Source organism: Lentzea terrae (assembly GCF_003265345.1).
In the GTDB taxonomy this organism is placed as follows: Bacteria; Actinomycetota; Actinomycetes; order Mycobacteriales; family Pseudonocardiaceae; genus Lentzea; species Lentzea terrae.
On sequence record NZ_QFWW01000029.1, the window covers coordinates 1 to 57,671 of the forward strand.

Here is a 57,671-nt window from a genome sequence, read left to right on the forward strand (position 1 = left end):
CGCAGCCGACACCACCGCTGATGTGGCGGTGGTCGGCTGCGGCCCGGTCGGCCTCGTTCTGTCCATCCTCCTCGCGCACAAGGGATGGCGGGTCGTCATCCTGGAGAAGTACCGGGGCCAGTACCCGTTCCCGCGCGTCGTGGCGTTCGACGGCGAGACCGCGCGCTCGTTCGCCTCGGCCGGCATCGGCGCGGACCTGATGGAGCTCGGGGAACCCCTGGGGCAGTACATGTTCCAGAACGCCGAGGGCCGCGAGCTGTTCTCGTTCGAGGCACCGTACGAGCCGGGCCGCGACGGCTGGCCGATCGCGACCGTGATGCACCAGCCGACGTTCGAGCGGGCGTTGCGCGAGCACGTGCTGACGTTGCCGAACATCACGACCCTGTTCGGGCACAAGGTGGAGGCGATCGCCGACCACGGTTCGCACGTGTCGATCACCGCGCCGGGGCCTGACCACGACGGTGAGGTCACGGCGTCCTGGGTCATCGGCTGCGACGGCGCGAACAGCTTCGTGCGCGACGTCATGGGCACGAAGATGATCGACCTGAACTTCAAGCACGACTGGCTGCTGGTCGACGTGGTCTTCCACGAGAAACGCGCGTTCCGGCCCAACGACGTGCAGGTGTGCGACCCGGCCAGGCCGACCACGATCGTCGCGTCCGGCCGCGGGCACCGGCGCTGGGAGTTCATGCGCCTGCCGGGCGAGTCGATCGAAGAGCTGTCCACTGTGGAACGCATGTGGGAGCTGCTGAAGCCCTACGACGTGACGCCGGACAACGCCGACCTGACCCGCAACATCGTCTACACCTTCCAGGCCGCGATGGCGGACAAGTGGCGCGACGGCCGTCTGCTGCTGGCCGGCGATTCCGCGCACCTGATGCCGCCCTTCGCCGGGCAGGGCATGTGTTCCGGCATCCGGGACGCGGCGAACCTGGCCTGGAAGCTCGACCTCGTGCTGCGGGACATCGTGTCCGACGAGCTGCTGGACGCGTACCCGGCCGAACGCGCGTTGCAGGTGCGGCACACGATCGAGATGTCCATCGAGGTGGGCAAGATCGTGTCCGAGCTCGACCCCGTCGCGGCGGCACGCCGGGACGCGTTCCTGATCGCCATGCAGGCCAAGCCGGAGGGGGTCGACCTCGCCCCGTCCGCCTACGCGCTGGAGGCCGGCATCGTGCGCCGGACGCCGGAGATCTCCTTGCCGGACGGGGAACTGTCGCCACAGGGTGTGGTGGCACGCGGAACGCAACGCGACCGGTTCGACGAGGTCGTCGGACGTGGCTGGCAACTGATCACCACACTGGACCCGTACGAGGCGCTGGGCGAGGACGAGCTCGAGTTCCTGAAGACGCTCGGCGCCCAGCTCGTGCGCGTGATGCCGGCGGGGATTCCACCGAAAATCGCTCGCGCGCACGAGGTCGTGGACGTCGAACGGCTCTACCTGCCCTGGCTCGCGGGACACCGGAAGGTCGCGGCCCTGGTGCGCCCGGACTACTACGTGTTCGGGTTCGCGAAGGACCGCGCCGACCTTCCGGAACTGGTCAAGGAGCTGAAGAACCAGCTCCCGCTGCGGTGATGAGCAGCGACTTCCCCAGTGTGGTGCGGGCTTCGAGTGATCTGTGCGCCTCGGACGCCCGCTCCAACGGGTAGGTCGCGCCGATGACCGGACGGATCCGACCCTGCGCGGTGAGCGTGAGCGCCTCGGCGAGCAGCTCGTTCGCGGTCGCGGTGTCGGGTGGCCCGTCCCCCAACGCGTTCGTCACCTGCACCTGCCGCCGTGCCGCCAGTTCCGGATCGATGTCGGCAAAACCGTCCGACGTGCCGTAGGTGACGAAGCGGCCGCCTTCGGCGACGGTCTCGAACGCGGCCCTGCCGAGCGCGCCGCCCGCGCCGTCGAACGCCAGGCCGACGCGGGGAACGCTCTGTTGCCAGCCGTCGACCGAGTAGTCGACGACCACCTCCGCACCCAGTTCGCGGGCCAGCGCGAGCTTGCGTTCACCACGAGCCGCGGCGACAACCCGGGCGCCGGCGTCGCGCGCCAGTTGCACCAGCAGCGAACCCGCTCCACCCGTGGCGGCCGCGATCAGCACCCACTCGTCTTTCCGGATGTCCGCGCGGCGAACGAGGCTCAACGCGGTGACGCCGTCGTTCACCAGTGCCGCCGCCTCGGCCGAGCTGAGACCGTCCGGCACCGCGACGATCTCCTCGGCGGAGTAGACGATCCGTTCCGCGTAGCCCTCGTCCCCGCGAGCGACGACGCGGCGACCGAGCCAGGCCGGATCGACGTCCGCGCCGACCGAGAGCACCTGTCCCGCTCCGCCCACACCAGGTACGTACGGCGGGTGACGCGGAAAGAACTCCTGGCCCCAGCCGCCGCGCAGCAACGTGTCCAGGAAGATCACGTCGGCGGCGTCCATCCCGACGACGACCTGGCCTGCTGCGGCGACCGGTTCGGGAACCTCCTCCGCGACCAGCACCTCAGGCCCACCGAACTCATGCACACGAACCGCTCGCACAACGACCTCCACCTCGATCAACTCTGTCGTGACCCAAGGTAGAAGCTCAAGCTAAGTGGAGATCAAGCCGTGCTGGGCAGGTACGAGTGCAGATCGGCCGGCAGGTCCTTGCGGTACTTGACGTTCAGCTTCCGGTAGACGCGAGTGAGGTGCTGCTCGATCGTCGACGGCGTGATGTACAGCTTCGACGCGATCTCCCGGTTCGTGTACCCGACGGCGGCCAACGCGGCCACCCGCCGTTCGGCATCGGTCAACGTGGCGATCGGATCCACCGGCTTCTCCTCCGCCGGCGGGTCCTCGGCGTCCGCCTTCCCGCGCGAAGGCAACAACTCCTCGCACAGCTCGGCCGCGTCGCACACGTTCGCCACGTGCCAAGCCCGCCGGGCCACGGTCCACGCCCGCCGGTGTTCACGCAAAGCCTGATGTGCCTTGGACAGGTCGGCCAGCGCACGGGCCAGCTCGTACTGGTCCCCGTACTCCTCCAGCACCACCACGGCGTCCTGCAGCAGTTGTGGCCGGTTGTGCGGCTGGTTCGTCGCGGCCAGCAACCGCAACGCCACTCCGCGGGTGCGCGACCCCTCCGGACCCAGCCGTGCCAGCTGTTCGTTGATCAACCGCTTCGCCTCGTCCCGGTTCGCGCCGTGCAGCAACCAGGCCTCGGCAGCTGAAGTCCGCCACGGCACCACGCCCGGCTGATCCACACCCCAGGACGTCATCAGCTCGCCGCAAGAAAGAAAGTCCGCGAGCGCCGCGTAGTGCCGTGACGTGGCCAAATAGTGATGGCCGCGTGCGTACAGGTAGTGCAACCCGTACCGCGACTGGAACATCGCCTCCGGCACCGGTTGTTCCAGGAACGACGCCGCTTCCTCGTGCCGTCCCATCTTGGTGGCGGCGTTGATCAGGATGCCGAGCGGCATTCCCAGCGCCACACCCCACCCGCCCGCGGGCATGAAGTCGAGCGCGTTCTGCGCGTGCTCAAAAGAACTGGTCAGATCGCCGCGCCGCAACGACACCTCGGCCCGCACGCACGAGAAGAACGCCCGCGCCACCACGAGGTTCTTGACCCGCGTCTCCTCCAGCAGCCGGTCGCACCACTGCGCCGCCACGTCCAGCCGGTCCGCGTACACCAGCGCCTGCAACGCGAGCATCGCCGACTCCGGCCCCCACGAGCCGCTGTCCGACGGCCGCGCCGCCTGCAGCACGTGCTCGGCGTCCGTGGCGGAGGCGTCGTTGGCCCCGTACGTCAGCACGTTCGCCAAGGCGGTGACGGCCTTGATCATCGGGCCGGACGTGAGGCTCACCGTGCGGGTCTTCACGGGTTCCGCCTGGGGACGCCGGGCCAGCGTCGGGTGCGAGCACGCCAGCCAGAGTTCCATCGCCCGCAGGCCGTTGCTCGACGTCGCCGCGCGCCGGACCCGGTCCAGCGCCTCGGTGGCCTCGTCGACCTGGCAGTTCCACAGCATCGGCTGCACCAGGGAGTTGACGTCGCGGTCCGAGAGCTGCCCGGCCCGCATGGCCGGCACCACCGTGCCCAGCCTGCGCCCGGCCGCGGACGGGTTGACCCGCCACTCCACCCGCACGAGCTTCGCCGCGATCGCCGCCCGTCCGTGCACCTCGACACAAGCCCGATGGGCCAGCTCGAGATACCGCAACGCCGTGTCGATCTGCTCGTCGCGCAACGCGTGTTCGGCGGCCTCCTCGAAAACCGGCACCATCCACGGGTTCTCCGAGTGGTCGGCCATCACCAGGTACGGCGCGACCTCGGTGGCCGGCGCACCTTCGTCGTGCAGCAGCAAAGCCGCCCCGAGATACATTTCTTTGCGGTCCTGAGCGGACAGATCGTCCAACACGGCGCCGCGAGCGGCTGGGTCGCGAAACCAGCCGTCAGACAGCAAACCGGCCTCGTTCATCACGTCCAAAGCGGACGCGACGGTCTCGGTGTCGACACGAGCCAGCCGCCCCAACCATTCCCGCGTCGCGTTCTCGCCCGTCACCGCCAACGCCCGCGCCACCGGCAGCACGTGGTGATCAGACCGGTGCAGGCAGCTGACCAGCGCCCGCCGGTAGCTCGGGCCGATCACCAGGCCGCCGTCGTCGCGTGGCTTGCACAGTCGTTGGTCGTCGAGCAACGACCGGACCAGCAACGGGTTGCCGCCGGAGAGCAGCATCGCGTCCTCGGCGTGCAGGGGCAGGTCGAACAGGTCGTCGACAGAACCCAGTGGTGTCAGGGAGATGTCGCGGCAGTGCGGGTGCCGCAACAGTTCGGTGTGCAGTGGCGTGTGCGCGGCCCGTGGCGAGGCGGTCTCGCTCAACATCAGCAGCACCTTGACCTGGCCAAGCCGCCGGATCAGGTAGAGCAGCCAGTGCATCGACGACGAGTCAGCGTGCTGCACGTCGTCGATGCCGATCACCAGCGGCGTCTCGGCCGTCAGGTCCAGCAACGCGATGCACAGGGCGTGCAGTTGCCGTGCGGACGGCCCGTCGGCGGACCTGGCTGCGGCGTCGAGCAGTTCGCCGACCTCGGCCGGAGCGTCCAGCGGGTGGAAGATCTGGCCCACCACCCCGAACGGCAGGTCGCGTTCGAACGCCGAGCAGGTGGCCTTCACGAAGTTGACGCCCGAGGTCTCGCCGAACGCGTGCATCAGCTCGGTCTTCCCGCTCGCCACCGGGCCGGTGAGCAGCGCGACCCGTCCGGATCCTGACAGGGAGTCCGTCAGCAGTGTCTCCAAGCTGGCCCACTGGTCGTCGCGTTCGATCAGACCTGCGAGTCGTGCCTTGGTGACGCTGTTGTCGGACGTCCTGGTCATGATGGTGTACCTCTCGCCACGACGAGTCGGCACCGAGCGTCGCAGCCGGACACATCCTCATGAAATCGATACGAACCAGTTCTAGGTGTTCTCCTGGACCTGGCGTGCGTTCCAACACTAGGGCTTCTTCTGGAGAACACTGTCACCCCGGGACACGCCCCGCGGCCGTCGGGCAGGCTCGCCGGCATTAGGTGTCAGCCCGGAGGGTGAAGTCCATGAGCCAGCGGCCGATCCTGTTCGTCAGCCTGCCGGAGAGCGGCCTGCTGAACCCGATGCTCGTGCTAGCGGAGGAACTGTCGCGCCGCGGTGTCGAAAACCTGTGGTTCGCCACCGACGACAAGGGCCGCGAGGAGGTCGAGGCAGCGGCGGTCGGCTCGCCGATCGAGTTCCGCTCGCTGGGCGGCGTGATCCCGGAGATGTCGTCGGTGACCTGGCCGGACGACGTCTACGCGAAGGTGACGCAGCGGTCGAGGTTCAAGGCGCGCAAGGCCGTCATCGAGCAGACCCATCGGCCGGAGCTGCGGATCCCCAAGTACCGCGAGCTGGCTGAGCTCGTCGACGAGATCCAGCCGGCGCTGATGGTCGTCGAGTCGATGTGCATGTTCGGCTACGAGGTCGCGATCACCAAGGGCGTTCCGTACGTGCTCAGCAACCCGTTCGTGCCGTCGAACCTCGTGACGTCCGCGGTGCCGATCGGCCCTTCGTACACGCCGAAGGACTTCCCGCGCCCGCACACCGGCCTGCCCGCGGACATGACCTGGCAGCAACGCTGGGCCAACAAGCTCTTCGGCCTGCGCACGCTCGCGACGGCGTTCTCCAAGGAGAACAAGGAACGCAACGCCGAGAACGCGCGCGTGGTCGCCGAGCTCGGCATCGCTCCCGAAGCGCTCGGCCAGTTCGCGCGGGTGGAGAAGTCCGAGCTGGTGCTGTGCTACTCGATCCCGGAGATGGACTACCCGTTCGACATTCCGGAGAAGATCCGCACGGTCGGCGCGCTGGTGCCGCCACTCCCCCAGGCCGAACGCGGTGAGCTCGGCGACTGGCTGGATGCGCAGAAGTCCGTGGTGTACATGGGTTTCGGCACGATCACGCGACTGACGCGAGATCAGGTCGAGGCGTTCGTCCAGGTCGCCCACAGCCTCGACGGCAAGCATTCGATCCTGTGGAAGCTGCCGCGCGACCAGCAGAAGTTCCTGCCCGCCAAGCTGCCCGGCAACCTGCGCATCGAGACGTGGGTGCCGTCGCAGCTGGACGTGCTGGCGCACCCCAACGTCAAGCTGTTCTTCACACACGCGGGCGGAAACGCTTACACCGAAAGCATCTACTTCGGCAAGCCGATGGTGTCGCGGCCGCTCTGGGTCGACTGCTACGACCAGGCGGTGCGCGCCGAAAGCTTCGGGGTGGGGCTGACGCTGGACAAGCCGCACAACGTCGACCCGCGTGACGTCGTGGACAAGCTCACCCGCGTCCTGGACGACCCCTCGTTCCGCGAGAACGCCGAACGCCTCGCCGCGCTGCAGCACGCCGCCGGTGGCCGCAAGACGGCCGCCGACCTGGTTCTTTCCCTTCCCGCGCTCGCCTCGAAGTGAGATGACGATGAGCTACCGCTACCCCGTTTCGATGCCTTCCTTGCGCGGCAACGAGCTCGAGTACACGACAAAGGCCGTGACGGACGGCTGGATCTCCTCGCAGGGCCCGTACGTGCCGCAGTTCGAGGAGGCTTTCGCCGCCTACAACGGTGTCCAGCACGGCGTCGCCTGCTCGTCCGGCACGACCGCGTTGACGCTGGCGTTGCGCGCACTGGGCGTCGGCCCCGGTGACGAGGTGATCGTCCCCGAGTTCACCATGATCGCGTCGGCGTGGGCCGTGACCTACACCGGTGCGACGCCGGTGTTCGTGGACTGCGCGGACGACCTCGACATCGACGTCACGAAGATCGAGGAGAAGATCACCCCGCGCACGAAGGTGATCATGCCGGTGCACGTCTACGGCCGGCAGTGCGACATGGAGCCGATCCTCGAACTGGCCTACGAGTACAACCTGCGGGTCGTCGAGGACTCCGCGGAGGCGCACGGCGTCAAGCCGACCGGTGACATCGCGGCGTTCTCGCTGTTCGCCAACAAGATCATCACCTCAGGTGAGGGCGGCATCTGCCTCACCAACGACCCGCACTTGGCGCGGCAGATGGCACACCTGCGCGGCATGGCGTTCACCCGCGACCACAGCTTCCTGCACAAGAAGCTCGCCTACAACTTCCGGATGACCAATCTGCAGGCGGCGGTCGCGCTCGCGCAGACCGAACGCCTCGACGAGATCATCGCAACGCGCGCGCAGATCGAGAAGCGGTACGACGAGGGCCTTCGCGGCATCGAAGGCGTCACGCTCATGCCGCCACGCGACGTGTTGTGGATGTACGACCTGCGCGCCGAGCGTCGCGAGGAGCTCACGAGGTTCCTCGCGGAGAAGGGGATCGAGACCCGCCTCTTCTTCAAGCCGATGAGCAGGCAGCCCGGCTATCTCGACCCGGTGTGGCCGTCGCTGAACGCGAACCGGTTCGCCGAGGACGGGTTGTACCTCCCCACCCACGCCGAGCTGACCGAAGACAACCAGGACTACATCGTGGGGCAAGTCCGCCAGTTCTACGAGGTATGACATGACCAGTACTGACGCCGCCGCCGACCTAGTCCCCTTCATGATGCGCCGCCCCGGCGCACCGTTTCCCCCGCCCGAGTACGAGGACTTCCGCACGAAGCCCGGCCTGGTGAAGGCCGCGCTGCCGTCAGGAGAAACGGTCTGGCTGGTCACCAGGCACGAGGAGGTGCGCGAGGTGCTCACCGACCCGCGCATCAGCTCCAACCCGAACCACGAAGGCTTTCCGAGGCCGTCGCGCACCGTGGGCGCGCCGTCCGCGGACGACGTGCCCGGCTGGTTCGTGTCGCTGGACCCGCCCGACCACAACAGGTTCCGCAAGGCGCTGATCCCCGAGTTCACGGTGCGCCGCATCCGGTCACTGCGCCCGGCGGTCGAGGAAATCGTCGACCGTGCGATCGACCAGATGCAGGCGAACGGCAACACCGCCGAACTCGTCGAGGACTTCTCGCTGACCGTGCCGTCGCTCGTGATCTCCTCCCTGCTGGGAGTGCCCAAAGTGGACCGCGACTTCTTCGAGGAGAAGACGAAGGTCCTGGTAACTCTGACGTCGACCGACGAGGAACGGGACAAGGCGTCGGAACATCTGCTCCGCTACATCAACCGGCTGATCACGATCAAGTCCAAGCGCCCCGGCGACGATCTGATCAGCAGACTTCTCCAGGGCGGTCTGCTGACGCCCCAGGAGCTTTCCGGCGTCTCGATGCTGCTGCTCATCGCGGGCCACGAGACGACGGCGAACAACATCTCGCTCGGTGTCGTCACGTTGCTGCAGCAGAAGCAGTGGATCTCCGACGACCGCGCGATCGAGGAGCTGCTGCGCTACCACTCGGTGGCCGACCTGGTGGCGTTGCGGGTGGCGATCGAGGACGTGGAGATCGGCGGGCAGCTGGTCAGGGCCGGTGAGGGGATCGTGCCGCTCGTGGCCGGCGCGAACCACGATCCGGAGATGTTCGAACGGCCGCACGAGTTCGACCCGTCCCGCTCGGCAACGGGACACGTGGCGTTCGGCTACGGCGTGCACCAGTGCCTCGGCCAGAACCTGGTGCGGCTGGAGATGGACGTCGCCTACCGCTGCCTGTTCAACCGGATTCCCTCGTTGGAGGTCGCGGTGCCGCTGGAGGAACTGCGGTTCAAGTACGACGGAGTCCTCTTCGGACTCCACGCGCTACCTGTGCGCTGGTAATTGCATCGGAAAGGGTTGCGTCATGGCTCGGATCAGTGTGGACACCGGCAAGTGCATCGGCTCGGCTCAGTGCGTGCTGGCCGCGCCGGACGTGTTCGACCAGGACGACGACGGGTTCGTCACCGTGCTCGACTCCGCGCCGTCAGGTGAGGCGGAGGCGACCGCGCGCACCGCCCGTGGCATCTGCCCGGCGCAGGCGATCACCGTCCAGGACTAGCGGCCGCGGCGGGGCTTCGCGCGCTTGGCAGGCTGCTTCTGCTTGGGCGCGGGGCCTCGTCGCTGCTGCTGTTTGGGTGCGGGCTTCTTGACCGGCTCCGGCGCGGGGCCGCGGGTGCTGTTGACCGTGCGGCCGCGGACGATGCCGATCATGTGCTCGACCAGCTCGGGGTTCTCGTCGCGGATCGGGAACGCCAGCGCCACGCGTGACTGCGGCGCGTCGGTGAGCGGCACGTACTTGAGGTCCTTGCGGTGGTGCAGCCGCGCGAGCGACTGCGGCACGACCAGCAGCCCGACCCCGGCGGCCACGATCTCGACGGCGTCCGCGGTGGTCTCCGGCCTCTGGACAGGCTGCTGACCGGGCTGGGAGTCCCAGTCGAGGGTGTCGTCGAGCGGCTGCCACAGGACGTGCTCGGTCAGGTCCTCAAGGGACAGTTCGTCGGCCGCGGCGAACTCGTGGTCCTTCGGGAACACGACGACGGTGGTCTCGGTGTAGAGCGGGATCGCGTGCAGGTCCTCGCGGTCGCCGGGCAGCCTGAGCAGCGCGGCGTCGGCCTCGCCCACGCGCACCTTGGCCGCGGCTTCGGCGACGGTCACCTGTACGAGGGTCAGCTCGGTCTCCGGCAGGCGGTCCTGCCAGACCCGTGCCCACTTGCCCGGCGTCACACCTGGGACGTACGCGAGCGTGAACGATCCGGTCACGTGCTGAGGCTACCGGACGTTCCGGTTACTCTTTTCGCATGAAGTCGCAGCAGACCATGAAGCCCGCCACCGCCGCCAAGAAGCTCGGCGTGTACCTCGAGGCCACGCCCGAGGAGTTCCAGGCGGGTGTCGTGTCGCGCGACGAGCTGAACGAGCTGCAGGCCAACCCGCCGGAGTGGCTGCGTGAGCTGCGCCGCAACGGCCCGCACCCCAAGCAGCTCATCGCGCAGAAGCTGGGCATCTCGACGTCCGGTCTGGTGCGCGGCGGCATCACCGAGGCGCTGACCACCGAGCAGATCAACGCGATCAAGGACGAGAACCCGGACTGGCTGGTCCGCGAGCGCGCCACGTACAAGGAGTTCAAGGCCGAAGAGGCGCGCCTCGCGGAGAAGGCGCGCCTCGACGAGGACGAGTCCTGATCACCAGGTGACGGGGAACCTCTCCAGTCCGCCGGCGAGCCGGCCGCCGGGGTGGGACTCGAGCTCCGACTCCGGCACCGCGAGCCGCAGCGTGGGCAGGCGCTCGAACAGCGTGGTGAACGCGACGGCGAGGATGATCCGCACCAACGGGGCGCCGGTGCAGTGCCGCATGCCGTGACCGAACGTGAAGTGGTGGTTGGGCGCGCGGGTGACGTCGAACCGGTGCGGGTCGTCGAAGGCGCGCGGGTCGAAGTTGGCGAGGCTGAAGTCCAGCATCACCAGGTCGCCTTCCTTGATCGTGACGCCGCCGACCTCGATGTCCTCGCTGGCGTAGCGGGGCAGGACGGGCGAGCTGATCGTGGCGCGCATCACCTCGTCCACGGCCTGCGCCATGATCGTCGGGTCGGCCATGGCCTTCTCGCGCTGGTCGGGGTTGCGCAGGAACAGCAGCACACCGAAGTCGAGGTGGCTGGCGAGGCCCGCGAGGCCGGTGAACAGCAGCGTGACGACGTGCAGGCCGATTTCCTCGTTGGTCAGGCCCGCCTCGACGAAGCGGGAGATGACGTCGTCGCCGAGCTCTGACCGGCGACGTTCGCCGATCTCGGCGGCGAACCCGAAGAGCGGGTCCATGCCGGCCTCCGCGCTCTGCTGGTCGGACGCGCCGACCGTGTCCATCATCTCCAGCAGCTTCGCCCGGTCTTCTTCCGGAATGCCGACCATGTCGCACAGCGCCTGCTGCGAGTAGTCCATCGAGTACGTGTCGTGCAGGTCGACGGGCTTGCCCGCGGCGATGATGGCGTCCAGCTTGGCGTTCGCGATGTTCTCGACGCGTTCCTTGCGTTCGATGACGCGCCGGGCGGCGAAGCTCTTGGTGTACAGGACGCGCTTCTTCTCGTGGCGCTCCTTCTCCACCTCGATGTCGTCGCTGGTGACGAGCATGTCGAGCATGGGGTTGCGCATGAACCGCGGCGCGCTCGCCGGATCTTTGTGGCTGCGGCCGAGCTTGTTGTTCTGCAGCAGCGACTTCACCTCGGCGTGGCGGGTGACGAGCCAGCCCTCGTCGCCCGCGGGCGTCCGGATGCGGCACACCGGCGCCTGCTCCTGCAACCGCAGCCGGAGCTCGCTGAACGTCAGGATCGACGGCAGTTCGACCCCGATCAGGGGCAGTTCCTGCGATGTGGTCATCGGACGCCTTCCAGTTTCTCGATGCGGGTCACGAGCCAGTCCTCCACGACGTCGGCGACGACGCCGGCGTCCTCCTTGACCATCGCCATGTGGTCGGTGGCGACGACGCGGATCTCGTCGGTGGGCACGTCGACGTCCTGGTTCGTGGTGACGAGGTCGGTGCCCTTGACCTCGTTGGCACAGCGGATGAGCAGCTTCGGCACCGTGGTGTGCAGGCCGGTGTCGATGATCAGCGGGAACCAGTGCGCCATGGCGGACAGGCGGGTGCTGTTCATGTTCACCGCGGGCGAGTCCATGGTGTTGAAGTAGTTCGTCGTGACGGCGTCGAAGTCCATGCCCTCGCTGGAGTTGTAGTTCATGCTCAGCGTGTCGAGCATGATCACCGCTTCCGGCGTGATGCCCCAGGTCTCCTCCAGCACCGCGGCCGCGAAGTAGGCGAGGGTGCCGCCGGAGGAGTGTCCAACCAGGACGAACGGGTCGCCGTCGGTGCCGTTGAGGATGCTCTCCGCGACGAACCTGGCGGCGGCCTCGGTGGTCCTGGGCAGTGCTTCGCCGTCGCCGAAACCGATGAGCGGCAACGCAGAGACGTGGCGCTTGCCGCGGAGGTGGGCGGCGAGCCGCGCGTACATGTGCACGCCTGCTGTGGCCCCGGGGGCGCTGATGCAGACGAGCTTCGGGAGCTTGGGCCCGTCCGCGAGCGTCACGGGGGCGGGCAGGTCTTCGAGCTCGGCCGGGCTGTCGAACATGGGACGCAGGTTGGCGACGGCCTTGAGCATCCGCAGGCCTTCGACGACCTTGCCGGTGGTGACGCTCTCCATGAACAGGCCGAAGACCGTGTCGCCGGAGTTGCCGCCACCGCTGGTGTTCGGCCCGGCGATCGTGCCGAGCTCGGCGTCGACCTTTTCGGCCAGGGCGGTGGGGGTGCCGCTGTCGAACACGGCGCTGCCGGGGAGCTTGAGGTTCAGCATGTCGTTGAGCTGGTTGCGCAGCTCGACGGCGATGAGCGAGTCGAAGCCGAGTTCCAGGAAGTTCTTCTCCGCGTCTACTTTGGACACGTCGTGGTGGCCGAGCAGTGCGGCGCAGGTGCCGAGGACGAGTTCGCGGACCTGGGTGGCGCGCTCGTCCTCGTCGAGGTTGCGCAGCTTGTCGAGCACGGTGACGGCGGCGAGCTGGCTCTGCTGCGGGAGTGCCTGCTCGTCGACGATGTCGCGCAGCAGCGGGGCGACGCGCTGCTGGTTGCGGCTGACGTGCATCGGGACGACGACGGGTTTCTTCTCGGCCAGGGCGGCGTCGAACAGCGCGAGGCCCTGCTCGGCGGCCAGCGGGGGCATGCCGGAACGTTGGATGCGGTCCATGGCGGCGTCGCTGAGGCCGGCGGTCATGCCGCCGTCCTGCGCCCACGGCCCCCACGCGAGGCTGATGGTGTTGGGGCGGGTTTTCGCGAGGGCGTCGAGGTAGGCGTTGGCGGCCGCGTAGTTGCCCTGACCGGCCGCGCCCATCACGTTGGCGACCGAGCTGTAGAGGACGAGCAGCTTGAGGTCGTGCTGGGCGAGCAGGTGCGCGGCGTCGACCTTGGGTGTGAGGACGGTGGTGAGGCGTTCGGGGCTCAGCGCGTCGACGAGGACGTCGTCCAGCACGCCCGCCGTGTGGATCACCGTGGTGATGGGGCGTTCGGTGGCGGCGAACAGCGTCTGCACGTCGTTGGGGTTCGAGATGTCGGCGGCCGCGATTGTGATCTTGGCGCCCTTGTTCTCCAGTTCCTGCTTGAGGTTCTGCGCGCCGGGTGCCTCCTCGCCGCGGCGGCTGGCGAGCAGCAGGTGCTGCACGTTGTGCCGCGTGACGAGGTGCCTGGCGAGCTCGGCGCCGAGGCCGCCGGTGCCGCCGGTGATCAGGACCGTCTCGTCCTCGTCCCACTCGTGCCTGGCTTGCGCGTTCTCGGGCAGTTCCTTGAGACGGGCGGCTTTCACCTTGCCCTCGCGGACGATCACCTGCGGTTCGTCACCGTTGACGAGTTGGGTGAGCAGGGCGCCGGAGACGTCGAGGCCGTCGCTGTCGACGAGCAGGAACCTGCCGGGGTTCTCGGCCTGGGCGGTGCGGACGAGGCCCCAGACGGCTGCTGCGGCGAGGTCTTCTCCGGTTGCGGCGCCGCGGCTGACGAAGACGACGCGGGAGTTCTCGAACTGCTGGGCTTCCTGGAGGATTTCGAGGGCTCGGCGGGTGTTCGCGTGCACGCTTTCGGGGGTGTTCTCGCCTGTCACGGCCACGACGAACACGTCGGGCGTGGTGCTTTGGGCGGCTTCGGTGAGGGTTTCGCCGTAGCCGCTGACGGACTGTCCGGCCGCGTACAGGACGTGGGCGAGGTCGAACTCGTCGCCGCCGATGATGGCCCACCGCGCGCCGGTGATCGCCGGGGCGTCCACAGTGGACCTGACCCAGTCGACCTCGTAGAGCGCGGGGCGGCTGGCGTTCGGCTGGGTACCCGGCGCCATGGTGCTCTGCGGCCAGAACCGCTCGGTGTCGAACGGGTAGGTGGGCAGGTCGGTCTTCTGGCCGTGCTTCGGCCAGCTGACCTTGGTGCCGGTGGTGTAGAGCTTGGCGAGCGCGGTGATGAACGCCGTGACCTCGTCCTTGTCCTTGCGCATCGTCGGGATGGCGCGGTCGACGAGCGCGGCCAAGACGGCGCTGGGGCCGATCTCGACGAACGTGGCGTCGCCGATCTCCTGCACGTTGTCGGTGAACCTGACCGTGTCGCGGACGTGGCTGACCCAGTAGTCGTGTTGTTGAACGTTCCCGCGGGTGATCAACGGGATCGTCGGACTGTTGAACTCGATCTTGGCGATCGCCTGGCGGAAGTCGTCGAGCACGGGCTCCATCAGGGGCGAGTGGAACGCGTGGCTGACCTGGAGCTGCTTGGTCTTGCGGTCGCTGAACTGTTCGAGGATTTTCTGTGCCTCTTGTTCAACGCCGGCGATGACGACGGAGTCCTCGGCGTTGATGGCCGCCAGGGAGACGCCGCTGGTGAGGTGCGGGGTGACCTCGCCCTCGGTGGCCTGGATCGCGATCATCACGCCGCCCTGTGGCAGTTTCTGCATCAGTCGCGCGCGTTCGGTGACGAGCGTGGCGGCGTCCTCGAGGCTGAGCACGCCGGCGATGTGCGCCGCGGCGATCTCGCCAATGGAGTGGCCCGCCAGTTTGTCGGCCTTGAAGCCGTAGCTCTCCAGCAGCCGGTACAGCGCGACCTCGAACGCGAACAGCGCGGGCTGGGTGTAGCCGGTCTGGTCGAGCTTGGCCTCGTCCTCCCACATGACCTGCCGGAGGTCTGCGGGGAGGTACTTCAGCGCCTCGTCGAGGGCTGTCTTGAACTGCGAGAAGGCCTCGTACAACTCCTTGCCCATGCCTGTTCGCTGGGCTCCTTGGCCCGAGAACAGCGCGGCGACCGGCCTGCGCTGCGCCGTGCCGGTGGCGATCACCTCGCCGTCGAGCACCACCGCCCGGTGGTCGAACGTCGTCGGCCTCGTGGTGAGCAACGAGTACGCGATGTGCTGCGGCTCGCCTTCCAGCGCCTTGACCTGCTCGATGCGCGCCTTCAACGCGTTGGCCGACTTCGCCGACACGACGAACGGGTGCCTGCCCGCCACCCCCTGGAGCGAGCCCGCTGTATCGATCCCGCCTGTATCGATCCCGCTTGGGGCCCCTCCGGGGGAGACCGAGGTCCCCACTCCAATCGTCTCAGGCAGGTCTGACAGTTCTGGCGGGTTCACGTTGTGAGTGGACCGTTCAGCCGCGTCGGGGGCCTCTTGGATGATCACGTGGGCGTTGGTGCCGCTCACCCCAAAGGAGGAAATCCCGGCGCGGCGGGGTTTGCCGTCGCGCGGCCACGGAGTCGACTCGGTGAGGAGTGAGACGTTGCCCGCGGACCAGTCGACGTGGGAGGACGGCGCCGTGACGTGCAGAGTGGGCGGGAGGGTGTCGTGGCGAAGGGCTTCGACGATCTTGATCACGCCCGCGACACCGGCGGCGGCCTGGGTGTGGCCGATGTTGGACTTGATCGCGCCGAGCCGCAAGGGTGTCGCGCGGTCCTGGCCGTAAGTGGCGAGCAGGGCCTCGGCCTCGATCGGATCTCCCAGCACGGTGCCCGTTCCGTGCGCTTCGACGGCGTCCACATCGGACGCCGAGAGACCGGCGGAGGCCAGCGCGGCCTTGATCACCTCGCGCTGGGCGGGGCCGTTCGGGGCGGAGAGGCCGTTGGAGGCGCCGTCCTGGTTGATCGCGCTGCCTGCGACGACGGCGAGCACGGGGTGGCCGTTGCGCTGGGCGTCGGAGAGCTTCTCGACGAGCAGCACGCCGATGCCCTCGGACCAGCCGGTGCCGTCCGCGTCGTCCGAGAACGCTTTGCAACGGCCCGAGGTCGCGAGGCCACCCTGTCGAGTGAATCCGGCGAAGTTCGAAGAAGTCGCCATGACGGTGACGCCACCGGCCAGAGCAAGCGAGCATTCCCCGTTGCGCAGCGCCTGAGCGGCCAGGTGCAGCGCGACCAACGACGAAGAGCACGCGGTGTCGACGGTGACGGCTGGGCCCTCGAAGCCGAACGTGTAGGAGATGCGTCCGGAGATGACGCTGGCCGCGGTGCCCATGCCGGCGTGGCCCTCGACGTCCTCCTGGGAGGCGATCAGGACGTGGCCGTAGTCCTGTCCGTTGGTGCCCACAAACACACCGGTGCGGGAGCCGCGCAACGTCGTCGGGTCGATGCCCGCGCGCTCGACGGCTTCCCACGTGGTCTGGAGGAGGAGTCGTTGCTGCGGGTCCATCGCCAGGGCTTCGCGCGGCGAGATGCCGAAGAAGCCGGGATCGAAGTCGGCGGCGTCGTAGAGGAACCCGCCCTGCAGCGTCGCGCTGGTGCCGCCGGCCAGCGTGCCCAGGTCCCAGCCGCGGTCGGTCGGAAATCCGGTGATGGCGTCACGGCCGTTCGCCACCAGCTCCCACAGGTCTTCCGACGAACGGACCTCGCCGGGGAAACGGCAGGCGATGCCGACGATCGCGACCGGCTCGTGCTTGCCGGACTCGACCTCCTCCAGGCGCTGGCGGGTCTGGGCGAGATCAGCGGTGACCCACTTCAGGTACTCAACGAGCTTCTCTTCGTTCGGCATCGCCGGAAACCTTCCGTCCGCGAGATGGGGTCAGCGCTCGGTGCGTCGGCCGAGTTCGTTGTCGATGAAGGCGAACACGTCGTCGACGGTCGCGGTGTTGATGCGGTCGCTCACGGCCTCTTCGGTCCTGGCGCTGCTGCCGTACTGGGCGAGCAGGTTGCGCAGCCGGGCCGCGACGCCGTCCCGCGCCAGGTCGTCAGCCGAGCTGGCGGCCAGCGCGGCCTCCAGCCGGTCGAGCTCGCCGGTGATGGACGGCCCGGTGTCGTCGCCGAGCAGCTCGCCCGCGAGGTAGGCGGCGAGCTCGTCCGGCGTCGGGTAGTCGAAGACCAGGCCGGCGGGGAGCTTGAGGCCCGTCGCGGACGCGAGGCTGTTGCGCAGCTCCACGGCCGTCAGCGAGTCGAAGCCGAGGTCGCGGAACTGCTTGTCGTTGTCGATCGCCGCGGGCGTGGCGTGGCCGAGGACGCCCGCCGCGTGTCCGCGCACGAGGTCGACCAGGTACTTCGCGCGTTCCTCCGCCGGCACTGCGTTCAGCGTCGCCGTGAAGTCCACAGTGGACTCGCCGTTGGCTGTTCGCTTTCCGCCCTTGACGAGGCCCCGCATGATCGCCGCGACCGGTCCGTGGGTGCGGCCGGTGGTGATGCGGGCGGGGACGAGCACGGCGTCCTCGCGTGAGGTGGCGTCGTCGAACAGCGCCATGCCCTGCCGGACGGACAGCGGTGGCATTCCGGTGCGGCCGATGCGGTCCATCGCACCGTCCTGCAGATGTGCCGTCATACCACCGGTTTGAGCCCACGGACCCCAAGCCAGCGAGGTGGCGACGAGCCCCTGAGCACGCCGGTGTTCCGCGAGAGCGTCGAGGAACGCGTTGGCCGCGGCGTAGTTGGCCTGTCCCGCGCTGCCGAGTACACCCGACACCGACGAGTAGAGCACGAACGCCTTGAGCTTCTGCTTCTTCGTGGCCTCGTGGAGGTTCCATGCGCCGTCGACCTTGGGTTTCAGGACGGTCGTGAGGCGCTCGGGCGTGAGCGAGCCGATGACACCGTCGTCGAGCACACCTGCCGTGTGGATGACGGCAGTCAGCTTCACGCCCTTGACGACCTTCTTGACCGCCTTCAGGTCCGCGGTGTCGCAGGCAGCGATCGTGACGTCCGCACCGTGCGCGGTCAGTTCTGCCTGCAGTGCAACGGCATCCGGTGCGTCACCGCCGCGCCTGGAGATCAGCAGCAGGCGCTTGACGTTGCGCTCGGCGACGAGGTGCCTGGCCAGTTCCGCGCCCAGGCCGCCGGTGCCGCCGGTGATCAGGACGGTGCCTTCCGGGTCCCACTCGGCCCGTTCGACCGTGTCGGTGACGCGGACGAGGCGCGCGACATAGATCCCGCTTTCACGGACACGGACCTGGGTCTCCCCCGCGTCGAGCAGGCCGGTGGGCAACGGGGCGCTGCCGTCGGTGTCGACGAGCAGGAAGCGTCCGGGGTTCTCCGTCTGGGCCGTGCGGACAAGTCCTTCGACGGTCGAGCCCGCCAGGCCGCTCGTGACGAACACCAGTCGGTCCTCGGACTGCTGCACCAGCTCCAATGCCTTGGCAGCGAACTCATGTGCCTGCTCGACGGTGTCGCCGCTGAACCGGACCTCGCGAACGTCCGCTGCCGGCTGGGTTTCCGGTGCGGGCACCCACTCGACGCGGAACAGCGAGTCCTGGTGCTGTTGCGCGGCGAGCGGTGCTCCGAAGACGACGTTCCGTGCCGACACGACCGGTGCGCCGCTCTTGTCGACCGCGGCGAACCCACCGTTGCTCAACTTGACCCTCAGCGTGTCGGCACCGACCGCGTGGAGGCTGACGCCGTGCCATTCCAGTGGCACCTGGGTTTCCTCGGCGACCCTGGTCGCGCAGTCGAGCAGTGCCGGGTGCACGCCGTAGAACTGGGCGTCCGCCGTGCCTTCCGGCAGCGTGACCTCCGCGTAGATCGCGTCGCCCGCCTGCCAGATCTGCTCGCCGATCGCCGTGGCGCCCTTAGGCGGCCACTCGCCGACCTCGAAGCCGGCCCGGTACTCGCCTTCAGCGAGCACGCCATGTGCGATCTGGGTGAACGGCTGCTCGTCGTTCGGTCGCGTGTAGACGGTCAGGGCGCGCTTTCCGTTGTCCGGCGCACCGATCCACACCTGCAGCACGCCGGGCATGAGCGGTGCGGTGATCGTGAGCTCCTCGACCGTGCCGCAGCCGACCTGGTCCGCGGCCCGGAACGCGATCTCCGCGAACGCCGTCTCCGGGAACGCCACCGCGAGCCGGTTGGTGAACACCACCGCGTCTTCCTGCGCGACGGTCATCGCGGCGCCCAGCAGCGGATGGTCAGCAGGCCCGAGGCCGAGCCCGGACGCGTCGGCCGCCTGCGCCATCGGCGTCGGCCAGTAGTGGTCGTGGTCGAACGCGTACGTCGGGATGTCGACGCGCTTCGCCCCGGTGCCTTCGAACGCTTCCGCCCAGTCGATGTTGGTCCCTTGGACGTGCAGCCTCGCGAGCGCGGTGAGCCACGCCGTCGTCTCGTCGCGATCCTTGCGCAACGCGGGAATCGAGCCGTCGACCAGCGCGGACAACACCCCGTCCGGCCCGATCTCCAGGAACGCGTTGACGCCCGCTTCCTCCAGCGCTTTGACGCCGTCCGCGAACCGCACCGCTTCCCGGACGTGCCGCACCCAGTACTCCGGCTCGGCGATCTCTCCATTCGCGACGCGCCCGGTCACGTTGGACACCACGGGGATCCGGGGCGCGGCGAACTCCAGCGCCGTCACGACAGCGCGGAAGTCCTCCAGCATCGGCTCCATCAACGGCGAGTGAAACGCATGGCTGACCGGCAAACGCTTAGTCTTGCGCCCCTGCGCGGCGAACCCGTCGGCGACCTGTTGGACCGCCTTCTCCTCACCTGCGAGCACCAACGCCCGCGGCCCGTTGATGGCCGCGATCGACACCGTGCCGGTTACTTCGACTTCCTGCTCGGTGGCTTCGACCGCGATCATGGCACCGCCCGCGGGAAGCGCCTGCATCAGCGCGGCCCTGGCGTTGACGAGCTTCGCGGCGTCTTCGAGGCTCAGCACACCGGCGACGTGCGCGGCCGCGATCTCGCCGACCGAGTGCCCGCCGACGAAGTCCGGCTCGATCCCGAACGCCTCCGCGAGCCGGAACAGCGCCACCTCGATCGCGAACAACGCCCGCTGCGTGTGCCCGGTCTGGTTGAGCTCCTGCTCGTCCTCGCCCCACATGACGTCGCGGACATCAACGTGCTCCAGCACGGCGTCGAGCGCCTTCCGGAACACGGGGAACCGCTCGTACAGCTCCTTGCCCATGTTGATCCGCTGCGACCCCTGCCCGGAGAACAGGACCGCCAGCTTGCGCCTGGTCGCCTGCCCCTGCGCGACCTCCGCGCCGTCCAGCAACACCGCCCGGTGCTCGAACCGCGACCGCTTCAACAGCGAGAACCCGACGTCGAACGCGTCAGCCTCGACCGCCCGGATCCGCTCGACCTGAGCGCGCAGCGAAGCGGGGGACTTCGCCGAAACAACGAGCGGGGCCCCCTTGGGGGGACGCGAGGTCCCCACTCCAATCGTCGCACGGGAGGCCGACGATTCCGGGCCGGCAAGATCAACAACGACCGAGTTGTCCACAGGCGCCGAGTTGTCCACAGATTCCGCTGCGCCGCCCTGACCAGCATTTTCAACCGGTACGCTGGAAATTGGGGGGATCCCCGGCGCCGCCTCCAAGATCACGTGTGCGTTCGTGCCACTGATGCCGAACGACGAGACGCCGGCGCGCCGCACACGGTCCGTTGCAGGCCATGGCGTGTTGGACGTCAGCAGAGACACCGCACCCGCCGTCCAGTCGACGTGCGAGGAAGGCGCGGTGACGTTGATCGTGCGCGGCAGCAGTCCGTGCCGCAGCGCCATCACCATCTTGATCACACCGGCGGCACCCGCGGCGGCCTGCGTGTGGCCGATGTTCGACTTGATCGAGCCGAGCAACAAGGGTTCGGCCCGGTCCTGACCGTAGGTGGCCAGCAAAGCCTGAGCCTCGATCGGGTCACCCAAGGTCGTGCCGGTGCCGTGCGCCTCCACGGCGTCGACATCGGCGAACTTCAGCCCAGCCGATGCCAACGCCTGCCGGATCACCCGCTGTTGCGACGGCCCGTTAGGCGCCGTCAGGCCGTTGGAAGCACCGTCCTGGTTGACCGCAGACCCACGCACGACAGCAAGAACGTCATGCCCAGCAGCGACGGCATCAGACAGACGCTCCACCACGAGCACACCGATACCCTCAGACCAAGCCGTGCCATCAGCAGAATCCGAGAACGGCTTGCATCGGCCGTCACGCGCAAGGCCGTCCTGCAGCGAGAACTCCATGAACGCACCCGGCGCCGACATCACCTGCACACCACCGGCCAGCGCCAAAGAGCACTCACCGTTCCGCAGGGCCTGCACTGCCAAATGCAGCGCGACCAACGCCGAGGAGCACGCCGTGTCGATCGTCATCGACGGCCCCTCGAGCCCCAGCGCATAAGACAACCGGCCAGCGATCACGCTCGGCGAGGTCCCGGTGCCCGAGTAACCCTCCAGCGCCTGCTCCGACGCGAGCATCAGGTGCGCGTAGTCCTGCCCGGAAGCACCGACGTAGACACCGGTCCTCGATCCGCGCAGCGAAAGCGGGTCGATTCCGGTGCGTTCCAGCGCCTCCCACGACGTCTCCAGCACGAGCCGCTGGTGCGGATCCATCGACACGGCCTCGCGCGGCGAGATCCCGAAGAACGCCGGGTCGAACGACGCGATGCCCTCGATGAATCCTCCCTGCCCGGTCACGGACTGCCCGGCGCCGTCGCCGACGAGGTTCTCGTCCCAGCCGCGGTCGGCCGGGAACCCGCCGATCGCGTCCCGCCCGCCGAGCACGAGCTCCCACAGCTCCTCCGGCGACGACACACCACCGGGGAACTTGCAGGCGATGCCGACGATCGCGATGGCCTCGTCGCTGATCCGCACGGAGTCCTCGACCTCCGCAGAGCCGCCGAACAACGAAGCGATCAGGTGCTCCGCCAACGCTTGCGGCGTCGGGTAGTCGAACACCAGCGTCGCGGGCAACGTCAGCCCCGTCGCCGTGCCGAGCCGGTTGCGCAGCTCCACCGACGTCAGCGAGTCGAAACCCAGCTGCCGGAACTCGCGGTCCGCGTCGATCGCCTCGGCCGACGAGTGCCCCAGCACCGCGGCGGCCTCTCCGCGCACCAGATCCACCAGGGTCCTGACCCGCTCGGCCGGCCGCACGTCCTGCAGGCCCTGCAACGCAACGGTTCCCTGTGCCGCAGTCCGCCTGCCACTGCGCAAGAGGTTGCGCAGCAACGGCGGCACCATCGTGGTGCTGACCCCGGTGATGATCCGTGCCGGCACGACCAGCGGTTCGTCCACCCCGATGGCCGCGTCGAACAGCGCCAGGCCGTGCTCCAGCGAGATCGGCGGCATCGACGACTTCTCCAGCCGCTCCAACGCGGCCGCGTCCATCGTCTTCGTCATGCCGACCTCAGACGTCCAAGCACCCCAAGCCAAAGACACCGCAGGCAGCCCGGCAGAACGCCGGAAAGCCGCCAGCGCGTCCAGGAACGCGTTGCCCGCCGCGTAGTTGCCCTGCCCGGCCGTGCCGAGCACGCCGGACACCGACGAGTACAGGACGAAGTGCGCCTCAGGCAGCAAGGAATGCAGGTTCCAGGCCGCGTCCACCTTGGGCCGCAGCACCTTCTCCAGCCGCTCCGACGTCATCGACGCGATCACACCGTCGTCCAGCACACCAGCCGTGTGCACAACGGCGGTCACGTCGTGTCCACTGAGGACTGCAGCGAGCGCAGCCCGGTCGGCCACGTCACAAGCCGCGATGGTGACGTCCGCGTCCAGTTCCGCCAACTCAGCGGCACCGGGCGATTCAAGGCCGCGGCGGCTGAGCAGCAACAGCTTCCGCACGCCCTGCGCGACGAGATGCCGTGCCAGCTCCGCACCGAGACCACCGGCACCGCCGGTGATCAGCACGGTGCCGTCGGGATCCCAGCCCGCGGGCACGGTGATCACGATCTTGCCCACATGCTTGGCCCGGCTCATGAACCGGAACGCGTCACGCGCCCGTCGCACGTCCCACGCGGCGATCGGCAACGGCTTGAGAACGTTGCGCTCGAACAGCTCGACCAGCGCGACGAGCATGCGCTGGATGTGGTCGGGGTGCGCCTCACCGAGGTCGAACGGCCGGTAGAAGATGCCCGGCACGTCCTCCCGCAGATCGGTCTTGCCCATCTCCAGGAACCGCCCGCCCTCGCCGAGCAGCCGCAGCGAGGCGTCGATGAACTCGCCGGTCAACGCGTTCAGCACGACGTCCACCTGCGGGAACTTCTGCTCGAAACCGGTGTCGCGGGAGTTGCCGATGTGCGCGTCGTCGAGCCCGAGTCCGCGCAGCACGTCCCACTTGCCCTCGCTGGCGGTGGCGAACACCTCCGCGCCGAGGTGCTGCGCGACCTGGATCGCCGCCATGCCAACGCCACCCGCGCCGGCGTGGACGAGGACCTTCTCCCCTGGCCGCACGTTGCCGAGCTCGATCAACGCGTAGTAGGCGGTCAGGAACACCAGCGGCACCGAGGCGCCCTGCTCGAAGGTCCACCCGTCCGGAAGCCTGGTCAGGTAAGGCTCTTCGATGACGCCGACCGGTCCCATGCCGCCGAACAGCATGCCGAACACGGGATCGCCGACCTTCAGCTCGGTGCATTCGGGCCCGAGCTCGGTGACCACACCCGCGGCCTCCGCGCCGAACGAGCCGGCCTCGCCTGGATACATGCCGAGCGCGTTCAGCACGTCCCGGAAGTTGAGCCCGGCCGCCCGGATCGCGATCCGGACCTGCTTGCCCTGCAACGGTTCCGGCGTCCACGGCGCCAGCACGAGGTTGTCGAGGCTGCCCTTCGACGTGGTGTCGAGGCGCCACGGCGTTCCGGTGGGCGGCACGAGCGTCGGCCCGGTCTGCAGACGCGCCAGCCGTCCAGCGTGGACGGTGCCGTCCCGCACGATCAGCTGCTGTTCCTCGGTGACCAGCATGCCGGGCGTCAGTGCGCTTCGCTCGTCCAGGTCGACCAGCAGGAACTTGCCGGGATTCTCCGCCTGAGCAGACCTGACGAGGCCCCACGCGGCCGCCGCACCGAGATCGGTGATCGGCTCATCCCCGATCGTCGCAGCGCCCCGCGTCACGAAAACAACGCGCTCTTCCGCGTTCTGCAGGATCTCCAGCACCCGCTTGGTCGTCTCGTGAACGGCTGCCGCATCGCCGCCACCGCTGATTTCCACGACCTGCGCGTCGATCTCGGCCGCTTCGCCGACCTGCACGGGCACCCAGTCGACGCGGAACAACGACTCCGCAACAGGATTGGCGGGCGCGTTCGCGGACGGCGTCCTGACCACCAGCGACTTCACCGACAGCACCGGCGCGCCCTCGACGTCGACCGCAGTGACCTCAACCGCGTCGCCGCCGGTGTGCTTCAACCTCACCCGCAGCCGCGACGGCCCGATGGCGTGCAGGGACACGCCGTTCCACTCGAACGGCAGCCCTTGGCCGGCCCCGTCGACGAACGTGATGGCGTGCAGCGCGGAATCGAGCAACGCGGGGTGCACACCGAACGTGGCGGCGTCTTCCACGGTGTCCGGCAGCGCGACCTCGACCAGCACTTCGTCACCGTTGCGCCAAGCCTGCCGCAGTCCGCGGAAGATCGGCCCGTAAGCCAGTCCGCCTTCCGCCAACGTCTCGTAGAACGCTTCCAGGCCAAGCTCTTCGGCGTTCGCGGGCGGCCACTCGCTGGTGTCGAACTCGGCCCGGTGCGGCCCTTCCGCCAGTGTTCCGCTGGCGTGCTGGATCCACTCGTCGGAGTCGGGCAGCTGCGAGTGAACGCTGACAGTCCTGCGCCCATGATCATCCGGCCCGCCGACCCGCACCTGAACCGCGACGGCATCCCGTTCCGGCAGCACCAGCGGGACCACGATCGTGAGCCCGTCGACGCGGTCGCAGCCGACCATGTCGCCGGCGCGGATCGCGAAGTCCAGGAACCCTGTGCCGGGGAACAACACCGCGCCGCCGACGACGTGGTCCGCGATCCACGGGTGCGTCGTGAGGCTGAGGCGTCCGCTGAGCACCAGCTCGTCCGTGCCCGCGACCGCGATGGCCGCCCCCAGCAACGGGTGCCCGCCGGACCTGAGCCCGTACGCGGCTGGATCTCCGGCGCGTCCGCCCACTGTGGCCTTGGGCCAGAACCGCTCGTGGTCGAACGGGTAGGTCGGCAGGGCAACGAGGCGCCCACCGGTGAGCCATGGCGTCCAGTCGACGTTGATTCCGTCGACGTGCAGCTGACCGAGCGCGGCGGCCAGTGCGGCCTCCTCGGTCTTGTTCTTGCGCTGTGCGGGAATCGCCTGGTCGACGAGCGCGGACAGCACCCCGTCCGGCCCGACCTCGAGGAACTTGGTGGCCGGGATCTTCGCGACGTTGTCGGTGAACCGGACCGCGTCCCGCACGTGGCGGACCCAGTACTCGGGGTCGGTGACGTCGCCTGTCGCACTGATCGGGATCTTGGGCTCGTTGAACTGGATGCCAGCGATTGCCTCACGGAACTCGTCCAGCATCGGTTCCATCAACGGCGAGTGGAACGCGTGGCTGACCCGCAGCCTCTTGTGCTTCCACTGCTGCGCGATGGCTTCGACTTCTTCTTCGTCGCCCGCGATCACGACCGAGCTCGGCCCGTTGATCGCTGCGATCGACACCTTGCTCGTCAGGTGCCGGCTGATCTCTTCTTCGGTCGCTTGCACCGCCACCATGGCACCCGTCTGCGGCAGCGCCTGCATGAGCCGCGCGCGTTCGGTGACGAGCTTCGCCGCGTCCTCCAGGCTGAGCACGCCCGCGACGTGGGCCGCCGCGATCTCGCCGATCGAGTGACCCGCGAGGTGGGCGGGCTTGATCCCGAACGCCTGCAGCAACCGGTAGAGCGCGGTCTGGAACGCGAACAACGCCGGCTGCGTGTACCCGGTCTGGTTGAGCCGCTCCTCGTCCTCACCCCAGACGACGCTCTTCAGCTCCGCGTCGAGGTGCGCCAGCACGTCGTCGAACGCGTCCGCGAACTCCGGGAACCTCTGATACAGCTCCTTGCCCATGCCCAGCCGCTGCGAGCCCTGCCCGGAGAACAACACCGCCAGCGTGTGCTCCCCCGCCACCCCGCTGGCAACCTCGGCCCCGTCGAACAGCACGGCCCGGTGTTCGAACAACGCCCGCGACTTCACCAGCGAATACGCGACATCGACCTCGGCCGCCTCGACCGCTTTGATCCGCTCGACCTGGGCCCGCAGCGCCCCCGCCGACTTCGCCGACACCACCAACGGAATCGATCCCGTCTGGGCCCCCCAGGGGGAGACCGAGGTCCCCACTCCAATCGTCCCACGGGAGGCCGATGATTTCGGCCCGGCAAGATCGACAAGGGCGGGGTTGTCCACAGGTGCCGAGTTGTCCACAGAAACCGGAGAAGCGGTTGCGGCTTCGAGGATTACGTGCGCGTTCGTGCCCGAGATGCCGAACGACGACACACCCGCCCGCCACGGCCGATCCACGGCAGGCCACGGGGTGTTCTCGGTGAGCAGCGAGACCTCGCCAGACGACCAGTCGATGTGCGAGGACGGCTCGGTGACGTGCAGGGTCCGCGGCAACACGCCGTGCTGGAACGCGAGCACCATCTTGATCACGCCAGCCGCACCGGCCGCCGCCTGCGTGTGGCCGAGGTTCGACTTCACCGAGCCCAGCCACAACGGGTCGACGCGATCCTGCCCGTAGACGGTGAGCAGCGCCTGCGCCTCGATCGGGTCGCCCAGCACGGTTCCGGTGCCGTGCGCCTCGACAGCGTCCACATCGGACGGCGACAACCCACCGGACGCAAGCGCTTGCCGGATCACACGCTGCTGCGACGGGCCGTTCGGGGCGGTCAGGCCGTTGGAGGCGCCGTCCTGGTTGAACGCCGAACCGCGCACGACTGCCAGCACCGGGTGTCCAGCGGCAAGAGCATCAGAAAGCCGTTCGACGACCAGGATGCCGACGCCTTCGGACCAGCCCGTGCCGTCGGCGGACTCCGAGAACGCCTTGCACAGGCCGTCCGGCGCAAGCCCGCCCTGCCGTGAGAAGCCGGAGAACGATGTCGGCGTGGCCATCACCGTCACGCCACCGGCCAGCGCGAGCGAGCACTCGCCGCCGCGCAACGCCTGCGCGGCAAGGTGCAGCGCCACCAGAGCCGACGAGCACGCCGTGTCGATCGTGACCGCCGGCCCCTCCAAGCCCAACGCGTAGGAGATGCGGCCGGAGATCACCGAAGCCGCGAGACCCGTACCTGCGTGGCCTTCAAGGTCTTCGTTGGACGCCATGACGACGTGCTGGTAGTCCTGCCCGTTCGTGCCGACGAAAACTCCGGTCCGCGAGCCGCGCAACGATGCCGGGTCGACGCCGGCTCGTTCGACGGCCTCCCACGAGGTTTCGAGCAGGAGGCGCTGCTGCGGGTCCATCGCCAGCGCTTCCCGCGGCGAGATGCCGAAGAACGCCGGGTCGAAGTCGGCGACGCCGGTCAGGAAGCCACCGCGCAAGGTCGAGCTCTGCAGTGCGGCCAGGTCCCAGCCGCGGTCGGTCGGGAAGTCCGACATCGCGTCTTCGCCCGCGACCAGCAGCCGCCACAGGTCTTCCGGCGAGTCGATGCCATTCGGGAAGTGGCAGGCCATGCCGACGATCGCGATGTCGTCGGTGGTCTGCACGACCGACACGTCGTCAGCGTCGCCGCCCTCGCCGAGCAAGGAAGCGAGCAGGTGCTCGGCCAGCGCACGTGGCGACGGGTAGTCGAACACGAGCCCGGCGGGCAGCGCGAGGCCGGTGATCTCGGTGAGGTGGTTGCGCAGCTCGACCGCCGTCAGCGAGTCGAATCCGATGTCGCGGAACGCCTTGTCGCTCGCCACCGCCTCTTTGCCGGAGTGCCCGAGCACCTGGGCGGCCCGCGTGCGGACCAGTTCCAGGACAGGCTCGATCCGTTCCGCGGCAGGCAGTTCACGCAGGCTGCGACGCAGTTCCGCCGCGGCCGACTCGCTGTCGCGCCGTGCGGCCGCCAGCTCGTCCAGCACCTCTCGGGCGCCGGGCAGTTCGGCCAGCACAGGCGACGGCCGCAGGCTCAGCAACGCGCTGAGCAGCTGCGGGTGATGGATGTCCGCGATGACGACGGTGGTTTCCGCCACGACGCCTCGCATCGCCGCGACCGCCAGCTCCGGGTCCAAAGTGGACGCGCCAACGGACTTGATGGTCTGCGCAACCCGTTCCTCGCCCGCCATGCCGTCGCCGGTCCACGCACCCCACGCGATCGACGTCGCGGCAAGGCCCAGTTCACGGCGCTGCGCGGCAATGGCGTCGAGCACGGCGTTGGCGGCAGCGTAGTTGGCCTGACCGGGATTGCCGATCGCGCCGGCGACCGACGAGAACAAGATGAACGCGTCGAGGTCCAGTTCGCGGGTCAGTTCGTCGAGCAGAAACGCGGAAGTGACCTTCGCCTGGAACACATCCGTGAACCGCTCCGGCGTGAGGCCGTCGAGCACACCGTCATCCAACACACCAGCCGCGTGCACAACGGCTTTGACGTCGTCCGTCAGCACCGCGGCCAGTTCCGCGCGGTTCGCGACGTCGCACTTGACGACCTCAACGCCCAGCTCTGCCACGATTTCCGCCGCACCAGGTGCGTCCACCCCGCGCCGGCTCAGCAGAACGACCTTCTCCGCACCACGAGCAACAAGATCACGCGCAACGTGCTTGCCCAGCGCGCCGGTGCCGCCGGTGATCACCACGGTGCCGGTCGGCTGCCACTCCTGAGACGCCCGTGGCGCAACAAGAATCCGCCGCCCGAACACCCCGGACGCCCTGATGGCGACCTGGTCCTCGTCGCTGGTCAGCGCCGCCGCAAACCGTTGCGCCGCGCGTTCGTCCAGCTCGGCGGGCAGATCCACCAGGCCACCCCAGCGGTTCGGGTGCTCCAGCGCGGCCACCCGGCCGAGCCCCCACACGCCTGCCTGCCAGGGGTCGCTGACCGCGTCCGCACGCCCGGTCGACACCGCGCCGCGCGTCACGGCCCACAGCGGCGCCATGACACCGGCGTCGCCGAGCGCCTGGATCAGCGCGGTGGTGCTGGTGACCGGAGCGAGCTCACCGAGGTCGTCCAACGCCAGCAACGACACCACACCGGTGAACGGCACCTGCGCGAACTCCACGAGCTGCCCCGCGAGGTGCTCGCGGTCAGCCCATGCGACACCGAAGGTCGTGACATCTCCGAGCGCGCCGATGAGCGTGGTCACCCACGGATCTTCGGCCACCTCAACCGGCACGACCGCCAGCCACTTGCCGGGCTGCGCGATCAGACCGACGACGGGCTGCCAGTTCTCCCGGTGCAGCCACGACTCCACAGTGGACTGCGCCTTGCGCTTGCCCCGCCAGGCCGACAGCGCAGGCAGCACACCCGCGAGCGTCTCGCCGTCGAGGTCGAGCGTGGCGGCGAGCGACGCGACGTCCTCCTGCTCCACTGCGGTCCAGAACGCCGCATCGGCCGGGTCCGCCGCCATCGCGCCGGTCGCCGCCTCCGGCCAGAACCGCTCGTGCTGGAACGGATACGTCGGCAGGTCAACGCCACGCCCGCCCCGGTAGAAGCTCGACCACTCGACGTGAACCCCGCTGACGTGCAGGCTCGCCAGCGCGCTCATCAACGCCCTGTGCTCGCTCCTGTCCTTGCGCAGCACCGGAATCGCTTGGTCGACCAACGCGGCCAGCACCCCGTCGGGCCCGATCTCCAGAAACGCGTTCGCGCCCTGCTCCTTGAGCCGCGCGACGTTGTCAGTGAACCGGACCGTGTCGCGGACATGGCTGACCCAGTACTCGGGATCCGTGACGTCACCCGTCGTCGCGATCGGGATCTTCGGCTCGTTGAACGGGATTCCCGCGATTTTTTCGCGGAAGTCGTCCAGCATCGGCTCCATCAACGGCGAGTGGAACGCATGGCTGACCTGGAGCTGCTTGGTCTTGCGCCCTTGGAACTGCTTGGCGACTGCGCGCACTTCGCTCTCAACACCCGCGACGACCAGCGAGTCGGGCGCGTTGATCGCCGCGATCGACACGCCGCTCGTGAGATGCGGGCTGACTTCGTCCTCGGTGGCCTGCAGCGCGATCATCACGCCACCGGCGGGCAGGTTCTGCATGAGCTCAGCGCGCGCTTTGACGAGCTTCGCCGCGTCTTCGAGGCTCAGCACGCCCGCAACGTGCGCGGCCGCGATCTCGCCGATCGAATGTCCAGCGAGCAGGCGCGGGACGACGCCGAACGACTCCACCAGCCGGTACAGCGCCACCTCGACCGCGAACAGCGCGGGTTGCGTGTTCCCCGTCTGGTTCAGCGCCTCGGCGTCGTCACCCCACATGACCTCGCGAACGCCTTGGAGGTGCTCGGAGACCTCGTCCAACGCCCGCTTGAACGCCGGGAACGCTTCATACAGCTCACGCCCCATGCCCAGCCGCTGCGCTCCTTGCCCGGAGAACAGCATCGCCAGCGTCTTCCCCGACGCCTCACCACTGGCCAGTACATCGCCGTCCAACAACACGGCCCGGTGCTCGAACAACGTGCGCTGGTGCAGCAGCGAATACCCAACGTCAAGCGCGTCCGCCTCAACAGCCCGGACCCGCTCGACCTGCGCCTCCAACGCCGCCGCGGACTTCGCCGACACCAGCCACGGAATCGATCCCGACTGGGCCCCCCAGGGGGAGACCGAGGTCCCCACTCCAATCGTCTCACGCGGCACCGACAGTTCCGGGGCGGGAAGATCGACAACTGCCGAGTTGTCCACAGGCGGCGAGTTGTCCACAGATTCCGGCGCAGCGGTCAGAGCGCGCGGCGAAGTCGATACGCTGGAAAACGGGGGGATCCCCGGCGGGCCTTCCAAGATCACGTGGGCGTTGGTGCCGGAGAGGCCGAACGACGAGACGCCGGCGCGGGCCGGGCGGTCGGTGGCGGGCCACGGGGTGTTGGTCGTGAGCAGCTCGACGGCGCCCGCGGACCAGTCGACGTGCGATGAAGGCGTCGTGACGTGCAGGGTCTGGGGCAGCAGGCCGTGCTGGAAGGCGAGCACCATCTTGATCACGCCGGCGACGCCAGCGGCGGCTTGGGTGTGGCCGAGGTTCGACTTGATCGCGCCCAGGTAGAGCGGGGCGCCGGAGCGGTCGCGGCCGTAGGTGGCGAGCAGCGCCTGGGCCTCGATCGGGTCACCGAGACGCGTTCCCGTGCCGTGCGCTTCGACGGCGTCGACGTCCGAAGTGGACAGTCCGGCGTTGGCGAGGGCTTGGCGGATCACGCGTTGCTGCGCGGGGCCGTTCGGGGCGGTCAGGCCGTTGGAGGCGCCGTCCTGGTTCACGGCCGAGCCGCGCACCACGGCCAGCACGGTGTGGCCGTTGCGCAGGGCATCGGACTGGCGTTCGACGACGAGCACGCCGACGCCCTCGGCCCAGCCGGTGCCTTCGGCGTTGTCGGAGAAGGCTCGGCAGCGGGCGTCCGCGGCGAGGCCGCCCTGAGCGTTGAAGCCGGCGAAGTTCATCGGCGTGGACATGACGGTCACGCCGCCGACAAGTGCTAGAGACGACTCGCCTGATCGCAGCGACTGGGCGGCCAGGTGCAGAGCCACCAACGAAGACGAGCAAGCGGTGTCGATCGTGAGCGCAGGGCCCTCGAAGCCGAACGTGTAGGAGAGCCGGCCGGAGATCACCGCGGCGGCGAGGCCGGTCGAGGCGTGGCCCTCGATGTCGCCGCGCGCCCGCAGCACGAGGTTCGTGTAGTCCTGGCCGTTCGTGCCGACGAAAACGCCGGTGTTGGAGCCGCGCAACGTGGCGGCGTTGATGCCCGCGCGTTCGACGGCCTCCCAGGCGACCTCGAGCAGCTGGCGTTGCTGCGGGTCCATCGCGAGGGCTTCGCGCGGCGAGATGCCGAAGAACGCCGGGTCGAACTCCGCCGCACCGTAGAGGAACCCGCCTTCGACCGTGCCGCCGGCCGCGAGCGCGTCCTGCTCCCAGCCGCGGTCGGTCGGGAAGCTCGCGATCGCGTCGGTGCCGTCGGCCAGCAGCCGCCACAGGTCCTCGGGAGTCGTGACGCCGCCGGGGAAACGGCACGCCATGCCGACGATGACGATCGGGTCGTCCGCGTCGGCCACGCCCTGCGCGGACACGTCGAGGTCCGCGCCCTCACCGGTCAGCTCGGCGAGCAGGTGCTCGGCCAGGAGCAGCGGCGTCGGGTAGTCGAAGATCAGTGTGGCGGGCAGCGTGAGCCCGGTGGCGAGCGCCAGGGCGTTGCGCAGCTCGATCGCGGTCAGCGAGTCGAACCCGAGCGCGCGGAACTCCTTTTCCGCGCCCACCGCGTCAGCGTTCGCGTAACCGATGACCTTCGCGGCCTCGGCGCGCACGACGTCGACGATGATCCGCATGCGTTCGGCACTGGGCCCGCTGAGCTTTGCGCGCAGGCCACCGACGACCTCGCGCGCGGCCGTGCGCCGACCGGACCGCACCAGGCCGCGCATGATCGCCGGAACGTCACCTTGTGCTGCGCCACCAGAAGCGAGCGGGACGAGCAGCGTCTCGTCGGACGAGATGGCCGCGTCGAAGAGCGCCAGCCCCTGTTCCACGGACAGCATCGGCATGCGGCGCAGATCAGCAGAGTCCAAAGTGGATGTCATGCCGGTGTCCCAGGCGCCCCAGGCCAACGACAGTGCGGGCAGGCCGAGTCCGCGGCGGTGCGCGGCGAGAGAGTCGAGGAAAGCGTTGGCGGCCGCGTAGTTTCCTTGTCCGGCGGCACCCATCACGCCGGACACCGACGAGAACAGGATGAGCTGCGCGTCGCCGGCGAGCTCGTGCAGGTGCCACGCGGCGTCGACCTTCGGGCGCATGACGGTGGAAAGACGCTCAGGCGTCAGCGAACCGATCACGCCATCGTCCAGCACGCCAGCGGTGTGAATGACAGCGGTCAGCTGCACACCGTCGAGCAAATAGGCGACAGCCGCGCGTTCGGTGACGTCGCAGGACTTCACCTCGACCTCCGCACCCAACGCGACGAGCTCGTCGCGCAGGTCGGCCGCACCGGGGGCGTCGAGGCCACGTCGGCTGACCAGCAGCAGCTTGCGTTGACCGCGGGTCACGAGGTGGCGGGCGATGACGGCGCCGAGGCCGCCCGTGCCACCGGTGATCAGCACGGTGCCATCGGAATCCCACTCGCGCGCAACGCTTTCGGGTGCGCGGGCCAGCCTGGCCGCGAAGACCTCGCCAGCACGCACAACGACCTGCGTCTCTCCCGAGTCGATCAGTCCGCCGAGGCCGGGCAACACCGCTTCCGACTCGGGGGCGTCGTCGAGGTCGACGAGCAGGAACTGGCCGGGGTTCTCGGTCTGAGCGGACCGCACCAGGCCCCAGACGGCGGCGGCCGCGACGTCGTCACCGGTGACAGCGCCGCGCGTGACGAAGATCAGGCGTTCGGTGGCTTGTTGAAGCGTGGCAAGCGCTTCTGCGGCCAGCTCGTGCGCCGTCCCTTCGGACACGTGCACGACCATCGCGCTGCCGGGTGTGTAGGTGACGGGCACCCAGTCGAGGCGGAACAGCGAGTTGATGCTCTGCGCGGTCAGCTCGCCGAGCGGCTCGATGCTCACGGACTCGGCCGCCAGCACAGGCTCACCTGCGACGTCGACTGCATTCAGCGCGATGCCACCGTCCACAGCGGACAGTCGAACTCTCAAGACCTCCGCCGCGTTCGCATGCAGGGAGACACCGCGCCAGCTGCTGGGAACTCCGTCGAGCCCGAGGAACGTGGCCGCGTGGGTGGCCGCGTCGAGCAGTGCCGGGTGGACGCCGAAGCCCTTGGCGTCGACGGGCAATGCGACTTCGGCGAAGACCTCCTGGCCTCGTCGCCAAGCCGCGCGCAGTCCCTGGAATGCTTCCCCGTAGGGCGTTTCGTCGTAGAAGCCGTCGAGGTCGACGACGGTCCCGCCCTTCGGCGGCCACTCGGTGTCCTTGGCCGGCGCCGGAAGGCCTTGGCCGAGCCGGCCGTTCGCGTGCTCGACCCAGTCCTGGTCCGCGCGCCGTGCGTGGAACCGGAACGCGCCGTCGCGCCCGACCTGGAACTGCACCTGAACGGACCCGCTGTCCGGCAGCACCAGCGGCGCGACCTGCCTGGACTCCTCGACGCGTTCGTAGCCCGCGAGGTCGGCGGCGCGGAACGCCAACTCCAACACGCCCGCGGTCGGGAACACGACGTGGTCGGCGAGCCAGGACGTCTTCGACAGCGTGCCGGTGAGGATCAGCTCGCCGGAGCCCGCGACGGTCATCGCCGCGCCCAGCAACGGGTGCTCGGCCGGAGTGAGGCCGAGACTCACCGCGTCACCTGTGCTGACCGACACCGACGGCCAGTAACGGTCGTGCTGGAACGCGTAGGTGGGGACGTCGACGCGCTTTCCGTTGGGATAGAACGGCTTCCAGTCGACCGCCACGCCCGCGACGTGCAGGCGTGCGAGTGCGGTGATGAACGCGGTGCGCTCGTCGCGGTCCTTGCGCTGAGTCGGAATAGCACCGTCCACCAGCGCTGCCAGCACGCCGTCGGGACCGATCTCGAGGAACGTCTTGTCGCCCAAGCCGGTGACAGCGTCGTGGAACCGGACGGCGTCGCGGACGTGGCGGACCCAGTACTCGGGGTTCGTCACATCGCCGGCCATCGGGATCGCCGGGCTGTGGAAGGCGATTCCGCCGATGGCTGCGAGGAAGTCGTTGAGCATCGGGTCCATCAGCGGCGAGTGGAACGCGTGGCTGACGGCCAGCTGCTTGGTCTTGCGGCCCGCGAAGTTCGTGACCAGCGCGTGAGCTTCCTGCTCCACGCCCGCGACGACGAGCGCGTCGGGCCCGTTGATGGCCGCGATGGAGATGCCTGGCGTCAGGTGCGGGGTGACCTCGTCCTCGGTCGCCTGGATCGCGATCATCACGCCGCCTGGTGGCAGCGCCTGCATCAGGCGCGCGCGTTCGGTGACGAGTTTCGCCGCGTCTTCCAGGGTGAACACGCCCGCGACGTGCGCGGCGGCGATCTCGCCGATCGAGTGGCCGGTGACGTGCGCGGGCGTGACGCCGTAGGACTCCAGCAGCCGGTAGAGGGCGACCTGGAACGCGAACAGCGAGGGCTGCGTGTTGCCCGTCTGGTTCAGCGCTTCCTCGTCGCCCCACATGATGTCGCGGAGGGCCGGGTCCAGGTGCTGGAGGACCTCGTCGAACGCCTCGCGGAAGACCGGGAACGCCTCGTAGAGCCCCTTGCCCATGCCCACGCGCTGGGCACCCTGGCCGGAGAACAACAGCGCGAGCTCGGTCCGCCGCGCCAGCCCGTGCGCGATCTCGGCCCCGTCCAGCAGCACCGCGCGGTGCTCGAACAACGCGCGCGTGGCCGCCAACGAGAAGCCGATGTCCACCGCGTCACCGTCGAGCGCGCGCACTCGCTCCACCTGCGCCGCGAGAGAAGCCTCCGACTTGGCCGACACCAGCCACGGCACGCTGACCTGGATCGATCCCGATTGGCCGACCCCCTGGGGGGATCGGGTCCCCACTCCAATCGTCTCAGGCAGGTCTGACAATTCTGGGGCGGGCGGGCCTTCCAAGATCACGTGGGCGTTCGTGCCGGAGACGCCGAACGACGAGACGGCGGCACGAGGCGCACGGTCGGAGGCGGGCCACGAGACGGCTGAGGTGGCGAGTTCGACCGAGCCGGTGGTCCAGTCGACGTGGGTGGACGGGCGGGAGACGTGCAGCGTGGCGGGCACGACGCCGTGCCGCATCGCCTGCACCATCTTGATGACGCCGGCGACACCGGCGGCGGCCTGGGTGTGGCCGATGTTCGACTTGACCGAACCCAGGAGCAAAGGCGTGACACGGTTGGCGCCGTACGCGGCGAGGAGGCTGCGGGCCTCGATCGGGTCGCCGAGAGGGGTGCCGGTGCCGTGGGCTTCGACGACGTCGACGTCGGAGGGAGTCAGGCCCGCGCGGTCGAGAGCCGCCCTGATCACCCGCTGCTGCGCGCGGCCGTTGGGGGCGGTGAAGCCGTTGGACGCGCCATCGGAGTTGACGGCGGAACCGCGCACGACGGCGAGCACCGGGTAGCCCAGCGACTGAGCGTCGGACAGGCGGGCGAGAGCGAGCACGCCGACGCCCTCGGACCAGCCCGTGCCGTCGGCATCGTCGGAGAAGGCCTTGCAACGGCCGTTGCGCGCGAGACCGCCCTGACGCGAGAACTCGACCAACGAGCCGGGCGTGCACATGACGTTGACGCCACCGGCGAGCGCGAGCGAGCACTCCCCCGCGCGCAACGCGTGCACGGCCAGGTGCATCGCCACCAAAGAAGAGGAGCAGGCCGTGTCGACAGTCAGCGTTGGGCCTTCGAGGCCCAGGGCATAGGAGATGCGGCCGGACTCAGCGGAGGCGGCGATGCCGGTGCCGACGTCGCCTGTCGCGTCATCGAGGCCGCGAATCAGCAGATGCTCGTAGTCCTGGCCGTTGGTGCCGACAAAAACACCGGTGCGGGAACCACGCAACGACGACGGGTCGATGCCGGAGCGTTCCAGCGCCTCCCAAGACGTTTCCAGCAGCAGGCGCTGCTGGGGGTCCATCGTCACGGCCTCGCGCGGCGAGATGCCGAAGAAGGCCGGGTCGAAGTCCGCGATACCGTGCAGGAAGCCGCCCTGCACCGAGACGCTGTGGCCGCGTTCGTCGACGCCGCTGCCCAGCAACGCGTCGACGTCCCAGCCGCGGTCGGCCGGGAAGCCGGTGATCGCGTCACGCCCGGACGACACCAGCTCCCACAGGTCCTCCGGCGAGCTGATGCCGCCGGGGAAGCGGCACGCCATCCCGATGATCGCGATCGGTTCGGTGGCGGCCGCGACGAACTGCCTGTTCTGCTTGCGCAGCCGCTCCGCCTCCTTCATCGCGGCGCGGAGAGCCTCGACAACCTTCTCGCTGGAGGTACTCATTCATCAGCTCCGTCAGTCCAGCCGGACACGGTCATCCCGCCAGCAATTCCAGCAGCCCAAGCGGTAGCGATTTCCTCAGACAACTGGGCAAAAAAGAGGAACGGCCGGCCGCCCTGGAGAGGGCAGCCGGCCGTGTCGGGCGAACCGGTCAGTCCTGGCCGTCGAGCGCGGCCTGGATGAGGTCGTCGACGCTCATCTCGTCGATGTCTTCCGTCACCTCAGCGGAACCTCGGCCGATGAGCTGCAGCAACGGCCCCAGCACGCCGATCTCCCGCAACTGCGCGAGCGGCACTCGCGCGAGCAGGTCGCGGATCTCCGTCTCCTCTGACAACGCAGCGTCGGCCGCGGCGTCCGGAACCAGTTCGGTCAGCACGTGCGTCGCGAGCTCTTCCGGTGACGGGTGGTCGAACACGAGCGTTGACGCGAGCGCCAGGCCCGTGGCGGCGTTGAGCTGGTTGCGCAGCTCGACCACCGCGAGAGAGTCGAACCCGAGGTCGCGGAACGGCCGGTCTGGGCGCACGGCGTCCACGTCGGCCTGACCGAGCACCTCGGCCGCCCGCGTCCGCACCAACTCCAGCACCTGGTCGAACCGTTTCGCCGCGGGCAGGGCCAGCAGCTGGTCCCTGAACGCGCCCTCCGCCACCGGCGCCTCGGCTGGGGCGTCCCCGGCGAGTTCGCGCAGCAGCGGGTTCGGCCGGAACCCACCGGAGAACCGGCCCTTGTCCACGGCCGCCACGATCGCGGTGGGCAACCCCTCGCCGACGAGCTGCCGAAGCGCCGCACACGCCAGAACCGGATCCATCGAGCCGATTCCGGCGCGTTTCGCGTTGGCCAGCGCGTCCTCGGTGTCGGCCATACCGCCGCCACCCCAGGCGCCCCACGCGATCGACGTCGCCGCGAGACCCTGACCACGACGTCGCTCGGCCAGCGCGTCGAGCATGGCGTTCGCCGCCGCGTAGTTCGCCTGGCCGGGACTGCCGACCGACGACGACGCGGAGGAGAACAACACGAACGCGTCGAGGTCGGAGGTCAGCTCGTCCAGCAGCAGCGCCGAGGTGACTTTGCTGCGGAATACCGCCTCGAACCGTTCCGGCGTCATCTTGTCCAGCACACCGTCGTCGATGATGCCCGCGGTGTGCACGACACCCGTCAACGGTGTGGGAACGGTCGAAAGCACCGCCTGCAACGACTTCCGGTCCGCCACGTCGCACGCGGCGATCGTGACGTCGACGCCCAAGCCGACGAGCTCAGCACGCAACTCCGCCGCTCCCGGCGCGTTCAAACCGCTGCGGCTCACCAGAACCAGGTGTCCGGCGCCGTTCTGCGCGAGCATTCGGGCGACGTGACCACCGAGCGCGCCGGTGCCTCCGGTGATCAGGACAGTGCCGCGCGGCTGCCAGTCCTGCGCCGGAACCGCTGCCGGAGCAGCCACCAGGCGTCGCCCGAACAGGCCGTTCGAGCGCACCGCGACCTGGTCCTCGCCGTCGAGTCCGGAAAGGACGGCCGTGAGCCCGTTCGCGACCCGGTCGTCGATCGCCGAAGGCAGGTCGACCAGACCGCCCCAGCGTTCCGGGTGTTCCAGCGTCACGACCCGGCCGAGACCGTGGATCGCCGCCTGCGTCAGATCCTCGAAGTCCGTGCCGTTGACCGCAACACCGTCGCAGGTCACGCACCACAGCGGCGCGTTGATGCCCGCGTCGCCGAGTGCCTGGATCAACGCGGCGGTCAGCAGCACACCCTTCGGCGCGCTCCCCTCCCCCGCGTCGGCGCGTCCGAGCAACGACAGCACACCCGTGAACGAGTTGCCCCGCAGCTCTTCCGCGATCGCCTCACGATCCGGCTCGGTCACGTTGACCCGAACCACCCTGACGCCGAGGGCCTCGATGACCGCGTCACTCCAGTCATCTGAGCCGGTGGTCGCGACCAGCCACGTACCGGTCAGCTCGGCAGACTTGGCCGCCTCCAAGGGCTTCCAGGTGATGCGGTGCCGCCAGCTGTCGACCAGCGCGAGGTCGTTGCGCTGCTTGCGCCAGTCCAGCAACGCCGGCAGCACCTGCTCCAGCGCGGTGGTGTCGACGCTGAGCACGTTCTGCAGCGATCCGAAGTCCTCGCCCTCGACCGCCGCCCAGAACGCCGCGTCGTCGCTGGCAGACAAGCCGGGCTTGGACGAGCTGACCATCGGCCAGAACCGCTGGTGCTGGAACGCGTAGGTCGGCAGCGTGATCTTGCGTCCGGCGGCGCCGAAGAACCCGGGCCAGTCGACCTTGACGCCGCGGGTGTGCAGGCGGGCGAGTGCGGCGACGATCGACTGCTCCTCGTCGCGGTCCTTGCGCAGCACCGGGATGCCGCCCTCGACCAGGCCGGACAACGTCGCGTCCGGCCCCAGCTCGACGAACGTCGTGACGCCGCGTTCGGTGAGCGTCCGCACGTTGTCCGCGAACCGCACCGCTTCCCGCACGTGCCGGACCCAGTACTCCGGGCTCGTGACGTCGCCTTCCGCCACCACCGGAATCCGCGGCTGGGCGAACGTCAACGACTCCACAGTGGACCGGAACTCGTCCAGCATCGGGTCCATCAACGGCGAGTGGAAGGCGTGCGAGACGCGCAACCGCTTGGACTTCCAGCGTTCCGCGATCGACACCACCGCGTCCTCCGGTCCGGCGATGACGACCGAGTCGGGTCCGTTGACCGCCGCGATCACCACACCGTCCGTGAGATGCGGCAGCACAACGTCCTCGCTGGCCTGCACCGCGACCATCGCGCCGCCTTCGGGCAGTGCCTGCATGAGCCGCGCGCGTTCGCTGACGAGCTTGGCGGCGTCTGCGAGGCTGAGCACTCCGGCGACGTGCGCCGCGGCGATCTCGCCGATCGAGTGACCTGCCAGGAAGTCCGGCTTGACACCCCACGACTCGGCGAGGCGGAACAGCGCGACCTCGACGGCGAACAGCGCGGGCTGTGTGTTGCCGGTGAGGTTGAGCGTGTCCTGGTCGTCGCCCCAGATGACGTCCTTCAAGCCGTCGTCGAGGTGACTCAACGCCTCCTCGAAGGCGTCCTTGAACACCGGGAACCTGTCGTGCAGCGCTCGTCCCATGCCGATGCGCTGCGAACTCTGGCCGGCGAACAGGAACGCGAGCTTGCCGGAGCGCGCCACCTCGTCCCTGATCACGAGCGGGTTGCGGACGTCGGACGCGATCGCGGCCAGCGCGTCGGTCAGCTCCTCGCGGCTGCTCGCCAGCACCACCGCGCGCTGGTCGAACGAGGCGCGCGTGGTGGCCGTCGAACGGGCGATGTCCACCAGGTCCGCGTCCACGTCGAGCAGGCGCGCGGCCTGATCGCGCAACGCGGCGGACGTACGGCCGGAGACCAGCACCGGAACCACACCGAAGTTATCCACAGATCGCTCAACGGCCGCTTGACCAGCACTTTCATCCGGTACGCTGGAAAATGGGGGGATCCCCAACGGCGGCGCTTCCAAGATCACGTGGGCGTTGGTCCCGCTGGCGCCGAACGACGACACGGCAGCGCGGCGCGCGCGGTCAACCGTAGGCCACTCGGTGCGCTCCTGCAGCAGCTGCACGGCGCCGGTGCTCCAGTCGATGTGCGAGGACGGCGTCTCGGCGTGCAGGGTGCGCGGCAGTTCGCCGGCCCGCATCGCCATCACCATCTTGATCACGCCCGCGACACCGGACGCGGCCTGCGTGTGGCCGATGTTCGACTTGACCGCGCCCAGCAGCAGCGGCGCGGAGCGGTCCTGCCCGTAGACGGTGAGCAAAGCTTGCGCCTCGATCGGATCGCCGAGCTTGGTGCCGGTGCCGTGCGCCTCGACGGCGTCCACATCGGACGGACGCAGCCCGGAGGCGGCCAGTGCCTGCCGGATGACCCGCTGCTGGGCCGGTCCGGACGGGGCCGTCAACCCGTTCGACGCGCCGTCGGAGTTGATCGCCGAACCGCGCACGACCGCGAGCACCTCGTGGCCGTTGCGCACCGCGTCCGAAAGCCGTTCCAGGACCAGCATGCCGACACCCTCGGCCCAGCCGGTGCCGTCGGCGTTGTCGGAGAACGCCTTGCAGCGGCCGTCCTCCGACAGCGCGCCCTGAGCGCTGAACTCGATGAACCCGACGGGCGTCGACATCACGCACACACCGCCGGCGAGTGCCATCTCGCACTCACCCGTGCGCAGCGCCTGGGCCGCGAGATGCAGTGACACGAGCGACGACGAGCACGCGGTGTCGACCGAGACCGTCGGGCCCTGCAGGCCGAACGTGTAGGCGAGGCGGCCGGACAGCAGTGACGCGGACTGCGCGGTCTGCCACTCCAGTCCGGTTTCCTCTGGCGACGGCCGGTACTCGCCGCTGCCACCACCGACGAAGACGCCGGTGACGGAGCCGCGGATCGAGGCCGGGTCGACGCCCGCCCGTTCCAGCGCTTCCCAGGCCGTCTCGAGCACGATGCGCTGCTGCGGGTCCATGACCATCGCTTCACGCGGCGAGATCGAGAAGAAGTCCGGGTCGAAGTTCGGGACGTCGTAGAGGAAACCGCCGCTGCGCGTGACGCTCTGTCCACTGTAGAGAGCGGTGAGGTCCCAGCCGCGGTCCGCCGGGAACTCGCCGATCGCGTCGCGGCCGTCGAGCAGCAGCTGCCACAGGTCCTCCGGCGACCGGACGTCACCGGGGTAGCGGCAGGCCATGCCGACGATCGCGATCGGCTCGTCCGTCACGGACCTGGTGGTGAACCGGATTTCGTCCGCGCCGCCGAGGAGTTCGGTGAGCAGATGCTCGGCGAGCTCGTTCGGCGTCGGGTAGTCGAACACCAGCGTGGCGCTCAGCTGCAGGCCCGATTCGGTCTGGATCTGGTTACGCAGGTCGACGGCGGTGAGCGAGTCGAAGCCGAGGTCGCGGAACGGGACGTCCGGCTCGATGGCCTGGGTTCCGGTGTGGCCGAGGACGAGTGCCGCCTTTTCGCGGACGAGGGTGAGCAGCGCGCCGTGGCGTTCGTACTCGGGCAGCCTCTGGATCGCTTGCTTGAGAACCGGTTCGCTGACCGGCTTCTGGAAGTTGCCGAACAGCTTGTTGGGCTGCTGGAACGTGCTCCAGTCGACGTTCGCGACGACGACGTTCGTCCGTCCACTCGCGACAGCCTGGTGCAGGGCCGCGATCGCGTTCGTGGCGTCGAGGACCGGGATACCGCTCATCCGCAGGTGTGCGGTCATGCTCTGGTCGGTCATGCCCTCCCATGGCGCGTACGCGATGGAGGTCGCCTTCAGGCCGCGCGCCCTGCGTTGCCGGGCGAACTCCTCGACGATCACCGAGTGGGCGGCTTGCTGTTGTTGGCCCCGGAAACCCCATGTGCCGGCGACGGAACCGAAGACGACGAACGCCTCCAGTTCACGATCGCCCAGCTGCTCGTCGAGGTGCCGCAACGAGTCGAGGTCGCCGAGGTGGATCACGGCGGTGACGTCGTCGGTGAGGGTGTCGGTGGTGTCGAGCGTTTGCTTGATCTGCTCGGCCATCGGGCCCTCGCCGACGAGCAGGACCTGGCTCGGAGTCCACGATCCGACGTTCTCGATGCGACGCAGACGTGGGACGAACGCGCCCTCGTCGTGGAAGGCAACTTCCTGCTCGGTGAGCGGAATCGCCCACGTGTCGGTTTCGACGCGGATGAGGCCGCCCCAGCGCTCCGGCTGCTCCACTGCGGCGACACGGCCCTCGCCCCAGACGGCGGGTTCCTTGCTGACGCACCACAGCGGGGACGTGATGTTGTTGTCCGCGAGGGTGTTCAAGATCTCGAACGGACTGGCGTCGGTCGTGGAGATGACGCCGGCGTAGTCGCCCGGCACGAGTTCGGTCGTCGTGTGGCCGGCGAAACCTGTTGCGTCGCCCAGAACGAGCCAGGTGCCATCGGTCGTGGTGCTGACGTCGTGCTGCTCCCACACGACCTCGTAGAGCCAGTCGTCGGTGACGGACTTCGGAGTGGTCGTGGGCCAGTAGCGTTCGCGCTGGAACGCGTAGGTGGGCAACGGGATGCGCTTCGCGCCGGTGCCCCCGAAGTACTGCGGCCAGTCGATGTCGGCGCCCTTGACGTGCAGGATGCCGAGCGCGAGCCCGAACGCGCTCACCTCGTCGCGGTCCTTGCGTTGGGTCGCGACGGCTCCGTCGACCATCGCCGCGAGCACGCCGTCCGGACCGATCTCGACGAACGTGTCGACGTTGCCGAGGCTCTGGACGTTGTCGTGGAAGCGGACCGTGTCGCGGACGTGGTTCACCCAGTAGTCGACGGTCGTGACGTCGCCGTTGGTGGCGATCGGGATTCGCGGCTCGCTCAAGCTGATGTTCGCGATGGCGTTGCGGAAGTCGTCGAGCATGGGCTCCATCAGCGGCGAGTGGAACGCGTGGCTGACGGTGAGCTGCTTGGTCTTCTCGAACTTCTTGGCGATCTTCTGCACTTGAGTCTTGTCACCGGCGATGACGACGCTGCTGGGACCGTTGACCGCCGCGATCGACACCTTCCTGGACTTGCCGATCTGCTTCCGCACCTCGGCTTCGGTGGCGAGGACGGAGACCATCGCGCCACCCTGCGGAAGCGCCTGCATGAGGCTTGCCCTGGCTGTGACGAGCTTGGCCGCGTCTTCGAGGGTCAGCACACCGGCGATGTGGGCGGCCGCGATCTCGCCGATCGAGTGGCCGGCGACGTGGTCGGGCAGGACGCCGAGGCTCTGGACGAGCCTGGCCAGCGCGACCTCGATCGCGAACAGCGCCGGCTGGGTGTTGCCGGTCTGGTTGAGCTGCCCCTCGTCGTCGCCCCAGATGATGTTCCTGAGGTTCGGGTCGAGGTGGGCGAGCACCTCGTCGAACGCGTCGCGGAACGTGTCGAACCGCGCGTACAGGTCGCGGCCCATGCCGAGGCGCTGCGAGCCCTGGCCGGTGAACAGGAACGCCGTGGTGCCCGCCTTGCGCGCCACACCGTTGGCGACCTCTGCGCCGTCGATCAGCAACGCCCGGTGTGCGAACTGCGCGCGCGTCGTCGCCGCCGAGAACGCCAGATCCAGCTGGTCCGCTTCCACCGCGCGCAACTGGTCGATCTGAGCGCGCAGCGCATCGGAGGACTTCGCCGAAACAACGACGGGAGCCCCCTTGGGGGGACGCGAGGTCCCCACTCCAATCATCTCAGCCGGGTCTGACAATTCTGGCGCGGTCGGCGCAGCCTCGAGGATGACGTGCGCGTTTGTGCCGGAGAGGCCGAACGCGGAGATGCCGGCGCGGCGGGGGTGGCCGGTCGCGGGCCAGGCCGTGTTCTCCGTGAGGACCGAGACAGGGCCCGACGTCCAGTCGACGTGCGAGGTCGGGGCGTCGACGTGCAGGGTGCGGGGCAGCACGCCGTGGCGCATCGCCTCCACCATCTTGATGACGCCGGCGACACCCGCCGCTGCCTGGGCGTGGCCGATGTTCGACTTCACCGAGCCCAGGTAGAGCGGGTCGGAGCGGTCGGCGAACGTCGACAGCAAGGCCTGGGCCTCGATCGGGTCGCCCAGCGTCGTGCCTGTGCCGTGGGCCTCGATGGCGTCCACGTCACTCACGGACAGACCGGCGTCCGCGAGAGCGCGACGGATGACCCGCTGCTGTGAGGGGCCGTTCGGAGCGGTCAGGCCGTTGGATGCGCCGTCGGAGTTGACGGCCGAACCGCGGACGAGAGCCAGCACCTCGTGGCCGTTCGCAACGGCGTCGGACAGGCGTTCCAGCACGAGGATGCCCGCGCCCTCGGACCATGCCGTGCCGTCGGCAGCGTCGGCGAAGGCCTTGCAGCGGCCGTCCGGCGCGAGTCCGCCCTGGGTCGTGAACTCCACGAACGAGTCGGGGCTCGACATGACGCTGACACCGCCGGCGAGAGCGAGAGAGCACTCACCGGAGCGGAGAGCGCGCATCGCCCAGTGCATGGCGACCAACGACGACGAGCAGGCCGTGTCGATGGTGACCGCCGGACCTTCCAGTCCGAGGACGTAGGAGAGGCGGCCGGACATCACCGACGCCGTGTTGCCGGTGGCGAGGTAGCCCTGGATGTCGGGGTCGAGCGAGCGGCGCAGGACGTTCTCGTAGTCCTGGCCGTTGGTGCCGACGAACACGCCGGTCGCGCTGCCCTTCAACGACAGCGGGTCGATGCCGGTGCGTTCCAGCGCCTCCCAGGCGGTCTCGAGCACGAGGCGCTGCTGCGGATCCATCGCAAGCGCTTCCCGTGGCGAGATGCCGAAGAAGCGCGCGTCGAAGTCCGCGACACCGTTGAGGAAACCGGCTTCCAGCGACGCCGACGCACCAGCGCTCAAAGCGGCCAGGTCCCAGCCGCGGTCGGACGGGAACGAGCTGATGCCGTCGCCGCCGTTCGACACCAGGTCCCAGAACGCTTCCGATGACGTGACGCCGCCGGGGAAGCGGCAGCCGATGCCGACGATCGCGATCGGGTCGTCGGTCCGGTGGACGACCACTTCGGCCGGCACGTCGCCGACCTCGCCCAACAGGAAGTCCGCCAGGTCGTAGGGGGTCGGGTAGTCGTAGAGCAGGGAGGCGGGCAGCGTCAGCTCGGTCGCCGCCTGCAGACGGTTGCGCAACTCCAGGGTCGTGAGCGAGTCGAAGCCGAGGTCGAGGAACGCGCGGTCCGGGTCGACGTCGGACGCGTTGCCGTGACCCAGAACCGCGGCGATCTGGCCGCGCACCAGGTCCAGGACCGCGCGGTTGCGTTCGGCCTTCGACAGGCCCGCGAGTGCCTTGCGGAACCGCGGCTGCTCGTCGTCGACTTTCTCGGTGGTGTGGAAGCGTTTGACCTCGGGCAGGTCGCCGACGAGCGGCGCGGGGCGCAGACCGGCGAGCGCGGGCAGGAACCGTTCCCAGTCGATCTCCGCGACCATTACGGCCGCGTCGCCGTGTTCGATGGCTTGTTTCAAGGCCTGCAACGCGAGCGCGGGCTCCATCGGCGTGAAACCGCCGCGCTGCAAACGTTCCCCGATACCGGCCGCCATACCTGCCCCGCCCCACGGACCCCAGGCCACTGAACTGGCCGGAAGTCCTTGCAGGCGGCGGTGTTCGGCGAACGCGTCGAGGAAGGCGTTGGCCGCGGCGTAGTTGCCCTGGCCCGCTCCGCCGATGACGCCTGCGGTCGACGCGAAGAGCACGAACGCGTCGAGGTCCTGCGTGAGCTCGTGCAGGTTGCGGGTCGCGTGGACCTTGGCGCGCAACAGGTTCGTGAACGATGTGGCGTCCATCGACTCGACGAGACCGTCTTCGACGACACCCGCCGCGTGGAAGACCGACGTCACCGGGTGCTCGGCGAGGAGGGTTTGCAGCGCTTCCCGGTCGGCGACGTCGCAGGCCTTGACGAGCACGCGCGGGTCCGCGAAGTCGGCGATGCCGGTGCGGCTGACCAGGATGACCTGCTCGGCGTCGTGGTCGAGCAGCCACTGCGCGACCTGCTTGCCGATCGCGCCCGTGCCGCCGGTGACGAGCACGCGGCCCGGCCGGTAGTCGCGGTGCAACGCGCTCGGTGTGCTGTGGATGAGGCGGCGGCCGTAGACGCCGGACGGCCGCACCGCGACCTGGTCCTCCCCCGTGCCCGCCAGCACGCCGGGGATGCGGCGCGCGGTGTTCCAGTCGAGGCTGTCCGGAAGATCGATCAGGCCGCCCCAGCGCTGCGGGTGCTCCAGCGCGATCACGCGGCCGAGGCCCCACACCGTCGCGCTGTCGGGGTTGGTGATCTGCTCGCCGCCGCCGACCGACACCGCGCCGCGCGTCGCCACCCACAGCGGGGCGTCGACTCCGGCGTCACCAAGTGCCTGCACCACCACGGAAGTGCGCACCAGCGCGTCTTCGGCGCCGGCGTTCAGCGCGAGCAACGACAGCACACCGGCGTACTCGCCCTTGACCTGCTCGGCGAGCTCCTCGCGGCTTCGGGCGGCGTCGACCACGACGGTTTCGACGCCCAGTGCGTCGATCAGCTCGGACGCGTCTTCGTTGGTCAGCACCAGCCACGGGCCGGTGAGGACCTTGGAGGTCGTGATCGGCTTCCACGTGACCGCGTAGCGCCAGGAGTCCACGGTTGACTGCTGCTTGCGGGACCGCCACTGCGCCAATGCGGCGAAGTCCTCACGCTCGACCGCTGCCCAGAACTCGTCGTCGACGCCATCTTGTTGTTGTGGCGCGGCGGGCTCTGGCCAGAAGCGCTGGTGCTGGAACGGATACGTCGGCAGCTCGACGTCGGCCTTGGCGCCCTGGAAGTAGGCGGCCCAGTCGACGGTCGTGCCGCGGACGTGGAGTCCGGCCAGCGCGGTCAGCAGCGTCACGACCTCGTCGCGGTCGCGGCGCAGGGCGGGGACCAGCACGGCTTCCTCGGTGATCGACTCCTGGGCCATGCCGGTGAGCACGCCGTCGGGGCCGAGCTCCAGGTAGGCCCGGACGCCCTTGCTCTCCAGCTGCGTGATCTTGCCGGCGAACCGGACGGCGTCGCGCACGTGCCGGACCCAGTGCTCGGGATCGGTGACGTCGTCCGCGACGAGCGGGATCGTCGGCTTGGCGAACTGGATGCCGCTGATCGCCGCCCGGAAGTCGTCGAGCAACGGGTCCATCAGCGGCGAGTGGAACGCGTGGCTGACCGTGAGCTGCTTGGACTTGCGATCATTAAACCTTGTAACGATCGCTTGAACCTCTAGCTCAACTCCGGCGACCACCACGGACGTCGGCCCGTTGATCGCGGCCAGCGAGACGCCGTCGGTGAGGTGCGGGGTGATCTCCTCCTCCGTCGCCTGGATGGCGACCATCGCACCGCCGGTAGGCAACGCCTGCATGAGCCGGGCACGGGCCGAGATCAACGTGCACGCGTCGTCGAGGCTGAGCACGTCGGCGACGTGGGCGGCCGCGATCTCACCGATGGAGTGGCCCGCCAGGTAGTCCGGCGTGACGCCCCACGACTCGACGAGCCGGTAGAGGGCGACCTCGACCGCGAAGATCGCGGGCTGCGCGTAACCGGTCTGGTTGAGGGCATCCGCGTCGTCGCCCCACATGACGTCGCGCAACGGCCGGTCGAGGTCGGCGTCGAGGTAGGCGCAGACCGCGTCGAGGGCGTCGGCGAACACCGGGTAGCGCTGGTAGAGCTCGCGGCCCATGCCGAGGCGCTGCGAGCCCTGGCCGGTGAACAGGAACGCGGTGCGGCCGCGCGTGGTCTGACCGCGCGTGACGGACGCGTCCGGCTGGTCGTCCCGCAACGCGGTCAGTCCGCGCACCAGTTCGTCGCGGTCGCTGGCGACAACGACCGCACGCTTTTCGAACGTGGACCGCTTCGTGGCGAGTGATGCGGCCAGTCCTTCGAGATCGGCGTCGACGTCGATCAGGTTGCCCGCCACCTGCTTGAGCGCCTCGTCCGCGCGGGCCGACAGCAGGACCGGCACCGCGCCGACCTGGATCGATCCCGCCTCGCCCCCTCCGGGGGAGACCGAGGTCCCCACTCCAATCGTCCCACGCTGGTCTGACGGTTCCGGGGTGTGGAGATCGACATCGGCCGAGTTGTCCACAGGGGCCGGGTTGTCCACAGGTTCGGGGGCTGCCTCTAGCACTACGTGGGCATTTGTGCCGGAGAGGCCGAACGAGGAGACGCCGGCGCGGCGCGGATGGCCGGTGTCGGGCCAGGCTTCTTCCGTGGCGAGGAGCTTGATGGCGCCCGACGACCAGTCGACCTTGGTCGAGGGCTGGTCGACGTGCAGGGTTCGGGGCAGCACGCCGGCGCGCAGGGCGAGCACCATCTTGATGATGGAGGCGACGCCTGAAGCCATCTGGGTGTGGCCGATGTTCGACTTCATCGAGCCGAGCAGGAGTGGGCGTTCACGGTTCTGGCCGTAGGTGGCGAGCAGGGCCTGGGCCTCGATCGGGTCGCCCAGGGCGGTGCCGGTGCCGTGGCCGTCGACGGCGTCCACTTCGGACGGTTCTAGGCGGGCGTTGGCGAGGGCCTGGCGGATGACGCGTTGCTGGGAAGGGCCGTTCGGGGCCGTCAACCCGTTCGAAGCGCCGTCCTGGTTGACCGCGGAGCCGCGCACGACGGCGAGGATCCGGTGGCCGTTGCGCTGAGCGTCGGAGAGGCGTTCGAGCAGGACCAGGCCGACGCCCTCGGCGAGGGTCATGCCGTCGGCGGCGTCGGAGTAGGCCTTGCAGCGGCCGTCGCGGGCCAGGGCGCGCTGGCGGGAGAAGCCGACGAAGGCGCCGGGCGTTGCCATGACTGAGACACCGCCGGCCAGTGCCAGCGACGACTCGCCATCGCGCAGTGACTGGCAGGCCAGGTGCAGGGCCACCAGCGACGAGGAGCAGGCCGTGTCGAGGGTGACGGCGGGGCCTTCGAGGCCGAACAGGTAGGAGACGCGGCCCGACAGCACGCTCGAGAGCGTGCCGGTGATCATGTGGCCTTCGTCGCCTGGCTGGTCGGAGCCGCCCGCCGAGTAGTCCTGATAGGACGCTCCGATGAAGGCGCCGGTCAGGGTTCCCTTGAGCGACTGCGGATCGATGCCGGCGCGTTCGATGGACTCCCAGGCGGTTTCCAGCAGGAGGCGCTGCTGCGGGTCCATCGAGAGCGCTTCGCGGGGGCTGATGCCGAAGAAGCCGGGGTCGAAGTTCGCGACGTCGTGCAGGAAGCCGCCCTGCACCGAGTAGGCGCCGCCGGGGGCGTCCGGGTCGGGGTTGTAGAGGGAGTCGCCGTCCCAGCCGCGGTCGGCGGGGAAGCCGGAGATCGCGTCGACGCCGTTCATGACGACGTTCCACAGGTCTTCCGGCGTAGCCACGCCGCCGGGGTAGCGGCAGGCCATGCCGATGATCGCGATCGGCTCGTCGGACGCGACCGAGGCGACGACCTGAGTGCTGGCGGGCACATCGGCACCAAGGAGCTCGCCGAGCAGGAACTCGGTGAGTGCGAGCGGGCTCGGGTGGTCGAACACCATCGTGGTCGGCAGCGTCAAACCTGTTGCGGCGGCGAGCTTGTTGCGCAGGTCGACGGCGGTGATCGAGTCGAAGCCGACCTCGCGGAACGCCCGGTGCTCCGTGAGCGCGTCGGTGGAGGCCATGCCCAGCACGGATGCGGCTTCGGCGCGGACGAGCTCGAGCAGCTGCTGCTCGCGTTCGGCCGGCGGGAGGGCCCTGAGCTTGGCCGCGAAGTCCCCGTCGGAGGTCGTGATCTGCTCGGCGGCGACCGCTAGCGCGCGGACCTCCGGCAGCTCCTCGAAGAGCGTCGTCGGGCGCATCGCGGTGAAGACCGGGTAGTAGCGGTCCCACGCGATGTTCGCGATGGCGATCTCGGTCTCGTCGTCGGCGATCGCGCGCTGCAGACCGGCCAGCGCGAGCCGGGCCTTCATGAACTCCAGGCCGCTGCGGCGGATCTGGTCGGTGTCGACGCGGCCGAGACCGATGTCGTCGGACCAGATGCCCCACGAGATCGAGGTGCACTTGAGGCCGCGGGCGCGACGGTTGGCGGCCAACGAGTTCAGGTAGGCGTTGCCGGCGACGTAGGAGGCGTGGTTGCCGGAGCCCCACATGCCGGAGATCGACGAGAACAGCACGAACGCGTCGAGGTCCTCGGTCAGCAGCGCGTCCAGGTGGGCGGCGCCGTCGACCTTGGCGGCGAGGATCTCGCTCAGACCCTCCACAGTGGACTCGTCGATGGAATGCAGGCCGATCACCGCGGCGGTGTGGATGACCGAGCGGATCTCCCGGCCGTCCGCGCGCAGGTCGTTGAGCATGCGTTCGACGTCGTCGCGCTGGGCGATGTCGCAGGCGACGACCGTGGTGGGCGTGCCGAGTTCTTCCAGCTCCGCAACGAGTTCGCGTGCGCCGGGGGCGTCGAGGCCGCGGCGGCTGGTCAGCACCAGGTGCTCGGCGCCCTTGTGCGCGAAGAAGCGGGCGACGTGCGGGCCAAGCGTTCCGGTGCCGCCGGTGATGATCGTGGTGCCGCGCGGGGTCCAGTCGGTTTCGGCGGGCTTCGCGGGGGCACGGACGACTCGGCGGGCGAGGGTGCCGGACGCGCGGATGGCGAGCTGGTCCTCCTCCCCCGCGTTGGCGAGGGCGGAGACAAACCGTTGCGCGGCCCGCTGGTCGAGCTCTTCCGGCAGGTCGATGGAGCCGCCCCAGCGCTGCGGGTGCTCCAGCGCGGCGGTCCAGCCGATGCCGACCGCCTGGACCTGCGCCGGGTGGTCGACGGTGTCCGCGCGGCCGGTGGCGAGGGCGTTGCGGGAGATGTTCCAGACCGGGGCGTTGATGCCGGCGTCGCCGAGCGCGTTGATCAGGTTGACGGTCAGCAGCAGACCTGTTGGCAGGCCGAGAGGTCCGGGGCGTTCGTCGGTGGGCAGCAGCGAGACGATGCCGTCGGCCTGGGTCAGTTTGGCGGCGATGGCGGCGCGGTCGTCGTTGGCGTCCAGGACGATCCGCTGCACGTCGCCGAGCGCGGTGACGACGTCGGTGTCGTTGATGCCGTCGGTGGTGATGACGATCCAGGTGCCGGTGGGCTTGCCGTTGTCGAGTCCGCGCAACGGCTTCCACGTCGTGCGGTAGCGCCAGGAGTCCGTTGTGGACTGGTCGCGGCTGGTCTGCCGGAACGTGTTGAGGGCGGGCAGGACGGCGGCGAGCGTGGCCTCGTCGAGGTGCAGGCTCTGGGTGAGCGTGGCGAGGTCGGACTGCTCGACGGCCTGCCAGAACGCGGCGTCAGCAGGGTCTTCTTGCGCTGCAACGGGATGCTGCGGCGGGCCGATCCAGAACCGCTCGTGCTGGAACGGGTAGGTGGGCAGGTCGACTCGGGTGCCTTCGAGGTGCCACTGGACTGGGCAGCCGCGGACCCAGACCTCGGCGAGGCTGGTGAGGACGCGCTGCAGTCCGCCGATGTCGCGGCGCAACGTGCCGGTGACGACGCCGCGCTTGCCTTCGAGCGCGTCCTGCACGCCCGGCGTGAGCACGGGGTGGGAGCTGACCTCGACGAACACCTGGTGACCTGTGTTGATCAGCTGTTCGACGGCTTCGTTCAGGTGCACGGTCTGGCGGAGGTTGGTGTACCAGTACTCGGCGTCGGTGTTGGCGTCGTTCCAGTCACCGGTGACGGTGGAGAGGAACTTCGTGTGCGGGGTCAGCGGGGTGATGCCGTTGAGGTCGTTGAGGATGTCGTCGCGGAGGTCCTCGACCTGGGCCGAGTGCGAGGCGTAGTCGACCTCGATGCGGCGGACCCGGACGCCCTGCTCGACGAGCTTGCCGCAGAACGCGTCCAGCGCCTCCAGGTCACCGGAGACCGCGACGCTGCGCGGGCCGTTGGTGGCGGCGAGGCTGAGACGGTCGCCCCATTCTTCGAGGTGCGGCTGGACTTCTTGTGCTGACAGACCGATGGACACGATGCTGCCGCGGCCCGACATGACGCGGCCGATGGCCTGGCTGCGCAGCGCGACGACCCTGGCGGCGTCTTCGAGGCTCAGTGCGCCGCTGACTGCCGCGGCGGCGATTTCGCCCTGGGAGTGGCCGATGACGGCGTCGGGGGTGACGCCGTGGTGCTTCCAGACCTCGGCGAGCGACACCATCATCGCCCAGCTCGCGGGCTGGACGACGTCGACGCGGTCGAGGCTTTGTGCGCCGCGGATGATGTCGAGGAGGTTCCAGTCGGTGTGCGGCTGGAGGGCGGCGGCGCACTCGGCCATGCGGGCGGCGAAGATCGGCGACTCGTCGAGGAGCTGCGCGCCCATGCCGACCCACTGCGAGCCCTGGCCGGGGAAGATGAACGCGACCTTGCGCTCCAGGTCGGCGACGCCCCTGGTTTCCACGCCGTCGATGAGGACCGCGCGGTGGTCGAAGCTGGGGCGGAGGCTGAGGCTGTAGGCGATGTCGGCCGGGTCGGCGGTCAGGTCGCGCACGCCCTCGATCTGCGCGCGCAGAGCCGGCTCGGACTTGGCCGAGAACAGCCACGGAATCGATCCCGACTGGGGGCCCCGGGGGGAGACCGAGGTCCCCACTCCAATCGTCTCACCCGGCACCGACAGTTCTGCGGCGTGGAGATCGACAACTGCCGAGTTGTCCACAGGCGTCGAGTTGTCCACAGATTCCGGCTCGGCGGCCAACGTGGGCGGCGTGATCGATACGCTGGAAAACGGGGGGATCCCCGCGGCCTGCTCCAAGATCACGTGAGCGTTGGTGCCGCTGATGCCGAACGACGAGACGGCGCAGCGGCGGGCGCGGCCTGTGTCGGGCCATTCGGTCGTGTCCTGGAGCAGGGAGATGGTGCCGGGGGTCCAGTCGACGTGCGTCGAGGGTGCGGCGGCGTGCAGGGTGCGGGGCAGGACGCCGTGTTGCAGGGCCATGACCATCTTGATGACGGAGGCGACGCCTGCGGCCGACTGGGTGTGGCCGATGTTCGACTTCACCGAGCCGAGGAGGAGCGGGCGGTCGGCGTCGCGGTCGCGGCCGTAGGTGTTGAAGAGGGCCTGGGCTTCGATGGGGTCGCCCAACGACGTGCCGGTGCCGTGGGCGTCCAGGGCGTCGATGTCGTTGGGTGCCACGCCGGAGTTCGCTAGGGCCTGCATGATCACGCGCTGCTGGGACGGGCCGTTCGGGGCGGAGAGGCCGTTCGAAGCGCCGTCCTGGTTGACGGCCGAGCCGCGGATCACGGCCAGCACGCGATGACCCGCCGCGATGGCGTCGGACTGGCGCATCAGCAGGAGCATGCCGATGCCCTCGGACAGGATCATGCCGTCCGCGGCGTCGGAGAACGACTTGCAGCGGCCGTCGCGCGCCAGAGCCCGTTGTCGTGAGAAGGCGATGAGGGGCTTCGGGTTGGGCATGATCGTCGCGCCACCGGCGACGGCGTAGGAAGACTCGCCGGTGCGCAGCGACTGGCACGCCAGGTGCATTGCCACCAAGGAAGAAGAGCAGGCGGTGTCGACGGTGACGGCGGGACCTTCGAAACCGAACACGTAAGCGACGCGGCCGGACAGCACGGACGGCGAGGTACCGGTGACCTGGTAGCCCTCGGAGCCGCCGTCACCGCCGCCGTACTCGATGTACGAGGAGCCGATGAACGCGCCGACCTTCTTGCCGCGCAACGCGGCCGGGTCGATGCCCGCGCGTTCGACGGCCTCCCAGGTGGTTTCCAGGAGCAGGCGCTGCTGCGGGTCCATGCCGGTGGCTTCGCGCGGGGAGATGCCGAAGAACGCCGGGTCGAAGTCGCCCGCGTCGGGCAGGTAGCCGCCCGCGGTCGTGTAGGTGGTGCCGGGGCGGTCGGGGTCCGGGTCGTACATCTGCGCCATGTCGAAACCGCGGTCGGCGGGGAACTCCGTGATCGCGTCCGTGCCGGCGAGCACCATCTCCCAGAAGGCCTCGGGAGTGTTGGCGTCGCCGGGGAAGCGGCAGCTCATGCCGACGATCGCGATCGGCTCGTCCGAGTCGATCTGGGCCGCGTAGGACAGCGCCGCCTCAGCCGAGCCGAGGAGTTCGGCCAGCAGGTGGTCGGCCAGCACGACCGGGGTCGGGTAGTCGAAGACCAGCGTCGCCGGCAACGACAGACCGGTGGCGTCGGACAGCTTCTTGCGCAACTCGACGGCGGTCAGCGAGTCGAAGCCGATGTCGCGGAACGCGCGGTTCTCCCCCACCTCCTCGACCGAGCTGTGGCCCAGCGTTGCGGCGGCTTCGGCGCGCACCAGCTCGACGAGCTTGCGCTTCTGGTCCTCTTCGGACAGTGCGCGGAGCTTGCGCACGAACTCCGAGTCGTCGCGACGGACTTCCTCGACGACCGTCAAAGCCCTGACCTCGGGCAGGTCCGACAGCAGAGCAGAAGGGCGCACCGACGTGAACAGCGGGAAGTAGGTGTCCCAGTTGATGTCGACGACGGTGACGCAGGTGTCGTCGTGCATCACCGCGCGGTTCAGCTCGACGACGGCCTGGTCCGGCTGCAGGAACGTCAGGCCGCGGCGCGCCAGGTTGTCGGACATGGCCTCGTGCGTTGCCATTCCGACCTCGGCCCACGGGCCCCACGCGATCGACGTCGCCCGCAGGCCACGCGCACGACGGGCCTCGGCCAACGCGTCGCAGTAGGCGTTCGCCGCACCGTAAGCCGCCTGGCCGCCACTGCCCCACACGCCCGCGATCGAGCCGAACAGCACGAAGAAGTCGACCTCGCCGACGAGCGCGTCGAGGTTCGCGGCACCGATCACCTTGGCGGACAACACGTCCGCGAAGTCGTCGAGCGACGTCAGTTCGAGCGGCGCGTGTTGTGCGGCGCCGGCGGTGTGCACGACACCGGACAGGTCGGCGATGTCCGCGACGACCGAGGCGAGCGCTTCGCGGTCGGCGACGTCGCAGGCGACGATCGAGACCTGCGGCCCGAGCTCCTCCAGCGATGCCTTCAGCTCGGCGGCACCCGGCGCGTCCATGCCCCGGCGAGAAGTCAGCACCAGGCCGGAAACACCGCGCTCCGCCAGCCACTTTGCCGTCGTGGCTCCGAGTCCGCCCGTGCCGCCGGTGATCAGCACCGTGCCGTGCGCGGCGTAGTCGGACGGCAACGCGTCGACCGGCCGGTGCGCCAGACGACGCCCCATGACGCCAGAAGACCGCACGGCCAGCTGGTCCTCGCCGTCCAGGCCCGCGACGCAGGAGACGAAGCGGCGCAACGCGTTCTCGTCCAGCACCGCGGGCATGTCGATCAGACCGGCCCAGCGCTGCGGGTACTCCAACGCCGCCGCACGACCGAAGCCCCACACCGCGGCCTGCGCGGCGGACCGCACCGAGTCGGAAGTCTCTGCGGCGACCGCGCCGGACGTCACCGCCCAGATCGGCGCCTCGACCGATTTGACCAGCAGAATCGACTGTTCCAGACCGGTGGTCAGCACCGACGACGGCGACTCGTCCAATGCCACCAACGACACGATCAGATCGCACTCGGGTACGTCATCGACTGAGGTGGCGACGGTGACCTCGGCGCCGTAAGCCGCAAGCGCTGCGCGGTAAGGCTCGGCGTCGACCGCCGGAGTCGTCAGGACCGCGATGTGACCGGACAACACAGGTGTGCCCGTGATGCGGACCGGCGCCCACAGCACGCGGTACCGCCACGAGTCGAGCAGTGTCTTCTCCTGGTTGCCCGCGCGCCACGACGACAGCGCCGGGATGAGCGAGTCCAGCGACGACCGCTGCTCCTCACCCAGCCGCAGCAGCGCCGCGAGCTCGCGGGCGTCGCCGCGCTCGATCGCCGCCCACAGCTTGGCGTCGGCCGGGTCCGCGTCCGTCACCACCGACGCGGCGGAGCCCAGCGGCCAGTAGTACTCGTGCTGGAACGCGTACGTCGGCAGCGTCACGCGGCGGGCCGGGCCGAAGTAAGCCTTCCAGTCCACGGACACACCGGTCGCGAACAAACGTCCCAGCGCCAGCGCGACCGAGGCCTCTTCCGAACGGTCCTTGCGCAGCATCGGGATCGCACCGTCGACCAGCGCCGAGAGCGCGCCTTCCGGGCCGATCTCCACGAACGTCGTCACGCCGGCAGCACGCGCCGCCTCCACGTTGTCGTGGAAACGAACGGCGTCGCGGACGTGCCGAACCCAGTAGTCGGATTGTTGAACAATCCCACCGGCGAACAGAGCGATCGTCGGGTCGTTGAACGATATCCCGTCGACCGCCTGCCGGAACTCGTCCAGCATCGGCTCCATCAGCGGCGAGTGGAACGCGTGCGATACCGCAAGTTGCCTGGTCTTGCGGTCGTTAAAGCTTCTAACTATCGCTAGAACCTCTTGCTCAACGCCCGCGATGGTCACCGAGTCCGGGCCGTTGATCGCGGCGATCGAGACTCCGTCGGTCAGCAGCGGGGTGACTTCGGCTTCCGTCGCCTGGACGGCGACCATCGCGCCACCGGCCGGCAGCGCCTGCATCAGGCGGGCGCGCGCCGAGACCAAGGTGCAGGCGTCGTCGAGTGAGAACACACCGGCCACGTGGGCGGCGGCGATCTCGCCGATCGAGTGACCGATCACGGCGTTGACCTTGATGCCCCACGACCGGACGAGCCGGAACAGCGCCACTTCGAAGGCGAACAGGGCGAGCTGCGCGTTGCCGGTCTGATGCAGGTCTTCTTCGGAGGAGCCCCACATGACGTCGCGAACGGGCAGACGGTCGAGAACCTCGTCGAGTGCCTCCGCGAACACCGGATAGCGCGCGTAGAGCTCACGGCCCATGCCGAGGCGCTGCGAGCCCTGGCCGGAGAACAGGAACGCCACCTTGCCCGGCGCGACCTCGCCCTCGACGACGGCGGCGTCGGGGCTCTCCGTTGCGAGAGCACCTAGCGAGCGCAAGAGGGTCTCACGATCGGTAACCACTATCGCAGCACGCTGCTCGAACGCCGAACGCGTCGTCGCCAGCGAGAAAGCCAGATCGTGCAACGACACGTCAGTCGACTCGACGAACGAACGCAGCCGCGCGGCCTGCCCCCGCACGGCACGGCGGGTGCGGCCGGACAACACCACCGGCACGACAACGTCCGAAGGCGCGGAAGTCGGAACGTCGACGGCCGGCGGCTGCTCGATGATGATGTGTGCGTTGGTACCCGAGATGCCGAACGACGAGACGCCGGCACGTCGGGGCCGATCGGCGGACGGCCACTCGCGCGAAGAGGTCAGCAGCTCAACCGCGCCCTCGGTCCAGTCGACGTGCGAGGAAGCCGTGGTGACGTGCAGGGTCTGCGGCAGCACGCCGTGGCGCATCGCCTGCACCATC

The 57,671-nt window shown here is 69.2% G+C and carries 12 protein-coding genes and 1 pseudogene (1 of these 13 running past the window's edge); 6 read left to right on the plus strand and 7 right to left on the minus strand.

Going from position 1 to position 57,671, the window contains the following annotated elements:
* Positions 1-1,576, plus strand: a 1,576-nt coding sequence (mhpA, locus tag DI276_RS34845; RefSeq protein ID WP_112271523.1) for a bifunctional 3-(3-hydroxy-phenyl)propionate/3-hydroxycinnamic acid hydroxylase MhpA, incomplete at its 5' end; no start/stop codon positions are given.
* Here the strand turns inward: mhpA and DI276_RS34850 are convergent.
* Positions 1,542-2,516, minus strand: a complete 975-nt coding sequence (locus tag DI276_RS34850) for a zinc-binding dehydrogenase (RefSeq protein ID WP_112272359.1) — start codon at positions 2,514-2,516, stop codon at positions 1,542-1,544. The genes mhpA and DI276_RS34850 overlap by 35 nt on opposite strands.
* A 62-nt stretch (positions 2,517-2,578) precedes the next feature.
* Complete coding sequence (locus DI276_RS34855; protein ID WP_112271525.1) at positions 2,579-5,323, minus strand: helix-turn-helix transcriptional regulator; 2,745 nt, start codon at positions 5,321-5,323, stop codon at positions 2,579-2,581.
* 215 nt (positions 5,324-5,538) lie between these two features.
* Here DI276_RS34855 and DI276_RS34860 point away from each other — a divergent pair, with 215 nt between their 5' ends.
* The 4 genes from DI276_RS34860 to DI276_RS34875 are packed head-to-tail and all read left to right on the plus strand — an operon-like array spanning position 5,539 to position 9,375.
* On the plus strand, positions 5,539-6,912 hold the full coding sequence (locus DI276_RS34860; protein WP_112271527.1) for a glycosyltransferase: 1,374 nt from the start codon (positions 5,539-5,541) through the stop codon (positions 6,910-6,912).
* A 7-nt stretch (positions 6,913-6,919) separates the two neighbouring features.
* Positions 6,920-7,975: a DegT/DnrJ/EryC1/StrS family aminotransferase gene (locus tag DI276_RS34865; RefSeq protein ID WP_112272361.1), complete on the plus strand. Its 1,056-nt coding sequence runs from the start codon at positions 6,920-6,922 to the stop codon at positions 7,973-7,975.
* 1 nt (position 7,976) lies between these two features.
* A complete protein-coding gene (locus DI276_RS34870; RefSeq protein ID WP_112271529.1) occupies positions 7,977-9,158 on the plus strand; it encodes a cytochrome P450 in 1,182 nt (393 codons plus the stop codon).
* Between the two features lie 22 nt (positions 9,159-9,180).
* Positions 9,181-9,375 carry a ferredoxin gene (locus DI276_RS34875; RefSeq protein WP_112271531.1) on the plus strand — a complete coding sequence of 65 codons (195 nt, stop codon included), beginning with the start codon at positions 9,181-9,183 and terminating at the stop codon, positions 9,373-9,375.
* On the opposite strand, the gene DI276_RS34880 is transcribed toward DI276_RS34875, so the two are convergent.
* Complete coding sequence (locus DI276_RS34880) at positions 9,372-10,076, minus strand: LysR family substrate-binding domain-containing protein (protein WP_112271533.1); 705 nt, start codon at positions 10,074-10,076, stop codon at positions 9,372-9,374. The two genes, DI276_RS34875 and DI276_RS34880, sit on opposite strands and share 4 nt — an antisense overlap.
* A gap of 56 nt (positions 10,077-10,132) precedes the next feature.
* Between DI276_RS34880 and DI276_RS34885 the strand changes: the two genes are divergently transcribed.
* Complete coding sequence (locus tag DI276_RS34885; RefSeq protein WP_198681138.1) at positions 10,133-10,495, plus strand: DUF5997 family protein; 363 nt, start codon at positions 10,133-10,135, stop codon at positions 10,493-10,495.
* Here the strand turns inward: DI276_RS34885 and DI276_RS34890 are convergent, their stop codons facing one another.
* The 4 genes and pseudogenes from DI276_RS34890 to DI276_RS34920 all read right to left on the minus strand — a co-directional run.
* Complete coding sequence (locus DI276_RS34890; protein ID WP_112271537.1) at positions 10,496-11,680, minus strand: cytochrome P450; 1,185 nt, start codon at positions 11,678-11,680, stop codon at positions 10,496-10,498. It abuts the gene before it with no gap.
* Positions 11,677-16,827, minus strand: a pseudogene (locus DI276_RS34895) (SDR family NAD(P)-dependent oxidoreductase); the annotation flags it as partial. The pseudogene DI276_RS34895 and the gene DI276_RS34890, both read right to left, overlap by 4 nt.
* Before the next feature lie 30 nt (positions 16,828-16,857).
* Entirely contained in the window at positions 16,858-36,942 is a 20,085-nt protein-coding gene (locus DI276_RS52600; RefSeq protein WP_232837131.1) for a type I polyketide synthase, read from the minus strand.
* Between the two features lie 148 nt (positions 36,943-37,090).
* On the minus strand, positions 37,091-57,671 hold the 3' portion of the coding sequence (locus DI276_RS34920; protein WP_112271552.1) for a type I polyketide synthase. It continues 6,137 nt past the right edge of the window; 20,581 of the gene's 26,718 nt are visible here — the last part of the coding sequence; its start codon lies beyond the right edge, outside the window; it ends in the stop codon at positions 37,091-37,093.

What these genes read in the sequence shown, in the direction of transcription:
- DI276_RS52600 (WP_232837131.1), bottom strand. Translation starts at nt 36,942, where the DNA reads ATGAGTACCTCCAGCGAGAAGGTTGTCGAGGCTCTCCGCGCCGCGATG.
- DI276_RS34875 (WP_112271531.1), top strand. Translation starts at nt 9,181, where the DNA reads ATGGCTCGGATCAGTGTGGACACCGGCAAGTGCATCGGCTCGGCTCAG.
- DI276_RS34855 (WP_112271525.1), bottom strand. Translation starts at nt 5,323, where the DNA reads ATGACCAGGACGTCCGACAACAGCGTCACCAAGGCACGACTCGCAGGT.
- DI276_RS34865 (WP_112272361.1), top strand. Translation starts at nt 6,920, where the DNA reads ATGAGCTACCGCTACCCCGTTTCGATGCCTTCCTTGCGCGGCAACGAG.
- DI276_RS34870 (WP_112271529.1), top strand. Translation starts at nt 7,977, where the DNA reads ATGACCAGTACTGACGCCGCCGCCGACCTAGTCCCCTTCATGATGCGC.
- DI276_RS34890 (WP_112271537.1), bottom strand. Translation starts at nt 11,680, where the DNA reads ATGACCACATCGCAGGAACTGCCCCTGATCGGGGTCGAACTGCCGTCG.
- DI276_RS34860 (WP_112271527.1), top strand. Translation starts at nt 5,539, where the DNA reads ATGAGCCAGCGGCCGATCCTGTTCGTCAGCCTGCCGGAGAGCGGCCTG.
- DI276_RS34885 (WP_198681138.1), top strand. Translation starts at nt 10,133, where the DNA reads ATGAAGCCCGCCACCGCCGCCAAGAAGCTCGGCGTGTACCTCGAGGCC.